The organism is Myroides pelagicus (assembly GCF_009711055.1).
Classification (GTDB): Bacteria; Bacteroidota; Bacteroidia; order Flavobacteriales; family Flavobacteriaceae; genus Flavobacterium; species Flavobacterium pelagicum.
In genome coordinates this window covers 1-57,671 of sequence record NZ_WMJY01000019.1, presented here as the reverse complement: position 1 = coordinate 57,671, position 57,671 = coordinate 1, and the positions used below count along the sequence as shown (strand labels likewise).

Annotated in this window: 52 protein-coding genes and 1 pseudogene; 36 read left to right on the top strand and 17 right to left on the bottom strand. The window is 33.9% G+C overall.

What is annotated here, in order from left to right:
- The first annotated feature begins 243 nt into the window (after nt 1–243).
- From GJV77_RS09465 to GJV77_RS09430, 8 genes are all read left to right on the top strand, one after another.
- Nucleotides 244–990, top strand: coding sequence for an electron transfer flavoprotein subunit beta/FixA family protein (locus GJV77_RS09465; protein WP_155036123.1), 747 nt, complete (start codon nt 244–246; stop codon nt 988–990).
- Between the two features lie 39 nt (nt 991–1,029).
- Nucleotides 1,030–1,998 carry an electron transfer flavoprotein subunit alpha/FixB family protein gene (locus GJV77_RS09460; RefSeq protein WP_155036122.1) on the top strand — a complete coding sequence of 323 codons (969 nt, stop codon included), beginning with the start codon at nt 1,030–1,032 and terminating at the stop codon, nt 1,996–1,998.
- Between the two features lie 92 nt (nt 1,999–2,090).
- Nucleotides 2,091–2,699 carry a bifunctional nuclease family protein gene (locus tag GJV77_RS09455; RefSeq protein ID WP_155036121.1) on the top strand — a complete coding sequence of 203 codons (609 nt, stop codon included), beginning with the start codon at nt 2,091–2,093 and terminating at the stop codon, nt 2,697–2,699.
- 18 nt (nt 2,700–2,717) lie between these two features.
- A complete protein-coding gene (locus GJV77_RS09450) occupies nt 2,718–3,542 on the top strand; it encodes a thymidylate synthase (RefSeq protein ID WP_155036120.1) in 825 nt (274 codons plus the stop codon).
- A gap of 14 nt (nt 3,543–3,556) precedes the next feature.
- On the top strand, nt 3,557–3,967 hold the full coding sequence (locus GJV77_RS09445; RefSeq protein WP_155036119.1) for a 2TM domain-containing protein: 411 nt from the start codon (nt 3,557–3,559) through the stop codon (nt 3,965–3,967).
- A 4-nt stretch (nt 3,968–3,971) separates the two neighbouring features.
- The gene (locus GJV77_RS09440; protein WP_155036118.1) at nt 3,972–4,451 is read left to right on the top strand and encodes a dihydrofolate reductase; all 480 of its coding nucleotides are present in this window, start codon (nt 3,972–3,974) and stop codon (nt 4,449–4,451) included.
- 3 nt (nt 4,452–4,454) lie between these two features.
- Nucleotides 4,455–5,255: a hypothetical protein gene (locus GJV77_RS09435; protein ID WP_155036117.1), complete on the top strand. Its 801-nt coding sequence runs from the start codon at nt 4,455–4,457 to the stop codon at nt 5,253–5,255.
- A complete protein-coding gene (locus tag GJV77_RS09430; RefSeq protein WP_155036116.1) occupies nt 5,255–5,869 on the top strand; it encodes a deoxynucleoside kinase in 615 nt (204 codons plus the stop codon). The genes GJV77_RS09435 and GJV77_RS09430 overlap by 1 nt, the downstream gene beginning before the upstream one ends.
- 66 nt (nt 5,870–5,935) lie before the next feature.
- On the opposite strand, the gene GJV77_RS09425 is transcribed toward GJV77_RS09430, so the two are convergent.
- Nucleotides 5,936–6,397, bottom strand: a complete 462-nt coding sequence (locus GJV77_RS09425; protein ID WP_155036115.1) for an Lrp/AsnC family transcriptional regulator — start codon at nt 6,395–6,397, stop codon at nt 5,936–5,938.
- A gap of 410 nt (nt 6,398–6,807) precedes the next feature.
- On the opposite strand from GJV77_RS09425, the gene GJV77_RS14920 reads away from it, so the two are divergent.
- The 3 genes and pseudogenes from GJV77_RS14920 to GJV77_RS09415 all read left to right on the top strand — a co-directional run bounded on the left by GJV77_RS14920 (nt 6,808) and on the right by GJV77_RS09415 (nt 11,328).
- The gene (locus GJV77_RS14920; RefSeq protein WP_240142849.1) at nt 6,808–7,785 is read left to right on the top strand and encodes a TonB-dependent receptor plug domain-containing protein; all 978 of its coding nucleotides are present in this window, start codon (nt 6,808–6,810) and stop codon (nt 7,783–7,785) included.
- A 63-nt stretch (nt 7,786–7,848) separates the two neighbouring features.
- A pseudogene (locus tag GJV77_RS09420) lies at nt 7,849–9,924 on the top strand (SusC/RagA family TonB-linked outer membrane protein); the annotation flags it as partial.
- Between the two features lie 12 nt (nt 9,925–9,936).
- Nucleotides 9,937–11,328 carry a RagB/SusD family nutrient uptake outer membrane protein gene (locus GJV77_RS09415; RefSeq protein ID WP_162521601.1) on the top strand — a complete coding sequence of 464 codons (1,392 nt, stop codon included), beginning with the start codon at nt 9,937–9,939 and terminating at the stop codon, nt 11,326–11,328.
- A gap of 91 nt (nt 11,329–11,419) precedes the next feature.
- On the opposite strand, the gene gldA is transcribed toward GJV77_RS09415, so the two are convergent.
- Genes gldA through GJV77_RS09400 form a run of 3 tightly spaced genes read right to left on the bottom strand, consistent with a single transcriptional unit; the run spans nt 11,420 to nt 13,595 of the window.
- Entirely contained in the window at nt 11,420–12,319 is a 900-nt protein-coding gene (gene gldA, locus GJV77_RS09410; protein ID WP_155036114.1) for a gliding motility-associated ABC transporter ATP-binding subunit GldA, read from the bottom strand.
- A 39-nt stretch (nt 12,320–12,358) separates the two neighbouring features.
- The gene (locus GJV77_RS09405) at nt 12,359–12,742 is read right to left on the bottom strand and encodes a DUF1634 domain-containing protein (RefSeq protein WP_155036113.1); all 384 of its coding nucleotides are present in this window, start codon (nt 12,740–12,742) and stop codon (nt 12,359–12,361) included.
- Nucleotides 12,743–12,752: 10 nt separating this feature from the next.
- Nucleotides 12,753–13,595 carry a sulfite exporter TauE/SafE family protein gene (locus GJV77_RS09400; RefSeq protein WP_155036112.1) on the bottom strand — a complete coding sequence of 281 codons (843 nt, stop codon included), beginning with the start codon at nt 13,593–13,595 and terminating at the stop codon, nt 12,753–12,755.
- 170 nt (nt 13,596–13,765) lie between these two features.
- On the opposite strand from GJV77_RS09400, the gene GJV77_RS09395 reads away from it, so the two are divergent.
- The 11 genes from GJV77_RS09395 to GJV77_RS09345 all read left to right on the top strand — a co-directional run bounded on the left by GJV77_RS09395 (nt 13,766) and on the right by GJV77_RS09345 (nt 26,148).
- Nucleotides 13,766–14,845, top strand: a complete 1,080-nt coding sequence (locus GJV77_RS09395) for a chorismate mutase (RefSeq protein WP_155036111.1) — start codon at nt 13,766–13,768, stop codon at nt 14,843–14,845.
- 24 nt (nt 14,846–14,869) lie between these two features.
- Nucleotides 14,870–15,835 carry a ribosome small subunit-dependent GTPase A gene (rsgA, locus tag GJV77_RS09390; RefSeq protein ID WP_155036110.1) on the top strand — a complete coding sequence of 322 codons (966 nt, stop codon included), beginning with the start codon at nt 14,870–14,872 and terminating at the stop codon, nt 15,833–15,835.
- Nucleotides 15,836–16,691: 856 nt separating this feature from the next.
- Nucleotides 16,692–18,662: a hypothetical protein gene (locus tag GJV77_RS09385; protein WP_155036109.1), complete on the top strand. Its 1,971-nt coding sequence runs from the start codon at nt 16,692–16,694 to the stop codon at nt 18,660–18,662.
- A gap of 109 nt (nt 18,663–18,771) precedes the next feature.
- Nucleotides 18,772–19,224, top strand: a complete 453-nt coding sequence (dtd, locus tag GJV77_RS09380; RefSeq protein ID WP_155036108.1) for a D-aminoacyl-tRNA deacylase — start codon at nt 18,772–18,774, stop codon at nt 19,222–19,224.
- Nucleotides 19,224–19,421 carry a hypothetical protein gene (locus tag GJV77_RS09375; RefSeq protein WP_155036107.1) on the top strand — a complete coding sequence of 66 codons (198 nt, stop codon included), beginning with the start codon at nt 19,224–19,226 and terminating at the stop codon, nt 19,419–19,421. Before dtd ends, GJV77_RS09375 begins: the two co-directional genes overlap by 1 nt.
- A 4-nt stretch (nt 19,422–19,425) precedes the next feature.
- Nucleotides 19,426–19,752 carry a nucleotide pyrophosphohydrolase gene (locus GJV77_RS09370; protein ID WP_155036106.1) on the top strand — a complete coding sequence of 109 codons (327 nt, stop codon included), beginning with the start codon at nt 19,426–19,428 and terminating at the stop codon, nt 19,750–19,752.
- Nucleotides 19,753–19,770: 18 nt separating this feature from the next.
- A complete protein-coding gene (locus GJV77_RS09365) occupies nt 19,771–20,997 on the top strand; it encodes a 3-phosphoshikimate 1-carboxyvinyltransferase (protein ID WP_162521600.1) in 1,227 nt (408 codons plus the stop codon).
- Nucleotides 20,998–21,115: 118 nt separating this feature from the next.
- On the top strand, nt 21,116–22,165 hold the full coding sequence (gene queA, locus GJV77_RS09360) for a tRNA preQ1(34) S-adenosylmethionine ribosyltransferase-isomerase QueA (RefSeq protein ID WP_155036105.1): 1,050 nt from the start codon (nt 21,116–21,118) through the stop codon (nt 22,163–22,165).
- Nucleotides 22,166–22,295: 130 nt separating this feature from the next.
- Complete coding sequence (gene kynU / locus GJV77_RS09355) at nt 22,296–23,573, top strand: kynureninase (RefSeq protein WP_155036104.1); 1,278 nt, start codon at nt 22,296–22,298, stop codon at nt 23,571–23,573.
- Between the two features lie 64 nt (nt 23,574–23,637).
- Nucleotides 23,638–24,723 (top strand): agmatinase family protein, encoded by a 1,086-nt coding sequence (locus GJV77_RS09350; RefSeq protein WP_155036103.1) that lies wholly within the window; start codon nt 23,638–23,640, stop codon nt 24,721–24,723.
- Nucleotides 24,724–24,813: 90 nt separating this feature from the next.
- On the top strand, nt 24,814–26,148 hold the full coding sequence (locus tag GJV77_RS09345; RefSeq protein ID WP_155036102.1) for an FAD-dependent oxidoreductase: 1,335 nt from the start codon (nt 24,814–24,816) through the stop codon (nt 26,146–26,148).
- Nucleotides 26,149–26,192: 44 nt separating this feature from the next.
- Here GJV77_RS09345 and GJV77_RS09340 read toward each other — a convergent pair whose 3' ends face one another.
- A complete protein-coding gene (locus GJV77_RS09340; protein WP_155036101.1) occupies nt 26,193–27,710 on the bottom strand; it encodes a helicase HerA-like domain-containing protein in 1,518 nt (505 codons plus the stop codon).
- 339 nt (nt 27,711–28,049) lie between these two features.
- Between GJV77_RS09340 and GJV77_RS09335 the strand changes: the two genes are divergently transcribed.
- From GJV77_RS09335 to GJV77_RS09295, 9 genes are all read left to right on the top strand, one after another.
- Nucleotides 28,050–28,886, top strand: coding sequence for a MotA/TolQ/ExbB proton channel family protein (locus GJV77_RS09335; protein ID WP_155036100.1), 837 nt, complete (start codon nt 28,050–28,052; stop codon nt 28,884–28,886).
- 72 nt (nt 28,887–28,958) lie between these two features.
- Nucleotides 28,959–29,576 (top strand): ExbD/TolR family protein, encoded by a 618-nt coding sequence (locus GJV77_RS09330; protein WP_155036099.1) that lies wholly within the window; start codon nt 28,959–28,961, stop codon nt 29,574–29,576.
- A gap of 19 nt (nt 29,577–29,595) precedes the next feature.
- Nucleotides 29,596–30,135 carry an ExbD/TolR family protein gene (locus GJV77_RS09325; RefSeq protein ID WP_155036098.1) on the top strand — a complete coding sequence of 180 codons (540 nt, stop codon included), beginning with the start codon at nt 29,596–29,598 and terminating at the stop codon, nt 30,133–30,135.
- A gap of 32 nt (nt 30,136–30,167) precedes the next feature.
- On the top strand, nt 30,168–31,004 hold the full coding sequence (locus tag GJV77_RS09320; RefSeq protein WP_155036097.1) for an energy transducer TonB: 837 nt from the start codon (nt 30,168–30,170) through the stop codon (nt 31,002–31,004).
- Nucleotide 31,005: 1 nt separating this feature from the next.
- On the top strand, nt 31,006–31,221 hold the full coding sequence (locus GJV77_RS09315) for a hypothetical protein (protein ID WP_155036096.1): 216 nt from the start codon (nt 31,006–31,008) through the stop codon (nt 31,219–31,221).
- Nucleotides 31,222–31,365: 144 nt separating this feature from the next.
- Nucleotides 31,366–32,358 carry a PstS family phosphate ABC transporter substrate-binding protein gene (locus GJV77_RS09310; RefSeq protein WP_240142848.1) on the top strand — a complete coding sequence of 331 codons (993 nt, stop codon included), beginning with the start codon at nt 31,366–31,368 and terminating at the stop codon, nt 32,356–32,358.
- 23 nt (nt 32,359–32,381) lie between these two features.
- A complete protein-coding gene (locus GJV77_RS09305) occupies nt 32,382–34,028 on the top strand; it encodes a tetratricopeptide repeat protein (protein ID WP_155036095.1) in 1,647 nt (548 codons plus the stop codon).
- 123 nt (nt 34,029–34,151) lie between these two features.
- Complete coding sequence (locus tag GJV77_RS09300) at nt 34,152–34,784, top strand: 7-carboxy-7-deazaguanine synthase QueE (protein WP_155036094.1); 633 nt, start codon at nt 34,152–34,154, stop codon at nt 34,782–34,784.
- A gap of 38 nt (nt 34,785–34,822) precedes the next feature.
- A complete protein-coding gene (locus GJV77_RS09295; RefSeq protein WP_155036093.1) occupies nt 34,823–35,221 on the top strand; it encodes a DUF2059 domain-containing protein in 399 nt (132 codons plus the stop codon).
- A 64-nt stretch (nt 35,222–35,285) separates the two neighbouring features.
- On the opposite strand, the gene GJV77_RS09290 is transcribed toward GJV77_RS09295, so the two are convergent.
- Nucleotides 35,286–35,996 carry a class I SAM-dependent methyltransferase gene (locus GJV77_RS09290; RefSeq protein ID WP_155036092.1) on the bottom strand — a complete coding sequence of 237 codons (711 nt, stop codon included), beginning with the start codon at nt 35,994–35,996 and terminating at the stop codon, nt 35,286–35,288.
- 59 nt (nt 35,997–36,055) lie between these two features.
- Here GJV77_RS09290 and GJV77_RS09285 point away from each other — a divergent pair, with 59 nt between their 5' ends.
- Entirely contained in the window at nt 36,056–36,553 is a 498-nt protein-coding gene (locus GJV77_RS09285) for a YkgJ family cysteine cluster protein (protein WP_155036091.1), read from the top strand.
- 30 nt (nt 36,554–36,583) lie between these two features.
- On the opposite strand, the gene GJV77_RS09280 is transcribed toward GJV77_RS09285, so the two are convergent.
- The 7 genes from GJV77_RS09280 to GJV77_RS09250 all read right to left on the bottom strand — a co-directional run bounded on the left by GJV77_RS09280 (nt 36,584) and on the right by GJV77_RS09250 (nt 48,598).
- A complete protein-coding gene (locus tag GJV77_RS09280; RefSeq protein ID WP_155036090.1) occupies nt 36,584–36,790 on the bottom strand; it encodes a hypothetical protein in 207 nt (68 codons plus the stop codon).
- 722 nt (nt 36,791–37,512) lie between these two features.
- Nucleotides 37,513–38,274: a LytR/AlgR family response regulator transcription factor gene (locus tag GJV77_RS09275; protein WP_155036089.1), complete on the bottom strand. Its 762-nt coding sequence runs from the start codon at nt 38,272–38,274 to the stop codon at nt 37,513–37,515.
- 111 nt (nt 38,275–38,385) lie between these two features.
- Nucleotides 38,386–39,717, bottom strand: a complete 1,332-nt coding sequence (locus tag GJV77_RS09270) for a RagB/SusD family nutrient uptake outer membrane protein (RefSeq protein ID WP_155036088.1) — start codon at nt 39,715–39,717, stop codon at nt 38,386–38,388.
- A 12-nt stretch (nt 39,718–39,729) separates the two neighbouring features.
- Nucleotides 39,730–43,089, bottom strand: a complete 3,360-nt coding sequence (locus GJV77_RS09265) for a SusC/RagA family TonB-linked outer membrane protein (RefSeq protein WP_155036087.1) — start codon at nt 43,087–43,089, stop codon at nt 39,730–39,732.
- Between the two features lie 18 nt (nt 43,090–43,107).
- Nucleotides 43,108–45,705 (bottom strand): zinc-dependent metalloprotease, encoded by a 2,598-nt coding sequence (locus GJV77_RS09260; RefSeq protein ID WP_155036086.1) that lies wholly within the window; start codon nt 45,703–45,705, stop codon nt 43,108–43,110.
- A 104-nt stretch (nt 45,706–45,809) separates the two neighbouring features.
- Nucleotides 45,810–47,363, bottom strand: coding sequence for a histidine kinase (locus GJV77_RS09255; RefSeq protein ID WP_240142847.1), 1,554 nt, complete (start codon nt 47,361–47,363; stop codon nt 45,810–45,812).
- Nucleotides 47,364–47,374: 11 nt separating this feature from the next.
- Complete coding sequence (locus tag GJV77_RS09250; RefSeq protein WP_155036085.1) at nt 47,375–48,598, bottom strand: exo-beta-N-acetylmuramidase NamZ family protein; 1,224 nt, start codon at nt 48,596–48,598, stop codon at nt 47,375–47,377.
- A 7-nt stretch (nt 48,599–48,605) separates the two neighbouring features.
- On the opposite strand from GJV77_RS09250, the gene GJV77_RS09245 reads away from it, so the two are divergent.
- Nucleotides 48,606–49,841, top strand: coding sequence for an ABC transporter permease (locus GJV77_RS09245; RefSeq protein WP_155036084.1), 1,236 nt, complete (start codon nt 48,606–48,608; stop codon nt 49,839–49,841).
- Between the two features lie 149 nt (nt 49,842–49,990).
- Here the strand turns inward: GJV77_RS09245 and GJV77_RS09240 are convergent, their stop codons facing one another.
- Nucleotides 49,991–50,131, bottom strand: coding sequence for a hypothetical protein (locus GJV77_RS09240; protein ID WP_155036083.1), 141 nt, complete (start codon nt 50,129–50,131; stop codon nt 49,991–49,993).
- Nucleotides 50,132–50,614: 483 nt separating this feature from the next.
- Here GJV77_RS09240 and GJV77_RS09235 point away from each other — a divergent pair, with 483 nt between their 5' ends.
- Entirely contained in the window at nt 50,615–52,360 is a 1,746-nt protein-coding gene (locus GJV77_RS09235) for an NERD domain-containing protein (protein WP_155036082.1), read from the top strand.
- Nucleotides 52,361–52,413: 53 nt separating this feature from the next.
- A complete protein-coding gene (locus GJV77_RS09230; protein ID WP_262885837.1) occupies nt 52,414–52,872 on the top strand; it encodes an FKBP-type peptidyl-prolyl cis-trans isomerase in 459 nt (152 codons plus the stop codon).
- A 197-nt stretch (nt 52,873–53,069) separates the two neighbouring features.
- Here GJV77_RS09230 and GJV77_RS09225 read toward each other — a convergent pair whose 3' ends face one another.
- Complete coding sequence (locus GJV77_RS09225) at nt 53,070–53,945, bottom strand: helix-turn-helix domain-containing protein (RefSeq protein WP_155036080.1); 876 nt, start codon at nt 53,943–53,945, stop codon at nt 53,070–53,072.
- Nucleotides 53,946–54,516: 571 nt separating this feature from the next.
- Nucleotides 54,517–55,038, bottom strand: a complete 522-nt coding sequence (locus GJV77_RS09220) for a GNAT family N-acetyltransferase (protein WP_155036079.1) — start codon at nt 55,036–55,038, stop codon at nt 54,517–54,519.
- Between the two features lie 195 nt (nt 55,039–55,233).
- Here GJV77_RS09220 and brnQ point away from each other — a divergent pair, with 195 nt between their 5' ends.
- Nucleotides 55,234–56,583, top strand: a complete 1,350-nt coding sequence (gene brnQ, locus GJV77_RS09215; protein WP_155036078.1) for a branched-chain amino acid transport system II carrier protein — start codon at nt 55,234–55,236, stop codon at nt 56,581–56,583.
- A gap of 30 nt (nt 56,584–56,613) precedes the next feature.
- Here brnQ and GJV77_RS09210 read toward each other — a convergent pair whose 3' ends face one another.
- Complete coding sequence (locus GJV77_RS09210) at nt 56,614–57,549, bottom strand: MBL fold metallo-hydrolase (protein WP_155036077.1); 936 nt, start codon at nt 57,547–57,549, stop codon at nt 56,614–56,616.
- Nucleotides 57,550–57,671: the final 122 nt, after the last annotated feature.

Genomic DNA, 57,671 nt, shown 5'->3' with positions numbered 1-57,671 from the left:
AATGAACTATTTGAAGGCTAAATAAATTGTACTAAGTTGATTTCTGAATAAGCTTTTTCAAAGAAGTCTTTCAAAAAACAGTGAAATTACTAAGTAGTATATGAGCAAAATGGGCATTTTTTGGTTTTATTACAGTGTTAAAATTCATATAAGTGCAAAATTGTATGCATGCATAATAAAATAATCGAAATAAATTATTATTTTCGTCATAACTAGAATTGTGAAACTAAAAAACGATATAAGATGAAAATATTAGTTTGCATCAGCCATGTGCCTGATACTACTTCTAAAATTAACTTTGCAAATGGAGATACAGAGTTTGATACAAATGGAGTACAATTTGTAATCAATCCGAACGATGAGTACGCTTTGACTCGCGCAATATGGTTTAAAGAAAAACAAGGCGCTACGGTAACAGTAGTGAATGTTGGAGGAGTTGATACGGAACCAACATTGAGAAAAGCATTAGCAATAGGAGCAGATGAAGCAATCCGTGTAAATGCAAATCCAACAGATGGAATGTTTGTAGCAAAACAATTAGCGGAAGTAGTTAAAAACGGAGGATATGATTTAGTCTTAGCAGGTAAAGAATCATTAGATTATAACGGAGGAATGGTGCCAGGAATGATTGCAGCATTTTTAGGATATGATTTCATTAATTCATGTGAGGGATTAGAAATCGAAGGAACGTCTGTAAAAGGAATTCGTCAAATCGACGGAGGTAAAGAGACTATTTCAGGAAAGCTTCCTATAGTAATTGGAGGACAAAAAGGTTTAGTAGAAGAAAAAGACCTACGTATACCTAATATGCGTGGAATTATGTCAGCTAGAACAAAAGCGTTGACAGTACTTGAGCCAGTAGATGCAGTGGTAGCAACAAAAGCAGTGAAGTTCGAAAAACCAGCAGCTAAATCAGCATGTAAAATGGTATCACCGGATAACTTAGATGAGTTAATCAACTTACTTCACAACGAAGCAAAAGTAATCTAATCTATTTGTTTTAATCATTAACCTTAAAAAAAGAAAAGTATGTCAGTTTTAATATATGCTGAATCAGCAGAAGGAAAATTAAAAAAAGTAGCATTAGAGATTGCTTCTTATGCTAAGAAAGTAGCAGAATCATTAGGTACTACAGTTACAGCGGTAACGGTAAATGCTGGTGATGTAAGTGAATTAGGAAAATATGGTGTAGATAAAGTATTGAAAGTATCGAATGATAAATTAAATACTTTTAATGCTAAAGCATATGCCGATGTAATCAAACAAGCGGCTCAGAAAGAAGGAGCTAAAGTAGTAATCTTGTCTTCTTCAACAGATAGTTCTTATGCTGCACCAATTGTTGCAGTTGGATTAGAAGCAGGTTTTGCTTCGAATGTTGTAGCTTTGCCAGAGAGCACATCACCATTTGTAGTGAAAAGAAATGCTTTTTCAAATAAAGCATTTAACCAAACAGAATTAACCACAGAAGTAAAAGTAATTGCTGTTGCTAAAAATTCATTTGGATTATCAGAAGCAAGTGGAGCTGCAGTAGCGGAAGATTTTACACCAACATTAAATGATGCTGATTTCGGATTGGTAGTAGAGAATGTTGATAAAGTATCAGGAAAAGTAACTATTGCTGATGCTGATATCGTGGTGTCAGGAGGACGAGGATTAAAAGGACCAGAGAACTGGAAAATGTTAGAAGATTTAGCAGATGTATTGGGGGCAGCACTAGCTTGTTCAAAACCAGTATCTGATTTAGGGTGGAGATCACACGAAGAGCACGTTGGACAAACTGGTAAACCAGTAGCCTCTAACTTATATATTGCTGTAGGTATTTCAGGAGCAATCCAACACATTGCAGGTGTAAACTCTTCTAAAGTAAAAGTAGCGATCAATACAGATCCAGAAGCTCCTTTCTTCAAAGTAGCAGATTACGGTATTGTGGGAGATGCATTCCAAGTTGTTCCTCAATTAGTTGAAAAATTAAAAGAATTTAAAGCTCAGAATTCATAAGAATTTAGTAGAGCTTCATTAAAATATAGGGCGGCTAAGTAAAGAATTTATATCTTTGCTTAGCCGCTATATTTTATATTTAAATAAACAACATGAGTTTAATAAAGTTAACCGTAAAGGGGATTTCATATAGTCATTCACAAAATGGAGCATATGCTTTGATATTAGATGAGGTTGATGGTCAGAGAAAGTTACCTATCGTTATTGGAGCTTTTGAAGCCCAGTCAATTGCCATTGCCATTGAAGAAGATATTAAGCCACCAAGACCTTTGACCCACGACTTGTTTAAAACATTTGCTGATCGATTTGATATAATGGTTAAGCAAATTTTAATACATAAATTAATAGATGGCGTTTTTTTCTCTACTATTATTTGTGAGAGAGATGGAGTAGAGGAGATGTTAGATGCTCGTACATCAGATGCTATAGCATTAGCGATACGTTTTGATGCTGCAATATTTACATATAGAGATATTATGGAACAAGCGGGTATCATCCTAGGCGAACGCGATCCAGAACCGACAACTGAGGAAGATTCGGAAAACACCTCATTAGTAGATCCTTTAATAGAAGACGAAATGGAGGAAGAGGATTTTAGTGTTTTTACGCAAACACAATTGTCTATTCTTTTGAAGGAGGCCATTGAAAATGAAGAGTATGAAAGAGCAGCTAAGCTCAGAGACGAGTTAAATAAAAAATAAGAATTCTAAGATAAATCAATGAAGCAGTATTTAGATTTAGTAAGCGAGGTATTAGAAAAAGGTGTTCAAAAAGGAGACCGTACAGGAACGGGAACGAAGAGTATTTTTGGGTATCAAATGCGTTTTGATTTGTCTGAAGGCTTTCCATTAGTTACAACTAAAAAAGTACATCTTAAGTCAATAATACATGAATTATTGTGGTTCTTAAAGGGTGATACGAATATCAAATATTTGAAGGATAACGGTGTTCGTATATGGGATGAATGGGCTGATGAAAATGGTGATTTGGGACCTGTATATGGATATCAGTGGAGGAATTGGAGCGGAGAAGGAATAGACCAAATTAAAGAAGTAATTGACACTTTGAAGGATAATCCTACTAGTCGTCGTATTATGGTTTCTGCTTGGAATCCTAGTGTTTTGCCAGATACATCAGTTTCTTTTGCAGAAAATGTTGCGAATGGAAAGGCAGCTTTGCCTCCATGTCATTCTTTCTTTCAGTTTTATGTGTCAGAAGGGAAGTTATCTTGTCAGTTGTATCAGCGCAGTGCAGATGTATTTTTAGGGGTTCCTTTTAATATTGCATCTTATGCCTTACTTACGATGATGGTGGCTCAGGTCTGTGATTTAGAATACGGAGATTTTGTACATACGTTTGGAGATGTTCATATTTATAATAATCATATCGAACAAGTAAATCTGCAATTAACAAGAGAGCCAAAGGCTTTGCCAAAAATGCTTGTAAATAAAGATGTTAAAGATATATTTGACTTTGTTTATGAGGATTTTACGTTAGTAGAGTATGATCCACATCCAGCAATAAAAGGAAAGGTTTCAGTTTAGTAAAAAATAAAGCTATGGAAAACAGACAAGAATACGAGATGTATGACTATGCTCGTCATCGTGCAAAACAGAAGAAGTTTTTATTCTTCCATTTTATTTTATTCGTACTAGGGAGTTTTGCTATGTTTAGCATTAATTCTTTTGTTCAGGATACGACAATAGCTCCCATATGGTGGCCTTATGCTATAGGAGCCTGGTCTTTTATTTTGTTTTTACACATCATTAATGTGACAATAGTAAATCGTTTTATGGGTAAAGAATGGCAAGATAAGCAAGTTGCTCATTTAGTAGAGTTGCAGAAAAAGAAAATAGAAGAATTAAGAAGTAAAGTAGAGAGAGATTTTCCATTAGTAGATGTACGTAGAGATCTGCATCAAGAAGGTGGTGAGGTGAAGGCGGATCACGATAACGAAGATATTAAATAAGAGAATGATAACGTTAATAGCAGCGGCAGCAGAGAACAATGCATTAGGAAAAGACAATCAATTACTTTGGCATTTACCAGATGACTTTAAACATTTCAAGGCGTTAACCTCGCACCATACTATTATAATGGGGAGAAAGACGTTTGAATCTTTTCCTAAGCCTTTACCTAATCGTAAACACGTTATAATTACTAGACAACAAGGGTATATTGCTCCCGAAGGATGTATTGTTGTGCATTCACTAGAGGAGGCTCTTTCTTTTGTACAAGAAGAAGTATATGTCATTGGTGGAGGAGAAATATATCAGCAAGCGTTAGATATAGCTACTAAAATAGAATTGACTCGTGTTCATCATACTTTTGAAGCAGATGCGTTTTTCCCTGAGTTTCCTTTAGAGGAATGGGAGGTAGTAAAAGAAGTTTATCATGATAAGGATGAAAAGCATCAGTACGCTTTTACATTTCAGACTTATATTAAGAAGTAAATTATGCGTTTTATTCTAGGTTTTCTTACTGTACTTTGTTTTGGATTAAACACTGTATACAGTCAAGATACTTTGAGATTAAAATTGGTATCCTCTGTAGATGTAGTAAAAGGTTCAACGTATTTGTCTAGTGATTTTTATGGATTTCATTATACTTTGTTGGACAATACTTTATATAAAATTAATAAGTATAAATCGAGTCATTTTACAAATTCAAAATTAGGTGTTATTACCAGTGTGGATTTGACTGTATCTTCATCTCCTATTGTCTTTTATAAAGAAAGTCAACGTGTAGCAGTATTGAACTTATTGTTCGCTCAAACAGGTATAATTGATTTTAATGTAAAGTTCCCCAATATGGATATAGCATATATCGGTATGGCAGGTGGTAGAAGAATGTGGATGGTAGATAATACTGGGGGACATGTGCGACTATACAATATGAGCTCTTATGAGCGTTATACTATCTATACTTTTGATGATATGGCGCATAGAGGGTATGTTTCGACTTTGACTGCGTTGTATTGGTTAACAAACGATAATGTAATCAAAGGAATTGACTTAGCTGGGAATGAGATAGTCAACTATTCGATTGGCGAAGACATAAGGCATTGGCAGGTTTTAGAAGGTCATAAACTTCTTTATTTGAGTTGTAATCAACTTTATTATGTCGATTTATTAAGTAAAGAAATGTATATCTTACAGTTAAGTGAAAAAAGCCCTATAAGCTTCTTTTATGACACTCAAAAAATAAGTATTTTTACAGGCGAAAAATTAAATAACTATTATATAAAATTACCGTGATGCACATAGCTATTGCAGGAAATATCGGAGCGGGTAAAACAACATTGACAGACTTATTGGCTAAGCATTATGGATGGGAGCCACATTATGAAGACGTTGTTGATAACCCTTATTTAGATGATTTTTATCATCAGATGGATCGTTGGTCATTTAATTTACAAGTCTATTTCTTGAATAGTCGATTCCGTCAAGTATTACAGATCAGACAGAGTGGTAAAGCCATTATTCAAGATCGAACTATATATGAAGACGCTTATATTTTTGCTCCAAATTTGCATGCGATGGGATTAATGTCTAATCGTGACTTTAGTAATTATTCTTCGTTATTTGATTTGATGCAGGAATTAGTCGCAGCTCCTGATTTATTAATTTATTTGAGAAGTTCAGTTCCAAATTTAGTAGACCAAATACATAAACGCGGTAGAGATTATGAGAACTCTATTTCTATTGAATACTTGAATAAGTTAAATGACCGCTATGAGGGTTGGATAAAAGGATATGACAAAGGTAAGCTTTTGATTATAGATGTTGATAAGTTAGATTTTGTTGATAATCCTGAGGATTTAGGAGATATCATTAATAAGATTGATGCTGAGATAAACGGATTATTCTAAGATAAGCCAATTGACAATAAAAAAGTCCTATTAGGTAGTATACAATATCTAATAGGACTTTTTCTATTACAGAGGGATACTATTGGTCTTTTTAATAGTTTGAATGACGAAAGAACTTTTGATGTTAGAGATAATTTCCAATTTTGATATTTTGTGAACGACAAATTGTTGGTAATCCTGTACGTCATTAACTAATAGCTTTAATAAGAAATCAAAATCACCCGCAATGTATGAGGCTTCTAATACTTCATCGAGCTCTTGAACATATTTTTCAAATTCTTCGAATAAACTTTCTTGATGCCTAATCAAGATTACCTGACAATATACAATCAATTTTTTTCCTAATAAATCAGGGTTTACTTGTGCAGAGTAACCCTGTATAAGACCTGTAGATTCTAGCTTTTTTATTCTTTCATGTACAGGTGTCAAGGATAGATTGACTTTCTCAGCTAGCTGTTTTGTTGATTGTTTTCCATCTAATTGTAGTTCTATTAGTAGTCGTCTGTCGATTTCGTCTATTGTATGCATAGTTATTTTTTCTATTTAGAGATATTTATAATAATCAAAACTACGTGTTTTTTCTTTTGTGTTGCTAAATTATAGAAAAAAAACCTTTAATTTAAAGGGTGGTATAGAAAAATAGATTATGTGTATATCTTTGCTAAGTCAAATCAAGTAAGAAAAGTGAAATGAGATTAACACAAACAACAACAATGTTTAAAGATATATGGGAGACTATAATGGCAGTTTTAGTCTTTAATTGCTCTATGTATATGGAGTATTCGATATTTAAATAAAAGCTTTGTCAGTTTTTGTGTTTTTTACAAAACAGAAAAGGAGGCTTTGGTAGAGCCTCCTTTTTTTCTATCGTTTTTCTTAGCAGCAAAAAACGATAGGCTAGTATCTGCTGCTAAAAATAATAAAATTTTTAGTATAAAATGAAAAGTATTAATCTAGGGCTACTACTAGGTAGCTTCTTTTTGTTGTCCAATGTTGTATTGGCTCAACAAGTAAAAATAACTGGTACGGTTAGTGGAGCGGATGGTTTTACTTTACCTGGTGTATCAGTTATTGTTCAAAATTCATCTAATGGTGTACAAACAGATTTAGAGGGAAAGTATACAATTGACTTGAAAGAAGGTGATCTATTAAATTTCGAATATATTGGTTATCAATCTCAGCAAATTGCTGTAAGTAAGCAGAAAGTTATTGATGTAGTTTTAACTGAAGATATAGTTAGTCTTGAAGATATCGTAATTGTAGCCTATGGAGCACAAAAGCAAAAGGCAGTAGTAGGTGCTATTAGTCAGGTAAAAGCAGATGTTTTGGAAAAACAGGTATCTACTTCTGTAGTCTCTGCTTTACAAGGTACAGTATCAGGGGTAAATATTATTAATGCCAGTTCACAACCTGGTGACAGTCCTACAATTCGTATTCGAGGTATAGGTTCTGTTAATGCTTCTGCGGATCCGCTTATTATTTTAGATGGAGCACCATATTCGGGACATATTGGTTCGATTAGTGCTGATCAAATTGAGAGTATGAGTGTCCTTAAAGACGCCTCTTCTACTGCATTATATGGAAGTAGAGGTGCTAATGGGGTAATCTTGATTAAAACAAAAATGGGGAAGAAGGACTCAGCACCTGATGTAAATATTAAATTAACTTCTGGAGTGGCATTTGATGCCGTTGATACTCACAAAGTTTTAGATGCTAAAGGATATACTCAATATTTGTGGGAGGGAAGAAAGAACAATTATCAGTATATAATTGGTCAAGATGAGGTAACCGCAAGAAAGAATGCCTCTGATGGATTAGTTAGTCACTTAGGATATAATCCTTATGGAACGAATTTACCAGTGGATTATGAGGGTAAATGGACAGTATCTGACCCTTTATTATGGGAAACTGATTGAAAAAAAGAGCTACAGCGCAATCAAGCGTTTAGAAATGAGTATAATTTTAATGTTGGTGGGGGAAGTAAGCGTACGACTTATTTGTTGGCAGCAAATTACCTGAATCAGGATGGTATGATTAAGACTTCAAATTTTGAGCGTACAAGTGTTCGTTTGAATTTAGCCAGTCAATTGACTGATTGGTTAGAAGTAGGTGCGAATACTGCTTATGCAAGTTCTAATCAAAACTATCCTACACAGAGTGGTACAGACTTGTATAGTCCTATGAATTGGGTGTACGCGATGCCTAATGTATTTCCTGTGTATAAGAGAGGTGCACATGGACAAATTGTTTATGACAATCAAGGTGGAGCTATATTTGATTATGGAAATGCTTCAAGTAAGGATATTAATAGTGTGCGTCCAATTATGAGTGGGGAGAATGCTGCAGGGATTTTGTATAATAATAGAACCTTGAATAAGCGTAGTAGCACGACTTGGAATGGTTTTGCAAAACTAGATTTAGCTGAAGGATTATATTTTAAAACGAATTTGTCATATGAAAAATATGAATTTGATGCTAAGGCATATAACAATTCGCAGTACGGGCAGGCTTCTAGTGTGAAGGGACGTGTTAGTCGAACAAAAGATACTTCGGAAACATTAAACTTAATCAATGCATTGCATTATGATACTACTTTTGGAAATCACCATATTGCTGCAGATGCCATTTTTGAGGCTTATAAGTTCAAGAAAGATTTTTTCAGTGCTTCAACGACAGGTTTTTTACCTGGTAATGGAGAAATAGGTAGTGGTACTTCTTTAGAAAGAATTAATGGATATGATGTAGAAGATCGTTTAACTAGTTATTTAGGGAGATTGAGTTATGACTATGCTAACAAGTATTTTATTGAAGGGTCATTTAGACGTGATGCAAGTACGCGTTTTGATAAATCTGTACGCAATGGAAACTTTTATTCAGTTGGCGGTTCTTGGATCGTTTCTTCTGAGGACTTCTTAATCAATAGTACACTTGTCAATCTTTTAAAGCTTCGTGCTTCTTATGGAGAATTAGGGAATAATAATCTTCCAAATAATTATTTTCCATATTTGCGTTTGTTTGAAACAGGATATAATCAGTTAGACAACCCAGGTGTAATCTTAGGGAATCTTACAGATCCTTTATTGACGTGGGAGAAGACAGCTTCATTCAATGTTGGTCTTGACTTTAGTTTATTTAATAATAGAATTGAAGGTTCTGTGGATTATTATAAGAAACGTTCAATTGATTTGTTATTTGCTATTCCACAAGCTCCTTCAACTGGTAATCTAGAAATCTTGTCTAATGCTGGTACGATTGAGAATTACGGGGTAGAAGTAAACTTGACTTCATATAATGTACGTACGGAAGATTGGACATGGAATACATCTTTAAACTTCTCTATTGATAAAAATAAGATTACTTCATTGACTCAGGATAGCTTTATTTCAGGATTAAATAGATGGGAAGAAGGACGTTCATTATATGATTTTTATCTGAGAGAGTGGGCAGGTGTAGATTCTCAAGATGGTTATGGTATGTGGTATAAAGATATTCTAGATGCTCAAGGGCAAGTAATCGGAAGAGAGACCACAAAGGATTATGATGAAGCGACTAGATATTATAATCAATCATCGTTGCCAAAGGTTGTAGGTGGTTTTAATACTACATTGGCATATAAGAATTTTGACTTTAGTGCTTTCTTAAATTTTAGTTTAGGTGGATATGTTTACGATAGTGATTACGCGAGTTTGATCGGTGGTATTTCTAAAGGATACCAAAGTTCTCCAGATCTAGAAAATCGCTGGCAAAAACCTGGTGATGTCACTGACATACCTATTATTTTAAATTCGAGTAACAACTTCTCATCACCGTCTTCTAGATTCTTGTATAAGAATGACTACTTGAGGTTAAAGGCTGTTACTTTAGGGTACACGCTACCAGTAGATAACCTTGGCAAGTTGAAGTTAAAGCAAGCTAGAGTATATATACAAGGAGAAAACTTATTGACTTTCCAGTCGCATAAAGGTATAGATCCAGAACAAGCGATTAACGGGGTGACGAATTACAGAGTACCTGTATCTGCTACTATATCAGTCGGTCTAAATATTAATTTTTAAAAAAGTAAACAAGTGATAAAATATATTATAAAAGGAATTGCAGTTGCACTATTAGTAGGAACTACAGTAAGTTGCTCGTCTGACTTTTTAGACGACCCAAAACCGAAAGACAGTATTTCACCTGATGTCGTTTTCGGAAGCAAAGAAGGTGCAAATGCTTTTCTTTCTGGAATTTTAAGACTTCAACGTATTTCGTTGATTAACGATGAAGCATCAGGTCTTCACAGTATATTATTTGCTAGAAGTGTGAAAGGTGCTGATTTGATACAAAAGCAGATCTGGTTTAGCAATGATTACGATTATCAAGTAAATATTAGTACTCAAACTCGTGCCAAATTTTCGTGGAGGTTGCCGTATAAGATTATTGATCAGGTAAATAATTTTATAGTAGGTGTAGAGTCTAGTACTAGTTTTAGTGCAGAGGATAAAGATGAGTTGATTGGACAAGCATTAGCTTTGAGAGGGTATTACTATTTTCAGTTAGCCATTGAGTTCGGAGAGGCTTACCTTTCTTCTCAATCGTCAGCTTACCCACCTATTTATACTAGTCCTTCAACTACACCTAACCCATTTTCGACAAAAGAAGAGTTCTTTGATCGAATTGTAACGGATTTAGAAGAAGCAAATACACGCTTAGGTAGTAATAGAATTAATAAATCTTATATTAATAAGTCTGTAGCGCAAGCTTTTTTAGCACAAGTATATCAATATATGGGGAAATGGAAATTAGCTCAAGAAAATGCTTTAGCTGCTTATGGAGGAAATATTGGTAAGGTACTAAATGCTGAGGAGTATACTAATGGGTTTGATTCAATGAATGCGACAGAGTGGCTTTGGGCTCTACCTCAGACTCCTGATCAGACAGTGTATTATCGTTCACACCCCCATGCCATGATGGATCACGTTGCTATTGCGTATCACGGTACTTTTATCAATGACAATTTTGTTAAGCTATTTAGCGCTACTGATGTGCGTAATCTTTTTAGTAATTTTTATGAAAAGCCTGAAGGTGATTGGCAAGCTTATGTGACTTCTAAGTTTAAATTTACTTTTGAAGCGGATTTACCTGTAATTCGCTATCCTGAGCTTATTCTTATTGAAGCTGAAGCAGCTTATCACTTAGGGGATGAGAAGAGAGCAATAGAACTATTAGATTATCTTCGACAAAATAGAGATATAGCTGCTAAAGTTACCACAACTAGTGGAGAGTCTTTGTTGGAGGCTATATTATTAGAGAGGAGAAAAGAGTTATATGGAGAGTGTGGAGTAGAATGGTTTGATGCCAAACGATTGTTGAGAGGCATTACTCGAACAGGAAATCACCGTACCTTAATATCTCTTCCTGCAGAAGATAAGCGCTTTCAATTGCCTATTCCACAGGAAGAATTAGATGCGAGAAATTAGAAGAGAATCTTATTTTACAGATTTTTCATTTATTTGTGTTTTGTTTACAAAAAGAGGCTATCTGGAATAGATAGCCTCTTTTTTAGATATTTTATTGTTGAGTAATCTCTCTGAACAAACCTTCTAAGTTCTTATTTTTTACTTGCATAGATAAGGTTTTTAATCCGTTATCTGAAGCGAAGTCATAGACCGTTGTACGATAGTCTTTTCCAACAGGGAAGACAAGTTCCCATTGGGTATCGTGTATGTGATTTGCTTGGATTAAATCTGGAATTCGATTAATGAATTGTATTTCTATTTTAAAGTCAAATTCTACAGCGATGACTTGTTCATTTTGCTGTTCTAATAGGGAAGTGAGTATTTGATCTGCGACAATTTTACCTTTGTTGATTATGATTACGCGTTCACAGATTGCCTCTACTTCTTGCATAATATGTGTAGATAAAAAAACAGTTTTATTCTTGCCGATTGATTTGATCAGTTCGCGAATCTCTACTAATTGATTAGGGTCTAATCCTGTTGTTGGCTCATCTAAGATCAGTACTTCAGGATCGTGTAGTAGTGCTGTAGCTAAGCCAACACGCTGTCTATATCCTTTAGATAGTTGTCCTATTTTTTTATGAGCTTCGGGTGTTAGTCCTGTCAGTTCAATGACTTCTTCTATGCGTTCTTTTTTTACCTTGTAGATATCAGCATTAAACTTTAAGTATTCACGGATGTACATGTCTAAGTATAGAGGGTTGTGCTCTGGTAGATAACCAATAGACTTCTGTACATTTCTCGCTTGTGTTTCAACATCAAAATCATTGACTAGGGCTTGTCCACTATCACTGTGGACATAAGTCGTTAGAATTTTCATCAGTGTTGATTTACCAGCACCATTGGGGCCAAGGAAACCAACAATTTGTCCATTGGGAATCGAGAAGCTAATATTGTCTAATGCTTTTTGATCGCCATATTGTTTTGTTATATTCTTGACTTGTAGAGACATTTTGTACTATTGTTTTTTAGGTGTAACAAAATTAAATATTTAATGTGAAAATCCGAGAGAAACGCTAAGGGTAATAATACCGATGACGATCAAGGAAATAATGACATACATCCAATCTTTTTCTAAGATGAAAGCTACTAGTGAAAGAACTAATCGCAAGGCAGGTGTCAAAAATAACAAGAGAATACCTAAAAAGATAATTGCTTCTCCATTTCCTTTTGAGACGTTCATAAGTACATTTTCAATGACTTGAAATAGATTGTGATCCTGTTCAATAAACGAGGAAAAGTCCACTGTATTATTGGATTGCGTAAATAAAACTAGTACACCTCCTAATAATGCTACAGATAAAGCTGTCCATACCCCATATCTTAAGACATTGCCCAAGATAGTTTGAAGATCTATATCGTTGATTTTTTTCATTTGAATTGCTTTAGAGGTTACCCATTATTCCATTGTACATCATATTAATTGCTAAAGCTAGAATAAGGAAAGCGAAGAAGGTCTTTAGTTTTTTAGGATTGGCTTTCATCAGTACTTTTGCTCCTGCCATTGCACCTAGTAGAACACCGATGATGACAGGCATACAAATGCTTGGTTTGATATATCCTTTTTGTAAGTAGATGACTGAGCTTGCTATAGCGGTTACTCCCATCATGAAGTTGCTTGTCGTTGTCGATACTTTAAAAGGAACTTTCATTATAGTATCCATGGCAATAACCTTAAAGGCTCCTGACCCTATTCCCAAAAGTCCTGACATCATACCTGCTAGTCCCATCATGCTAAATCCACCGAGAATATTTTTCATACCATAGTGAACTTTCTCTCCAGTAGGCGTAGGGTAGTTACTGTTTAATTTTAGTTGAGTAGCTAATTTAGAAGATTCGTTTGGTAAAACTAAGTGATCTTCTTTTTTGCGAAGGGAGTTAATGGCTGAAAAAGTTAGTGTGATACCAAAGATTACTGCGAGAATTGAGGTCGGTGCATTCGTTGAAATAATGGCTCCTGCTACGGCTCCTGCTGTGGTTGCCATTTCTAGAAACATTCCAAGACGCATATTGGTAATCCCTTCTTTGACGTAAGCAGATGCTGAACCCGATGAGGTGGCAATCACGGCTACTAAGGCTGTTCCTATTGCATAGTGCATATCTACGCCTAAAAAGACAGATAGTAGAGGAATGATAATAATCCCTCCTCCTAAACCAGACAACGATCCTATAAACCCTGCAGCAAATGCACCTAAGAACATGATTAGGGTAAAGGTTAATAAAGTCATTTGTTTCGTTTTATTGATTTATGGGTTAAAAGTACTTATTTATAAATAATAAATGATTTTAAAACACAATTATCTAATTCTTTAGTGTAAATTGTAATCCTTTTTTGAGTATTATATTGTAATTTACACTCAATTAAAATCGTTAGTAATGTAATTAAAAATTTAAACCAATGGAAAAACTAGATGTAAACAAGGATTGGTTGTCTTTATTTCAGGGACAAAACCCAGCTATAATAGCGGGACCTTGTAGTGCAGAAACACCAGAACAAGTTATGAGAATTGCGAAATCTTTACCCAAAGAGGTAAAAGTCTATCGCGCCGGAATATGGAAGCCTCGTACTCGTCCAGGTGGATTTGAAGGTGTTGGAGCCATTGGATTAAAATGGTTGCAACAGGTAAAAGCCGAAACTGGTATGCTATTAGCAACTGAAGTTGCTACAGCAGAACATGTACAGTTGTGTTTAGAGCACGATATCGACATTTTGTGGATCGGTGCGCGTACTGCTGTAAATCCTTTCGCTGTTCAGGAATTAGCAGATGCTTTGCAAGGGACAGATAAAATTGTCTTAATTAAAAACCCTGTTAATCCAGATTTAGCGTTATGGATGGGAGGCGTTGAACGCCTTGCTAAAGCTGGAATTAAAAAATTAGGTGTAATCCACAGAGGATTTAGTACTTATGAAAAAACTAAGTATAGAAATAATCCAGAATGGCAAATACCATTAGATTTAAAGTTACATTTGCCAAATATTCCAATTTTCTGTGATCCATCGCATATTACAGGGAATAGAAATAAGATTCTAGGAGTATCTCAACAGGCACTTGATTTGAACTTTGAGGGATTAATGATTGAAACACATTGTGATCCTGAAAATGCTTGGAGTGATGCCGCTCAACAAGTAACGCCTGAACAACTATCTGATATCATCGCTAGTTTAAAGGTTAGAAATGTGACTGATGATACAGAAGATTTCTTACAGCGTATTCAAGGCTTGCGTATTCAGATTAACGATATGGATAGTAAGTTATTGGACTTGTTAAGAAAACGTATGGCAATTTCGGATGCAATTGGTATGTTAAAGAAAGAAAAGAACGTAGCTGTATTCCAACAAGATAGATGGACTAAAATTTTGGATAAGATGCAGGAAGAAGGTAAACATATTGGATTTACAGAAGAGTTTATTACCAATATTTATACGGCTATTCACCAGGAATCTATCCATAGACAAGATAAGATTATTAATAAATAAGAATAAGTAAGCTAAAAGTTAAGTATGAAGGGAATCGTTTACAAATCAACAGGTAGTTGGTATTCGGTTAAAAGTGAAGAAGGTGAGTTTTATGACTGCCGTATTAAAGGGAAGTTCCGTATCAAAGGAATTAAGAGTACAAATCCTTTAGCAGTTGGCGACCATGTGCAGTTCGAGTTAGAGACGAATAACGATGTAACTACTGGGGTGATTAATGTGATCGAGCCTCGAAAAAATTACATTGTCCGTAAATCGGTAAACTTATCAAAACAAGTACACATTATTGCTTCTAATATTGATATTTTGTTTTTGATTGTTACTATTGACAATCCCGTGACGACCACTAGTTTTATCGATCGCTTCTTAGTGACTGCAGAAGCCTATGGCATCAAGACAATTTTGGTGTTTAATAAAGTTGATACTTTTTCTGAAGAAGCTTTAGATGAGCAGCTTTATTTACAGTATCTATATAGCCAGATTGGTTATGAGTGTTTACGTGTGTCTGCTTTGACAGGTAAGGGGATTGATGAAATAAAAGAGCGTATGAAGGGGAATGTCTCAATGTTTTCTGGACATTCTGGAGTAGGAAAGTCTACGTTGATTAATGCCATTGAACCTGGACTTAATTTAAAGACAGCTAAGATCTCTGAGCAACACCAACAAGGGCAACATACAACTACTTTTGCTGAAATGTTTGAATTATCATTTGACGCACAGATTATTGATACACCTGGTATTAGAGGTTTCGGAATTGTAGATATGGAACCTCAAGAAGTGGGAGATTATTTTCCTGAATTCTTTGCTTTAAAAGATCAGTGTAAGTTTAATAATTGTTTGCATAGAGAAGAACCTTATTGTGCCGTTAAGGAAGCTTTAGACGATGATTTATTGTCTTGGTCGAGGTACAAGAGTTATATTCAAATCCTTGATGGAGAAGAAGAGAACTATCGAACAGATGTTTATAAAGATGGAAAAAACCAAGACGAATAGTCTTGGTTTTTTTGTTTAAAGATGTTTTTTCTTATTTCAGACGTTGCCTTTTACGTACAAGACCAGATCAAAACTCAGCAGACAGTTTTTATAATGTAAATACCTTCATAGATATTCTCCAAGAGCTTATTGTTTTTTAATTTCTCACAAGAGATTTTTTACTTTATAATTATGTTAATTATTCGCTGTTCTGCTTTTATTTTGTACTGGTAAAGTATGGCGTTTACGAAGCTAAAATAAGTAACATATTAGAAGATCTGTGTCTATTAATGAGGTTGTTGTGAAAAATATAATTTCAATTTAAAGGGTAAATTATCTTGAAAAAAGTTCTTTTCTTAACGTGAAGTTGTAGTTAAGATTAGTTTGAAAATAGCTGTGCGTTAATCGTAAGATAGTTAAAAATGACTTTTAATTTTGCTATATTTAATTTATATAGAGTTAGTTATGTTTTAGTTAAGGCAATTTTTTTTGATTTGTTCGAACCAAATTCCTAAGAGGTGTTTTACGGAGTTACATCTAGTGATTTATGAAAATTAGATTTATTGTCCGTGTATGTGGAGAGATTCGAGCAGAATGAGTGCAGTATGCTTGACCTTTTCTTGCCAAGGAAGTCCTTTTTGGGGCTATAGTGCAGGTATACTGCAAGAATACCTCAATCTTGGCAACAAATAAGGATATTAAGAAGACAAAAAGAGCTCAATTGAAAAGGTTATGGCTAATACCGGGAATATTTGTTAGATTACATATTTTTTGTTGACATCAAGTAAGATAAAAGCACAAGATAACTCAAGTCTTGTACTTTGTTTTTAGTATAGAATGACGTACTTTTCTACTTTCATTGAAAAGGATCGTTTATATGAAGTATATTGTAATGATTAGCTTGTTTTTGCTTAGCACTTTTAGTGTTCAAGGACAAGAAAATACAGATGAGGTAACTAAGCAAGAATTACTAGAGACAAAGAATGTACTCTTTCCAGAAGCAGAGGCTGTAGTTCTTGATGAGCAAATAAATGTGCTATTTGATATTAATAATTACGATGGTAATTATGTTGTTGGTCACGAGGTCAAGAGAAAAGTAAAAGTATATAACTCTACAAGCTTAGATAAGGTAGCTTTTCGCGTCTCTTATTTTGTTAAGGGTGTGTATAAAGAAGATGCAGTTATTGAAGAGGTGTTGATTTACAGTTTACAAGGTAATGAAATAGTGAAACGCAAGCTGACCAATAAAGATTATACACTGAATAAGGAGGCAGATGACTTTCGCGAATGGACAGTGACGTTTAAAGATATTAAAGCGGGTAGCATTATTGTCTATCGCTACACCAAAGTAAGTGAGAATCTAGATGTATTACCTCAATGGGAAATCCAAGGAGAATTGCCTAAAATAGTATCTACATATTCACTGCGTGTGCCCGAATATTTTACCTATCAGATGTATCAATATGGTCAAAATAAGATACAGAGTACTGAGAAGGAAGAAGACGTGAGATATGGAGGTAGTCTGCTAGGAGGAAGTAAGGTCAAATCTCTAGTGAAGGTTATGCAAGTGAAAGAGGTGGCTGCATTTGAAGAGGAGGCGTATATGGATAATGTCTTGAATTATAAAGATCAGGTTCGTTTTGATTTGAAGACGGTGAAGTTTCCAGGGATGAAGGAGCAAGAGGTTTTAGTGAACCAAAAGAGCTTTATAGAGGCGTTTCAGAAAGATAAGCGTTTTTGGAAGAATATAGAAGAAGATAAGTATTACCGAAAACTATTAAATGTAGAAGAGTTACAATTAAAAAATGAGCTGGACAGAAGTGCAGAGTTATTAGCCTTTGTTCAAGACAAAGTAACTTGGAACGGTATGTATAGTATCTATCCACAAGAGAGGGTAAAAACTGCCTTCTACAAAGGAACAGGAAACTCGGCAGATATTAATATGATTCTGGTTTCGATGTTGAGGTATACAGGTATAGAGGCAAATCCATTATTGGTTCGTACGCGAAGTGCAGGTAAGCAACGCGATTGGCAATCAGTCTACTTCAATACCTTGCTTGCTTTGATTAAAGTAGAGGGACAATATTATACATTAGATGCATCGAGTAAGCAGTCGTCTCTAGGGATTATTCCTATTGACAATCTAAATGACGAAGCTGTTATGATTAAAGAGAACGGAGTTAATGTAAGTTTACGTCTTACGCCTACGATTTTATCTAATCGACAAGAGCTTTACCAGTTATCTTTGAGTGCAGCGGGTATAATTAGTGGAGGTGGAGTTTATACTTATGATAATTATGAGTCTATATTCATTAGAGAGCGCATGAATCAAGCAGGTGAATTCTTTTTCAAAAGAGGTTTAGAATACACTTTAGGAGGCGCACGAATTTCTGCTTTAGACTTTAAAAAGCAGACTACTGCTTCGGTAAATAAAACACGTATTGCTTTTGAGCTGTCTAAGGCTAATGCAACATTTAATTTTGGGAATAAACAGTTTATAAATTTGTTTCAGTTTTATGATGTGAAGGTAAATCCATTTGAATCTTTAGAAAGGAAATTTCCTGTTAATTTTGCTTATCCTAATACATATACTTACAGTGTCCAATTAAAATTACCGGAAGGATACAGAGTAGTAGAGCTTCCTTCTGATAAAGAATGGAAAAATCAGGAAAATGGATTGTCATTCAAATTAAAATACACGGATAAAAAAGAGACAGTGGAAGCTGTGTTGTTAGTTGGAAAAAAAACTGTTGAAATAGCTGCCTCTCAATATTCGAAAGTTAGAGAGATGTATCAGTTATTGTTTGAGAAACTACAGGAGCAAGTGGTCATTGAACGCATAGATTAGTTGTTGTAAAAGGAATAAATGGTTTCTAAACTTCTTTTTAAATAAAATTTAAAAGGGAGCAAATAATGAAAATAGTAAGTTTGTATAGATACAAAAAAAGTAAAATAGATTGAGAACAGTAATACAACGTGTGCAGGAAGCATCAGTTACCGTTGACGGAAACGTTATCGGTCAGATTAGTCAGGGGCTATTAGTATTGGTGGGTATTGAAGAAATCGATACACAACAAGATATTGATTGGTTGTCCGGAAAGATAGTTAATTTACGCATTTTTGAAGATGAAGAAGGAGTAATGAATAAGTCAGTGAAAGATATCGGAGGAGAGATACTCGTGGTTAGTCAGTTTACTTTGCACGCTTCGACAAAAAAAGGAAATAGGCCTTCGTATATTCGGGCAGCAAAGCCAGACTTTGCTATTCCGATGTATGAGCAATTCGTCAAAAAAGTTGAAGAGGATCTAGGAAAGCAAGTACAGACAGGAATGTTTGGTGCAGATATGAAAGTGCGATTGCTGAATGATGGACCAGTTACTATTAGTATAGATACACAAAATAAAGAATAATGAATACATTAGTGAAATATAGTTTTTTTACCATAATCTATGTGGTATTAACGTGGTTTATTTCAGATGAAGTGAGTTGTGCTTTTTCTGGAGATGAGATTTGTTTAATGAATTTCGTTGTAAAGTATGTCATCTTTATGGCATTAATGATCATTTACGATAAGTGGATAAAGAAACTAATATTTAAAAAAAAGTAAAGAAATGAATATACAAGACGCACAGCAAGCAGTAGATAACTGGATTAAAGAACATGGAGTTCGTTATTTTAATGAATTGACGAATATGGCTCAACTGACAGAGGAAGTAGGAGAGGTTGCTCGTATTATCGCTAGACGCTATGGAGAGCAGTCCGAAAAAGAGAGCGATAAAAATAAAGATTTAGGAGAGGAGTTGGCAGATGTAGTATTTGTCGTGATGTGTTTAGCTAATCAGACAGGAGTGAATTTACAAGAAGCTTTTGATAAAAAGATGGACTTGAAAACCAAACGTGATCACGATCGTCATCACAATAATGAAAAATTAAAATAAACAAAATACTAGATTATAGTGAAAGTATTACTTCCTCACATTCGATTGACTTCGGATCAACAAGTTGTTATATCAGGTAGTAAATCTGAGAGTAATCGATTGTTGATTCTACAAGAGCTTTTTGATGATTTAATCATTGATAATATTTCTGACGCAGATGATGTTCAGGCGATGCAGCGTGCATTAGCCTCTACGGGTGATGTGATAGATGTGCATCATGCAGGAACTACGATGCGTTTTTTGACGGCCTATTACGCTTTGTGTACAGAACGTCACTTGACACTTACGGGTAGTAACCGCATGCAGGAAAGACCGATAGGAGTATTAGTAGATGCATTAAAGCAATTGGGAGCAGACATTACTTACGAAAAAAAAGAAGGGTATCCACCTCTTCGTATAAAAGGTCATGTCTCCAGAGGAGGAAATATTACACTACCCGCAAATATAAGTAGCCAATACATCACTGCACTGATGTTGATAGGAGCGAAACTTTCTGAGGGAGTAACACTAGATTTAATAGGTGATATTACCTCTAGGCCTTATATAGAGATGACATTGCAGTTGTTAGACCAATTGGGAGCGCAGACACACTTTGAAGAGAATAGTATTGTTGTAAAACCAATTCAGCAGGTAGCATCTACTCATTTTACTGTAGAGTCAGACTGGTCATCAGCTTCTTATTTTTATTCTATGATAGCTTTATCGCCAGTTGGAACGACTATTCGACTAAAGAGTTATAAGAAAAATAGTTTACAAGGAGATAGTAAGGTTGCTTTCTTATATGAGCAACTGGGTGTTGATACGCAGTATACAGTAGATGATATTGTACAATTGACAAAAGTAGCAGAAGCAAAGTCAGATTTTCAGGCGGACTTAATTGAAACCCCCGATTTAGCACAGACGATTGCAGTAAGTTGTTTTGGATTAGGGGTATCTTGTACATTGACAGGGTTACATACTTTAAAGATAAAAGAGACAGACCGCTTGTTAGCATTGCAAAACGAATTAACGAAGTTGGGTGCAGAGGTGACGATAAATGAGGCTAGTTTGCAGATTGAAAAGGCTGATTGTCTTCAAGCGATGGTAACAATCGATACCTATCAAGATCATCGTATGGCTTTAGCTTTTGCACCTCTGGCATTAAAAGTGCCAATAGTGATAAATGAGGCAGAAGTAGTTACGAAATCCTATATAAAATATTGGCAAGACCTCCAAAAGATAGGTTTCCAAGTAGAAGAACAATAAGGGAAAAAGAAAAAAGTGATCAAATACTTGACAACCCCTATATTGAGATTGTATATTTGCAGACTATTTTTGCAATTGCAAAAGTCTTTGTGTAATTAAAATATTAAAAGCGTATTCGATGAAGTTATCAAACTTTAATTTTGATTTGCCAGCTGAGTTATTAGCAGAGTTCCCATCTGAGAATAGAGATGAGGCACGTTTAATGGTAGTAGACCGTAAAACTGGAAACATAGAACATAAATTATTTAAAGACTTAATCGACTATTTTGACGAAGGAGATGTAATGGTGTTAAACAACACGAAAGTATTTCCTGCACGTCTTTACGGAAACAAAGAAAAGACTGGGGCTAGAATTGAGGTATTCTTATTAAGAGAGCTTAATGCAGAGCAACGTCTATGGGATGTTTTAGTTGATCCAGCTCGTAAAATACGTATTGGAAATAAATTGTATTTTGGTGATGATGATTCACTAGTGGCAGAGGTGATTGACAACACGACGTCAAGAGGTAGAACATTACGCTTTTTATACGATGGATCTTATGAAGATTTCAGATTCAAATTACAAGAATTAGGAGAAACACCAATTCCTAAATATATCAATAGAGAAGTAGTACCAGAAGATGCAGATAGATATCAAACAATCTATGCAACAGAAGAAGGTGCAGTAGCAGCTCCAACAGCAGGGCTACACTTCTCAAAGCATTTAATGAAGCGTTTAGAGATTAAGGGAGTAAAATTTGCTGAGGTGACTTTACACATTGGATTAGGAACATTTAATCCAGTAGAGGTAGAGGATTTATCAAAACATAAAATGGATTCGGAAGAAATGTTTGTAAACCAAGAATGTTGTGATACTGTGAATGAAGCGAAGTTAAATAAGAAACGTGTTTGTGCTATTGGTACGACATGTATGCGCGCTTTAGAAAGTTCAGTTTCTTCAAACCAAACATTGAACCCATTCGTAGGTTGGACAAATAAGTTTATCTTCCCTCCTTATGATTTCAGTATTGCAAATTGTATGGTAACTAATTTCCATATGCCTAAGTCAACACTGTTGATGATGATTTCTGCTTTTTGTGGACATGATTTAATGATGAAAGCTTACGATTTAGCAGTTAAAGAGAATTATAAATTCTATTCTTACGGAGATGCAATGCTAATCCTATAGTAAGCAATAGTTTTCTTACAAATAGAAAAACCAGTTTAATCAGTTGATTAAGCTGGTTTTTTCGTTTGTAGTGAATATGATAGGATTAAGCGAAAAATAGTATATTTATAAAAACTAAAAAAGACCAATTATGACATTTGAAAATACTTTGCACTTTGCAAAACAACTCGATTTACAAGATCCATTAGCTAATTATAAAGAGGTGTTTAATTTTCCGAAGGTTAATGGGAAGTCTGTAATCTATTTTACAGGAAATTCATTAGGACTACAACCAAAGATAGCTGTTGATTATGTAAATGAGGTGATGAAAGATTGGGCTGAATTGGCTGTAGAAGGACACTTTTATGCACATAAGCCGTGGTGGGATTACCACGAGCGCTTGTGTACTCCTCTGGCAAAAGTAGTGGGAGCACTGCCTTCAGAAATTACTGTAATGAATACATTGACGGTCAATTTACATTTGCTTTTAGTTTCATTTTACAAACCAACGACAACTCGATATAAAGTTATCTGTGAAGAAAAAGCTTTTCCAAGTGATCAATATTTACTGCAAACACATTTAGCCTCTGTAGGGATTAATCCATCAAAAGCCATCGTAGAGGTTAAGCGCAGACCAGGAGAACACAATTTGCGATTGGAAGATGTGTTGGCTACAATAGATGAGGTAGGCGATGAATTGGCATTGGTTTTTATGGGGGGAATAAACTATTATACAGGGCAAGTGTTGCCTATGAAGGAAATAACGGCTTATGCACAGGCTAAAGGAGCAATAGTAGGCTGGGATTTAGCCCATGCGGCCGGAAATATAGCGCTGGATCTACACGAGTGGAATGTTGATTTTGCTGCTTGGTGCAGTTATAAATATATGAATGCGGGGCCTGGTAATGCTTCAGGGTGTTTTATACATGAACGCTATCACAGTGATACCTCTTTGAATCGCATAGGTGGTTGGTGGGGACACAACAAGGAAAGGCGTTTTTTGATGGAGCAAACTTTTGATCCGATAACCAATGCTAATGGTTGGCAAATAAGCAATCCTCCTATTTTAAGTTTGGCTCCTTATCTAGCGTCTTTACAGCTCTTTGAAGAGGTAGGAATGGAGGCGCTTATCGCTAAAAGAGATAGAATAACAGCGTATTTAGCTTTTGTGTTAGCAGATATTGCAAAGCAAGAAAATACGACGTATGAGATCATAACACCAGAACAACCAGAGGAAAGAGGGAGTCAGTTGTCTGTATTTTTACATGGAAAAGGGAAAAATTTGTTTAATTATTTAATGAAGAATGGGGTTATTGTAGATTGGCGTGAACCTAATGTTGTTCGCCTCGCTCCAGTTCCGTTTTACACCTCATATGAGGATATTTACAACTTTGGACAAATCTTGATCCAATCAAGCAAAGAAATATAGCTTGATCGGCTATAGGGAGATAAAATTATAGTTATAAATTTGCAGAAATAAATTAGTAAACGCAATGTCAACGAAACAGCAAAAGATAGACAGCTTTGATCCTTCACAACCAGGATTAGCAGACGCGACAATATATGGTCTTCCATTCACATCGGAAGAAAGTGAAATAGTAGTAGTACCTGTGCCTTGGGAGGTAACAGTGAGTTATGGAGCAGGAGCATCTGAAGGACCAGAGGCAATTTTGGAAGCATCTTATCAAGTGGATTTACTTCATCAGCAATACCCTGATTTATGGAAATTAGGAATTTATTTTGACGAGGCTCCAGCACATTGGTTGAATAATAGTGAAGAATTTAAAGCATTAGCACAGCCTATCATTGAAGCTTTAGAGAATGGTGTAGATATTCGTCAAGAAGAAGAGCTCCAACAAGATTTGAACACCATTAATAAAGCTTGTGATCAGTTGCATAAAGAAGTAGAGGAGCGAGTGGATTACTGGATGAAGCAAGGAAAAAAGGTAGTCCTATTAGGAGGAGATCACAGTACTCCTTTAGGGTATTATCGTTCACTAGCTAAGGTACATGATTCATTTGGTATCTTACACTTTGATGCACATATGGATTTGCGCGATGCTTATGAAGGATTTACCTATTCGCATGCATCAATTATGTTTAATACCTTGAAGATTGAAGCAGTGAAAAAGATTGTTCAAGTTGGAATTCGCGATTTTTGTGAGCAAGAAGTAGCAGTGGTACAAGCGTCAAATGGACGTGTGTTAGTACATACTGATGCTGATCTGAAGAAAGATGAATTTGAAGGAATGTCATGGAAACAAAAATGCGATCAGATAATCGAATCACTACCTGCGAAAGTAGCCGTTAGTTTTGATATTGATGCGTTGCTAGCTTGGTATTGTCCAAATACAGGAACTCCAGTGGCAGGAGGTTTAACTTATGAACAAGCAACTTATATGTTGACTCGTCTATCCTTATCAGGCAAGGAAATTATAGGAATGGACTTAGTAGAAGTAGCACCAGGAGAAGATGATTGGGATGGAAATGTGGGTGCTAGATTATTGTTCCACATGTGTGGAGCTTTTGCTAAATCACAAGGTTTAGCTGTAGGGAATGAAATTGTATTTCAAAAGTAAAATATAGCATCTTTTAAAGATAAGAGTCCTTTATGGGCTCTTATTTTTTTATTAGGTAGATAGTAAAACGCTGACATAAATAGTAAGTAGATGAAAAGTATAGCAGTAGTGGGGAGTGGCCTGGTAGGAATAGTATTAGCAATTAGTTTAAAGAAAAAGGGCTTTGATGTAGAAGTTTATGACCGTAGTCCTGATATTCGAAATATTGATTTTAAAGGAAGATCGATTAACCTAGCTATGTCAACACGTGGTTGGAAGATATTGAAAGAGATAGGAATTGAAAAAGAAGTTAAGGCATTGGGAATACCAATGTATCAACGTGCTATACATACAGAAAACGGAGAAATCGTTAAACAACCTTATAGTGTTGATGGTGAGTCTGCAATATGGGCTATTTCGAGAGGAAAACTAAATAAGGAACTGATAGCGATAGCAGAGCGATATGGAGTTGTTTTTCACTTTAATACACCTGTGTGGGATGTTGATTTAGACAAGGGATACTTGTATACAGCAGCTACTGAGAAAGATGAATGGAAAGGCATAGCTCACGATGTTATTTTTGGAGCAGATGGAGCGTATTCTCGTGTTAGAGGTAGAATGCAAAGACAGAGCCGATTTGAATACCAACAATCCTATTTACATTTGGGGTATAAAGAATTTATTATAGAAGCAGATGATCTCGGTAAATATAAATTACTTCCGAATTATTTTCATATTTGGCCAAGAAAGGACTTTATGTTTATTGCTTTAGCAAATACAGATGGCTCATTTACTTGTACGTTATTTATGCCTTATGAGGGAGAGGTGTCGTTTAGTGCTATTCAGACAGCGGAACAGGTAGACGTTTTTTTTGAGCGCTATTTTCAGGAGATAAAGGAATTGATACCCTGTTTTGTAAAAACATATCAAGAAAATCCAGTAAATTCATTAGTAACAATGAAATGTTTTCCTTGGGTGTATGAAGGAAAAGTGGCATTGATTGGCGATGCAGCTCATGCGGTAGTTCCTTTTTATGGACAAGGATTAAACGCAGGTTTAGAAGATGTCTATGTATTGAATAAGATTATTGAAGAGCAAAAAGAAATCAATTGGGATACTATATTTGAAATTTACCAAACAGAAAGGAAGCCTAATGGAGATGCTATAGCAGAGTTATCTTATCGAAATTTTAAAGAAATGAGTGAATCAACAGCAGATGCTATGTTTATACTGCGAAAGCAGATTGAAGTATGGTTTGCACAAAAGCACCCAAACTCATGGTTGCCTTTGTATGACCGAGTAACATTTAGCTCTGATAGCTATGTACAAGCATTAGAGTTGGGGGATAGACAACGCAAAATTATGGATGAGATTATGGCAACTGAAAATATAGAGTCTTTGTGGGATTCAAGTTTTATAGAGCAAGAAATATTGAAAAGATTGTAATAAAAAAGAGAAGCAACGGCTTCTCTTTTTTATTGATTAAAGGACTATTTACGTCCTTTACTGTTTAGTATTTTACTTAGGATACCAAAAGCACCACGGATAAATGTAGCACTTGTAACAACTTTTAAAATCCCTTTGGTCAATTCACTGCTTTCTGATTTTTCAATGGTTTTGTTTGTGGGTTTCTTAGTTTGCGTTTTTTCGTTTTCTAACTGATTTAATTTTGCAGTTAGAATTTCATAAGCACTTTCTCTGTCAAAATATTCATTATACTTTTTAGTAAGTTTAGAGTGACTGATAATAGTGTTGATTTCAGCAGGGGATAAAATATCCATTCTACTCATAGGAGCTCTCAAAGCACACACGGCAAGAGGAGTAGGGATTCCTTTCTCATTTAATGCGGTAACTAAAGCATCACCAGTACCTAATTGAGTAATAATTTCATTAGTAGTATAAAATTCGGTTGAAGGGAAGTTCTCAGAAGCCGTTTTTATTGCTTTTCTGTCTTTTTCAGTAAAAGCGCGTAAAGCATGTTGTATTTTCAAACCTAATTGCGAAAGTACACCACTAGGAATATCCGTAGGTGTCTGAGTAATGAAATAGATACCAATACCTTTTGATCGAATTAGTTTGATAATTGTTTCGATTTGATTTAGCAACGTTTTGCTAGCTTCATTAAAGATTAAATGAGCTTCATCAATAAAAATAACTAATTCAGGTTGACCGCTGTCTCCTTGTTCTGGCATTTGCGAATAAACTTGAGCTAGTAAGTTAAGCATAAAGGTAGAAAACAGTTTAGGCTTGTCTTGAATATCTGTAAGGCGAAGAATATTTATATAACCTTGTCCTTGGTCGTTTACACGCATTAAGTCAGCAATATCAAAAGCAGGTTCCCCAAAGAATAGATCAGCTCCTTGTTGTTCAAGTTCAATTAATCTTCGAATAATAGCTCCAGTGGAAGCAGCAGATATCCTTCCGTAATCAGCTTCAATTTCTTGTTTACCTTCATTAGTAAGATACTGTAGAGTCTTTTTAAAATCTTTAAGATCTAGTAGAGGTAGCTGGTTGTCATCACAGTATTTAAAAATCAGAGAAACAATACCACTTTGTGTGTCGTTTAACTCTAGAATTCTACTGAATAGGATAGGGCCAAACTCAGTAAGGGTGGCTCTTAGTCGAACACCGTTTTGTTCAGAGATAGACATTAGCTCAACAGGGAAAGCCTGAGGAACAAAAGGCAAGTTCATTTGTGCATGTCTATTTTTTATGAAGTCATTTTCAGTACCAGCTTGCGCAATACCACTAAAATCCCCTTTTATATCCATCATTAAGACCGGAATACCTTTGGCAGATAGTTGTTCGGATAAAACTTGTATGGTCTTTGTTTTACCAGTACCAGTAGCACCTGCTATAAGTCCATGTCTATTGATGGTCTTTAAAGGGATATTAATAAAGTGATCAGCTTGAATTGTATTGTCTAATTTAGCAGTACCAATGGTGATAAAGTCACCTTTACAAGAGTAGCCATTAAGGATAGTTTCAGAAAAGTTCGCTGTTTTCATAGTCAATTTAGGAATGTGAAATTTTTCATACCTTAGTCCAAAGATAAAGTGGAGTAAAATTACAAAATCTTTAATTTAGAAATGTTAAAGTTGCAGGTTGTGTAAATTTCCATAAGGAATATTTCATTAAGAGTTGTTATCTTTACCTAGACTTAACATTTTCTTTTAACACGATGTTGTTAAATTATTTTATTGTTAAATGAAACGGATTAAATTTAAAAATGTGTTTTTTAATTTTTTTATTTCGTGTAAAAACATAAATTTGCGACTCTCATAAGTTCTAAAAGAGAAAAAGTAATAAGTAATAATTGAAAAAAAAAAGAATTAAATTTTAAAAAGATGACAAACGTATCAAACGAATCAGTTGAGAAAAAAAGTTCTAGTTCAGGAGCAAGTAGAGTAATTGCATCATTAGCAGTTGCATTTTGTTTAATCTTTGGATACATTATCTGGAAGTATGTAATGGGAGCACCTGCAAACTTCGAAAATGGAGATCCAAATGGACATCCACTTCCTGGAAACTTTTTAGGGATGGTATATAAAGGAGGAATTGTAGTAGCTGCGTTAATTGGATTATTAACAATGACTGTAGTTTTCTCAATCGAGAGATTCTTAGTGATTTCTAAAGCATCAGGAAAAGGAAATGTAAGTGCTTTCGTACAAGATATCCAAGGTAAAATCAATGCTGGACAAATTAACGAAGCAATGGACGCATGTGATGCTCAAAAAGGGTCAGTAGCTAACGTAGTGAAAGCTGGATTGATCAAGTATGAGGAAATGAAAAAAGAAGGATACAATAGTGAAGAAGCTACAGAAGCGATTCAGAAAGAAATCGAAGAAGCTACTACATTAGAGATGCCAATGTTAGAAAGAAATATGATTGTATTGGCTACATTAGTATCAATTGGTACATTAGTTGGATTATTAGGTACAGTAACAGGTATGATTAAAGCGTTCTCAGCTTTAGCAACGTCTGGTACTCCTGACTCTGCAGCATTAGCAACAGGTATTTCTGAGGCGTTAGTTTGTACTGCAACAGGTATTGGTACTTCAACATTAGCTATTGTAATGTATAACTCATTTACTACTAAAATTGATAGATTAACATACTCTATTGACGAGGCTGGATTTGCTATTACTCAATCTTACAGAAGATTCAAAGGGTTAGTAAAGTAATTCGAAGTTAAGTTAAATAAAGTATTAATGTATTAAGACTTGTTAGCAAGACTTAATCAAAAGATCTAATCAATGGCAAAAGGTAAAATGAAAAAGAAAAGTATGAGAGTGGATATGACCGCGATGTGTGACGTGTCATTCTTACTTTTAACTTTCTTCGTATTAACTTCTACAGCTAAACTTCCGGAGCCATTACCAGTAGATACACCAAATTCAACAGTACAAACTAAATTACCTGAGAGTAATTTAGCAACTGTAACAATCGGTGAAGGTAAAGTGTTCTTCGGAGTGCTAGGAAAAGAAGACCGTAAAGCTACCCTTGAAAAAATGGGAGAGCGTTACAATATGACTTTTAGTGAAGAAGAAAAGCAAGCATTTTCATATTTGGAAGGAATCGGATCTCCAATGAATGAATTAAAAGGCTTTTTGAGTTTGCCAGCGGATGTTCGTACTAAACAAAGTGCGGCACAAAAAGGTATACCAACAGATTCACTAGATAATCAATTAAAAGATTGGGTTCAATGTGCACGTATTGTTGCTAAAGAAAAAAACTCCCTAGTCTTAAACGTTGCTATCAAAGGAGACGCTGAAGAGGCTTATCCGCAAGTTAAAAAAGTTATGGACATTCTTCAGGAACAAAGAGTAAACAAGTTTTTCTTGGTTACTGGTTTAAGAAATGAAGATTTTTAATCATTAAAAGAGACTGTAAATGGCTGAATTAAATACAGGTGGCGACGATAAAGGGAAAAAAGTAAGAAGTAAGAAGCAGAATTCCGGAGTAGATTTAACTGCGATGGTTGACTTAGCGTTCTTATTAATTACGTTCTTTATGTTGACTACCTCAATGAATAAGCCTCAATCTATGAACTTGGCGATGCCTGATAAATCTGAAGAAGTTCCTCAAGAGGAAAAAATTAAGGTTGACGAGAATCGTACATTAACAGTTCTAATTGGAGGCGATAATAAAATGAAGTGGTTCATGGGTATGCCCACTACACCATTAGAAGGTCCTACAGAGTCTACTTATGGAAAAGAAGGGATTCGTAAGATTTTACTAAATAAAAATAAAGAAGCGAAAGCTTATTCACAAGATGTGGAGAAAGGATTAATCGTAATTATTAAAGCTAGTGAAAACGCAACTTATAATAATTTGATTGATATATTGGATGAGATGGCAATTGCAAACATAGGAACATATGCAATTGTTGATATTACTCCAGAAGAAGTTGAAATGTTAGGTGAGAATTAATTAACGTCCTAGAAGGATAATAAAAAGAAATTATGTCAAAATTAAATATCTTTAAAAAAGATTGGCTTGATATTGTTTTCGAAGGACGTAACAAATCTTACGGAGCATATGAGCTTAGAGCTACTAACCCTAAAGTTACTACATTAGCACTAATTGGAGGAATTGGTTTATTTTCATTAGCCATTCTTTCTCCTAGAGTTTTTGGAGAACTAGGGAAAGAGCGCAATAAAGGAATAGATAAAGAGGTAGTTATTCAAACTATCGAAATGCCGGATGTGGAATTACCACCACCACCACCACCACCACCGCCAGTGGAAGAAACTCCACCGCCACCACCACCAGCTGTAAAATCAGTAAACGATACGAAGAAATTTACTGAACCAGTTGTTGATAAAAAGGAGAATGCGAGTGAGGAACCACCGAAGCAAGAGGAGTTCAAGGATGATGTTGATCCTGGACAAAAAGATGCAGAGGGGGATAAAGAAAAAGGTGAAATTAAAACAGGTGAAAGCACTGGAGATGCTGATAAGGATGATAAACCAGAAGAAGATCCAAATACAGTATTCGTAGCTGTACAACATCAAGCTTCTTATCCTGGAGGTATGCCAGCATTCCAAAAGCAGTTTATTAGTCGCTTTAGAACGCCTGATATTGATTCATCTACAAGACGTATCCAAGTTATTGTTCAGTTTATCGTAGAGAAAGACGGTTCATTAACAGATATTAAAGTTCTTCGTGACCCAGGTTATGGAGCAGGTAGAGAAGCAGTACGTGTATTAAATGGTATGCCTAAATGGAAACCAGCACAGCAGAACGGAAGAACAGTTCGTTCTCAGTTTACATTACCAATTACAATTCAAGTACAATAGTATGTTGAACAATAATTCAAAACAGAAATCGCTATTGCAGCGGTTTCTGTTTGTTTTTGGCTTTTTCTTCTTTTTGTTATATGTAGGTTTAGGACTTACTTTGATTCTGTGGAAGGATATGCCTATAGAGTTAGAGTATACTAATCGTATGCTTTTCGGAGGTTTATTAATAGTATATGGAATCTTCAGATTTATAAGATTAAGGCAAGAAAATTAAATAGTAAAGAACACCACAATGGTGTTCTTTACTATTTTATGACTATCTGAGCTTATGTTAATTCATAGATGTATTTTCGAATTGTTATATTTATTTTTATCTTTATGGATATAATCTAAATAAGCAATATCAATATATATTATCATGAAAAGAAAGCTCTATTCACTGACACGTACTATTCTACCAATGTTAATTTTAGGACTAGTTTTTGTACAATGTAAATCAGACAAATCAAGCTCTAAGGATAGCGTTACTACTACTACTGAAGTGAATTTTGATGAGTTAGAAGAAACCCCTGTATCAGGAAAAGCGACTATTTTAGTAGAGGAGTCTATTTTTCCAATTGTAGATGATGTAAATACAGTATTTGAGCACGAATATACTAGAGCTAAGATTGATTTAGTTTCAAAGCCACAACAAGAGATTTTAAGTCTTATTTTCAAAGACTCATTGCGTATTGCTATTTTACCACGTGATCTTACAGCTGAGGAATTAGCTTTTTTTGAAGGTAAAGTTACTCCTAAGCGTACGCATTTCGCTACAGATGCTGTAGTATTCGTGACGAGTAAACAGTATAAAGATTCTATCGTAGATTACGATAGAGTGGTGACTAACTTAGCTAAGAGTGATTATCTTAAAGATAAGCAATCTGTAGAAGGCAGTTTAGCAAACGAACCTATTTTAGTCTTTGATTCATATAATTCTTCAGTAGCTTCATTTTTTAGAGAAGCAACAGGTAACAAGAATTTCCCACAAGATTATGCTTATTTTTTACCGTCTACTAGTGAAGTAGTAGACTATGTTAGTAAAAACCCAAATGCTATCGGGGTCATTGGTCTTAATTGGTTAGTTCAACCTAGTAGTGAATTAAAACCTTTATTAGAGCATGTAAAGGTATTAGGGGTGAAGAACAAAGAAGATGGTAAGTATTATAAAGCAACTCAGAATAATATTGCAGAAGGAACGTATCCATTAACTAGAAAACTTTATGTATTAGATTTCCAAGGTAAATCGGGATTAGGAGTAGGCTTTGCTTCTTATATTGCTGGGTATAAAGGTCAGCGCATTGTTTTGAAATCTGGTTTAGTGCCCTTTAAAACACCACCAAGAGAATTGAATGTGCGAACAGAGTTATAGAAAACCAATAAATACACTATATTATGATTAAGCGTAATAAAATATCACTAACACTATTAATGGGACTTCTATGTAGTTCCGGAGTATTGAGAGCTCAAGATATAGAAGGTGCAAAAAAAGCGATTCAAGGTCATCAATTTGATAAAGCAAAAAGTATTTTGAGGACTTTAATTGCTGATAAACCTAATGAGGGAGCAAACTATTATTATTTAGGTGATATTTATTTACAAGAAAAGCAAGTTGATTCTGCTAACTATTTTTTTACTAACGGCCTTGGGCAAAAAAAAGAGGGGTTCTTAAACAATATTGGATTAGGTCAATTAGATTTAGATAACAATCGTTTATCTGAAGCTAAAGCTAAGTTTGACAATGTAGAGAAAGAGCTAAGAAGAAAAGATTATAATGAAAAACTACTTATAGCGGGAGCTTACCTGAATTCGTCTAATCCAAATTATGATGAAGCTATAAAAATTGCTAATAAGGTATTAGAGGAAGACTATCAGAATGCTAATGCTTTTTTGATAAAAGGAAAAGCTAGTTTAGCAAAGAATGATATTAATGAAGCCTATTCAGCATTTAGTGATGCAGCTATACTTGATCCTAATTTGTTAGAAGCGAGAATGGAATTAGCGATATTGACGAAGCGTACACGAGCTTTCGAACAAGCTTTAGAGTCTTTTGCTACTATTCATAAAGAATTTCCTGAGTATGCACCAGTTTATAAAGAAATAGCAGATACATACTATTTATGGGCGACTACAGATAAGAATAAAGAAAAAAGTTTAAAGTACAAAGCTAAGGAGGCATATGAAAAATATGTGGAGGCAACTGGTAATTCTGCAGAGGCAATCCTAAAGTATGCAGAGTTTCTTAAAGATATAGGTGATTATCCCGCTTTAGCGAATACTGCGACAAAGCTGATTGAAAAGGGGCAAGGTGACAAAGGATATCGCCTAGCTGGTTTAGCAGCGTTTAATTTAGAGGATTTTAAATTAAGTAGTCAAAACTTTGATAAAATAGCTAAACCAACAAGTGATGATAAGTTTTACTTAGGGTTGTCATTGTTTAAACTAGGTGAAGATAGTTATGCAAATGGAATAGAACAACTGAAGGCGGCTGTAGCTAAAGACGGTGCTCTAGCGTCTAAATTTAATGCTTATGGTGTTGAATTGTATAGAGCTGATAAGTATAAAGAGGCTATTGATTTACTTAGTATTTCTGGTAGTGTAAAAGAGCAAAGTAATTATAGTTTTGATAATTATTATGTGGGTTATTGCAACTATATGTTGGGAACAGAAGATGAAGCAAATCAAAAGATCTATATGAATGAAGCGATTAAATACTTTAACATTGTGATTGAATCTAATCCAAAGATAACGGAAGCTTATTTCTTTAAAGCAAGAGCTTATCGATATATGGATACCGAACAAGCTTATCAAGGTCGTTTTAGCGCTTTAAAACAATATGAACAAACAATGTTTGCTAATTTCTCGGAATCAGAGTTTAGTAACACAGACAAGGATAGATTAGTTGAAGCTTATAATGCAATGGGTGCTTATTACGCAAATAGTGATGAGTTGGATAATGCGAGAAAAATGTTTGCTAAGACACTGAAGTATGATGCTACAAATGAATTTGCTAAGAAAACATTAGAAGCAATTTCTCTTTAGCCAAGTATATAAATAAATACATTTGAAAAGAACTTATTTGTGTATTCACAAATAAGTTCTTTTTTTATTTCTAAGAATGCTTTTGAATATATTATATCTTTGTCAAGTAAATTAAATAGGATTATGTCACAAGCAGAAAGTAATAGTGCTTTACAAGAGGGAAGAGTATTGCCTTTGATGGAAGAGTTTTATACTATTCAAGGGGAAGGTTTTTATTCAGGAAACGCAGCGTATTTTATTCGTTTAGGAGGCTGTGATGTTGGGTGCCATTGGTGCGATGTAAAAGAGAGTTGGGATCCAGAGTTACATCCGTTAACTCGTGTTGAAACAATTGTAGAACATGCATCAAAAGAAGCTAAACTTGCTGTAATTACAGGGGGAGAGCCTCTAATGTATAATTTAGATTACCTGACTGCTCGTCTGAAAGAAGCTGATATGCAGACTAATATTGAAACATCGGGAGCTTATGAGATGTCTGGTGACTTTGATTGGGTTTGTTTATCACCTAAAAAAGCAAAGTTGCCAACAGCGAGCGCGTATCAAGCAGCTGATGAGTTGAAAGTAATTATCTATAATAAGCATGATTTTATTTTTGCAGAGGAGCAAGCTGCAAAAGTAAATAAAGATGCTTTACTCTTACTACAAACAGAATGGAGCAAAAGACATGAAATGATGCCGATGATTATTGAGTATGTAAAGAAAAATCCGAAGTGGAAGATATCATTACAAACACATAAATATTTGGATATTCCATAACTTCCATTAATTTTACATAGAAATAAAAACAAAAAGATATGAAAAAGATATTACTAGCATTTGTATTGTGCTTTATGGCACAAATGAGTTTTGCACAAGACTTTAAGTCAGACACAAAGAAGTATATGGACATGAGTGGTCAGTTTAAAATATTTGAGAAACTGACTTCTCAATTAGAAGAGAATGTACCTCAAGAGAAAAAAGCTGAATTTAATAAAGAATTGCAAAGTAGCCTTAATTTATTAATGGATAAAATGGCTGAAATGTATATGACGGAATTTACTCATCAAGACATTAAAGAATTGATTAAGTTTTATGAATCTCCTTTAGGAAAGAAGCTTTCATCTAAAAGTGGTGTATTAATGGAAAAAGGCGAGAAAGTAGGTCAAGAATGGGCTATGGGACTTCAGGGATTAATGATGAAATATATGCAATAAGACTATTGCTATTAAATATAAAAAAAAGAGGCTGTCTCATAACAAAATGTGACAGCCTCTTTTTTTATTTGATATAAAGTTTTGCTAAGTAATCAAAGTTTTCTCCTTCTTGGATTAATTCACATTCGAGTCCATTTGCATGGGCTGCATTTTGTAACGTGTTATAGTCTAAGTATAGCCAATTGAAAGGATCTTCATGTTCTCCTTTGTATTCGATATTAAAAACTAACTCTCCATAGTAGTCTTTGTTGTCCATAGGTATCCAAACTCCACCATCTTCATCCGTATCGAACATATATATTAAGTCAGAGCTATCAATTAATATTTGACCACCTGGAGTAAGAAGTGTTTTTAGATGATTAAGGTATTTTGTAGTATTGATTAGTTTACCAAAGATACCAGTACCATTCATTAACAACAAAATTGTGTCAAATTGTTGATCTTTTATATCTAGTAGGTTTATGACTTCTGTGTTCTGTAAACCTCTAAGTTTACAAGTTTCTATGGCATGAGAGGAAATGTCGATAGCTTTAACACTTATTCCTTTGTTTTGTAAGTATAAACTATGTGCCCCTGCTCCACAGCCAACATCAAGTACTTTTCCCTTGGCAAGGCTAAGGGCTTTTTGTTCTAAAGTAGGCATCTCTTTATATTGGCGAAACATATAGCTTATATCCATTTCTTCTGCTTCGGATATATCTGTTTCTGTGATTACATTTTGAGGGGCATTATTTGTTTGAAAATCCAAAATAGCCTTTCCTAATAAATCTTTCATTGTAAATTTTATATGAATATTTAAATTGGAGGTTGTAAATTTGTATCAAATTATGATTGATGGATAAAGTTTTAAAACAACTTCCTACGCTTGCCAAAGATAAGCATAACGAGAATAAAAAGTATTTTGATAAACTAAAAAAGAAACCACCTAAGGACTTAGATTATCAAATGCAATCTATTCATGAGGAAGTTTTTGATCGCGTTGACTGTTTGAGTTGTGCAAATTGTTGTAAGACAACAGGACCACTTTTTACAAATGCTGATATTGAGCGTATTGCTAAACATTTACGTTTGAAACCACAACAGTTTATTGATCAGTATTTACAAATAGATGAGGATAACGATTATGTCTTACAACAAGTACCTTGTACTTTTTTAGATGCAGAAAATTATTGTTTGATTTATGAGGTAAGACCAAAAGCGTGTCGAGAATACCCACATACGGATCGAAAGAAATTTAATCAAATAACTAATCTTACTTTGAAAAATGTAGCTATATGCCCAGCAGCTTTTGAAGTAGTAGAGGAGATGAAAAAAAGAATAGCCTTAAAGTAGTTTGCTACTTTAAGGCTATTCTTTTTTTGTTTATATGAAGAAATGTTCTTCTTCTAACAATTGTAATTCATCTTCTGTAAAGTCATCAATTTTCTCTGTGAAGTACTCTACATATTCTAAAATTAGAGCTTTTATTTTTTCAAAGAAAGCGACTGCATTACTTAATAGTCCTTTTATACTCTCAAACCAAGCTAGAATACAATCTACCCATTTGATTAAACGATCACCTATATTCATAGTTATTTTGTTAATTTATTTAGTTGTCTAATTCTCAAATATAGTGAATAATCTAAATAGGTATTTATAAAATTGATCTTAGTGCACTATAAAAGTATAAATTAGTTGAGTATTAGATGGACAATTGGAGGTTTTTGTAGAAAACACAGAGATTTTACTAACTATAAAAACTAATTTTAAAGAGAAAATTCAATTTGCCAGAATCTATTTACCGTTGGATTCTGTGAAATAAAGTTTGTGGATTTTTTGAAAGTATCAACTGGATTAGCTATCTGTACAGTAAAAAAGTAGCACCTAATAGACGTATTCAGCGCTTTGTAGCTTCAGTTGAATTGCAAATGGTAATATAGCTTTTTGTACAATTATAGGCTTTAATAAACCAGCGAATGTTTTTGATACAAAAAGGGGAACGCTACGGATTGAACCACTCTTTAAAGAATTCAAATCTAGTGATCTCAATAACGAAGATATACACTTACAAAAAATTGACATGTTTGAACAACTAGTCTTGTTAGTGAGGAATACTTTTGTATGGTACTATAAAAGGGGGGTATATTGATACTATTAACCTATCACAATCAAAAAATAGGCTAATAGGCTTATTTGAGACTTTAAAATTAGACTGAACTAGTAATTAAAATTATTAAAGCACCACAGTTCTTTAGCTACTCACTGCTTTATTCTTTTGTTGTGTACTTAAAAAATGGATATCAAAGTTATCATTAACTAAGCCATGCTTTAAGTTCATTTATTTGGGTTTTACTAACCAAGATAGGTGTTTGTTCTTCGGGCGAAGGAGAAAGTATTAATTCTATTTTTTGACTGTTGTGTTTGATAATTTCTTGAACAGCATTGATACTGATAATGTATTTTCTATTGATCTTAAAGAAGCTATTAGTATCTAGCTTGTTGATCAAGTCTTTTAGTGTATCGTCGTAGATATAGCTATTATTGTCAAAAGTTTTTAGGAATAAATGTTTTCCCTCAGCAAAGAAATATGCAATATCATTAGTCTCTATAGACTTTAATTTATGACCGCTATTGACTAAGAATCTCTTTCTGATTTCTGTGCCATTAGGTTGGTCGAGTAAGGCTAAGCCTCTAAGTGTATTATGTGATTCGAATTGTCTTACAATATTTTGGAACTTCTGTAGAGCTTCTTCTAATTCATCACTCGTAAAGGGTTTTAGAATATAATCAATGGTAAATTGTTTAAAAACCTGTATAGCGTATGAATCATAAGCAGTTATAAATACTATGGGAGATACAATTTCTACGTTCTCAAAAATCTCCAAACTTTTGCCATCTCCTAGATGAATGTCCATAAAGATTAAATCAACTTTATTAGATACAAAGAAACGGGTAGCTTCATTTACAGAAGCAAGGATCGTTATATTGGTTATATCGACTATTTTCTGTGATTCTAAAAGACTTTTTAGGTAGTTTGATGCTAGGCTTTCATCTTCTACGATTGCTACTCTCATTTTGACTTTATTTGATTGCAAAATTAGTGAATTATATTTTATCAAATAAGGTCAATCAAAGACATAAAAAAAACTACTCTTATATAAGAGTAGTTTTTAGTGTAAGCGTGGCTATAAATTTGGGTTTGTTTCTCGTGCTTCTTTTGGGAAAGGCAACGTATATCTCAGGTCATTAGCTGATAGTGTATACGTTTCGTTTTCAAACTTATGAACAATTTCCTTTTGGTTTAATCGTCTTAAGTCAAACCAACGATGACCTTCAAAGGCAAATTCTTTGTTTCTTTCATCAAGAAGAAAAGAAAGAAGAGCTGTTTGATCTAAGCCGTTTAATTGTTGTAGTTTATTATTAACGGCTTCAGTTTTGTATCGCTTAGTGATTACTTCTTTGATTGTATTTTTGGATTCTTCAAGGTTATTCGTAAACGCTAAAGCTTCAGCCTTGATAAAATAAAGCTCTGCTGTACGGAAACTTGCCTTAGCAGCTCCTGTCCCTGTTTTGATGCTTAAGTATTTTCCTTGCTCAACTTTTTCAAATGAAGCATTAAAACGCAAATCATTTTCTCTATCATACGTACTGTATAGCTCATCAGATAATAATGCTGTTGTTTGTAAGCCTGAAATTAAACCATCCTCTAGTGCTAGTATTGATTCTACAGACTCAAAACTTGCTACAGATACATCTGTATTTGTATTCAAATCTTGTAGTTCACTTTTATATGTTAAAGCTTTTTCAACACTTTCTAAAGCTGCTTGATATCTTTTTTGATATAAATTGACTTTAGCTTCTAAAGCATATAGAGCAGCAATTGTGAAACGATAGTTTTTACCTGCTTCGTAAGATGTCACTTTTAAGTGTTTTTTCGCTTGGTTTATATCAGCATGTACTTGAGCATAGACCTCTGCCATTGTCGATTTCGGACGTTGGTTTTCGATGTCGTGTTTTGTTGTGATGACGATTGCAGGAGCAGTTGCCGCTGTTGCTGGGTCATATGGCTTCGCATATAGATTTGTTAAGTCAAAATGAGCTAAGGCTCTTAAAGCATAAGCTTCACCTAACAATTGTTCTTTATCAGCTCCAGCCTCCATGCTTTCTGATCCATTATTAATTAAATCATTAGCATAGAAAATCACTTCGTAAAAATTTTGATATCCAAAACTTAAAGTTTGTTTAGATGGGTTTAAATCTTGATAGGTATAAACATCTTTTACAGACATAAAGTTTGTCGATTCAGGATCTAATATAAGCTTAACTTCATCGGTACGGAAGTTACTTAATGATTTGTGATTTGGATATTTGTTATAGGCAGAAACCATTATTTTTCTATAGTCCTCTGTTGTTCTTGGAATGACTTTTCCTATAGGTTCAACATCTAAGAACTTATCACAGCTAACTGTCGTTAAGCCTATCAATAAACCACTTAGTAGTATTATTATTTTTTTCATGATTGATTCGTTTTAGAAGGTTACGTTTAGCCCTAGTGTTAATGACTTTTGTATTGGTTGAGCGTAGATATTACCGTATGTTTCTGGATCGAAGAAACCGTCGTAATTTGTTCCAAACACAAATAAATTACGTCCTTCTAAGGTGAAACGCACATTGTCTATTCTCATTTTTTTCAATACATCTTTAGGTAATGTATATCCTAATCGAATGCTACTGATACGCAAATAACTGATTTCCTTTGTCCAAATGTCAAGATAACGATAAGCATTACCATTATCACCTCCATCAAAGTATTTAGCTAACATCCAATTTTCGTTATCCCAATTCCCATTGTTGTCATCTGCTATTAGACCAGGTAAGCTACCTCCAGGGTTATTAGGTGTCCAAATATCTAATAGGTCTGTTGTATAGTTTCTACCTGGATCTATTTTTGCAGCACTATATGACGGTGTTTGCTGAATAGTCTGTTTTAGATTGAAAGCAGCTGAAACAGTTATGTCAAAGTTTTTAATTTTAATGGTATTGATAATCCCTCCTGTAAATTTAGGGTCTTTATCTCCAGCATATGAGTATAAATCTCTGTATTCTTCATTGGTTAAACCTGACTCAACCAAATAGCCTGGCATAAAATCAGCCATTGGATCTCTCAATTTAAAAAATTCTTGACCAGTAACTTTTTCTCCGTCTTTCCAGAACAGTATATTTCCTTTATCATCTAGACCAGCTGTTTTAATGTGGAATACAGCATTAACTGGAAGTCCTTCTCTTGAAGGTAAGGTTTGGTTGTCGTAAATTTGGATTTTATCAACTTTACTCTTGTTATGTGCAAAGTTGAATGTCGTTGTCCAAGAAAAATCTGGTTTAGATATATTTCTTGTTGTTAATGAGATTTCATACCCTTTGTTAGATACTTGAGCCCAGTTCATATTAGTAAATTCAAAACCTGTTTCTAATGGTAGTTTTCTTAGTCCGATTAAATCAGTACCAATACGGTTATAGGCATCAAATCCAAGTGAAATTCTATTATTAAATAATCCTAAGTCAAAACCAACATTTGTATTTGTTGTTTTTTCCCAGCGCAGTGTTCCATTAGGCGCCGATATTACTTGGATATTGTCTTCTGGATACCCTGGTAAGATGGTTGAAATATTGTAACCTCCTAGTAAATACGGAGAGGTTGATTTATCAATATTTCCTTGTAGTCCGTATGAACCTCTAAGGCGTAAATCACTGATAAAGTCTATGTTTTCCATAAACTTTTCTCTCTTTACATTCCATGATCCTGACACAGCCCATAGTGGTACGTATCTATATTTCGGGTCAACACCAAATAAGTTAGAACCATCAAAACGGACACTACCAAATATCGTATATTTTCTATTGTATGTATAAGAACCTGTCGCGAAAAATGAAGCATAAGCATTTTCATTTTCTGTTCTTTTATACGTTTCATAACGTTTATCTGTTGCATCAGTACTTCCGTTAGGGAAGATAATTGGTTTAGTAGTTAAAGTATGTGGGTCATATCCAAACCCTTTAGAACGTATGATTTTTTGTTCAAACTTTCTAACTTCCATACCTCCCATTAAGTCAACTTCATGCATATCATTGAAGATTGCATTGTAAGTAGCTTGTGTCTTCCAGTTGTACTGAAAACTATCATCATTGAAGTTTTCTATAATACCACCATCTGGTAGAAAATATTTATAAGTTTTAGAATCCCTGTCGTAGTATCTAGTGTTTTCTCTTATTTTTCTAGTAGAATATGTTTCTTTACCAAGGTATTTTTCTGTATCATTTTTATCAAGTTGTAACCCCAGTTGAGAAGTTAATTTCAAATCATCTAATAATTGATATTCAATATCAAATACTGCTTTTAAAGACTTATTGATTAACTCATAACTTGTATTGGCTCTTTCTTCAGCGAAATTGTAAGGAACGTAACGACCACTGAATCCTTCAATGTCTTTATCATACATATAACTACCATCCTCATTGTATGGTTTTAAGTATGGATTTGCATTTCTAGAGTAGTTAGCTGGATTAATAGCAGCATCAGCATCTGTAACAAAGTTTGTTTTGTTAGACTTTGTACCGAACAAAGCAACACCAACTTTTAGTTTGTCATTTACTTGGTAATTGTCTTTAAAAGTTAAGTTTAAACGTTCAAACCCCGTTCCTATAGTAGTTCCTTCTTCATTAAAATACCCTATAGAGAAGTAGTAATCATTAACATCTGTTCCCCCTGATAAACTTAAACCATATTGTTGGTTGAAAGTTGGACGGTAGATTTCTCTTCCCCAGTCAGTAGAAGTATTTCTTAAGTTATTGATTGCTTGTTGGGTTTCAGTAGATAAACCACCAAGCCCACCAGCTCTAAAGGCGTCTAATTCATTTGCTGCATTCAAAATACGCATCACTTCACCTTGGTTTGATCGATCATTATAGATATCTGATCTACCTGCTAACATAAGCTCGAAGTCTACTTTCTGTGAAGCATTCATTAAGTTTAATTTACTAAAATCTGGGCGTTCATTCACAAAAGTATTGGCCGTGAAATTTACTTTCATGTCTCCCTTTTTCCCCTTTTTAGTAGTTACCAAAATTACTCCATTGGCTGCTTTTGCACCATAGATAGCAGTAGCAGATGCATCTTTTAAGATAGTAATATCTTGGATATCGTCAGGGTTCAATCCAGCAATTGAAAAGTTTTGCAACTGATCAATATTCTCTTTGTCATTGAAGTTAGGAATATCATTTCCTTCTAATGGCATCCCATCTAATACCCATAGAGGGTCTTGTGGTCCATTTAAAGACGCTGTACCACGAATTCTGATCTTTGCTGGACCTCCTGGAGCTCCTGTAGGTGTTGTTACAGCTACTCCGGCAATTTGACCACTAAGCATTTGATCAACACTAGCAACTCCAGTTTGTGCTATTTCATCCATAGCTACTTGAGCTACTGATGATGTTAGTTTTCTTTTTTCAATAGTTTGGTAACCTGTGGTGATTACCACTTCGTTTAATATATTAGCATCAGCTCCCAAAAGGATTGTATAATGCGTTTTTGAAGTTAGGCTTACTAACTTAGATTCATAGCCTATATAGCTAATGCGCAAGGCTTTTGTTTCAGCTGGTACTTCTAATTTGAAGTTACCATCCATATCTGTCATAGTACCTATACTAGTACTTTCGATGATACCTTCTTGTGCAGTAGCATTGGAAACTGTTTGTGTTTCCACGATAATAGACGCCCCGGGTAGGCTCAGTTTATCAGTAGCATCTGCAACAAATCCTGTAATCACTCTTTTCTCTTGCGCAAAGACAAGAGTTACTGTAAAAAGTGAAAATAAAAGAATTAGTTTCTTCATTGTTTAAAAAATGTTGGGTTAGTTAAGGTTCAAAGCTTCGTCAATTCGATTGATTAAGTCAATATAATGTGCTTTAGTAGCTTTGTTTCCGGTGTTTTTCTTCTTAGATAAAAGTTTTTTGATGCGAATCAATTCTCCTTTTTTGTAAGTAGTTACCTCAGATACTCTTTTCATCACTGTATAATTAATATTGCGAAGCTTGTTGTCTTCTACAAGGTGGTTACACAATGTCGGTACTTGAAGAGAGTGATCTGTGATTAATCCTTTCTTACTGGTTTTTTCGAATAATTTATTTACATCAATAATTAAGGCGTCAACATAATTCTTTTGTGTCATACGCTCCAAAATAGATAGTGATTTGCCTTTGTTTGTCAGTGCAAAAATCTCACTATTTAGCATTTCAAACAAGTCTGAAATAGTAAAGTTTTTTTCTTTACCTGTCTCTACTTGCAATACTTCGTTTTCTAATAAGCGAAGTAAACGTTCATCCATTAATGTGTAGTACAATGTAGTGTATTGCAGCTCTCTAGCTAATGAATAGGGTGAATATTCGAATGGACCAACAGGAGAGTCTTTTAACCCATAAGTTTTATCTAACACTTCGTCGTTAAAGAATAACCATGTAGGTATCGTTAATGCATTTTTAGCTAAATACTCAACGGCTCTCTTCTGTGTCTGATAAGGAACTGGTTCATATGCTTTTTTGTTGTTTCCATAAACCGCATGGTTTAAATAAACCCCTCCTATGTTAGATAAAACGTGCTGGTTATACATTTGCCATTGTCCTATGGCTCCCATATATAGTTTTCCAGCTTCATAGTATCCCTCTCCTTTGTCGTATGTCCAAGGAATAATATTTTCTACAACTATTTTTAAATTTTTTAGACCATATTCACTTGCCTTCATTGCATCATTTCCTAAGTCCTCTGATTGTGAGCGTGGGTCAATGATGTTCAAATAGCTTTGTTGTTCACCATAAAAGTACATCGGATCATCTTGATGATCTTCAATCATCTTGCGTAACGCTTTCTTTTCAGTTTCTTGATCAGGGTACCAGCGGTATCCCCATTCGATTGCATATTTATCATATAGTCCGATTTGTGGTGTAATAGCTGTCACACCATCTTCTGGTTGTGCTACATAGTTATATCTAGCGTAGTCCATAATAGAAGGTGCTGTTCCTCCCATTTTGTCAGTAAAGTCTTTTGATCTTAAAGAGTCAACAGGGAATGCAAATGATGATCCCATATTGTGTTTTAGCCCAAAGGTATGACCAACTTCGTGTGATGAAACAAAGCGAATAGCTTCTCCCATGTGTTCATCTGAGAATTTGTTAGCTCTTGCTTTTGGGTCGATTGGACCTGTTTGTATTCTCATCCAGCTGTGTACTGAAGTCATTACGTTATGCCACCAAATGATATCTGCTTCTAGTATCTCTCCACTTCGTGGATCCATTACAGAAGGTCCCATCGCATTTGACTTAGGGGACGCGGCATAGGTAATAACTGAGTATCTAACATCATCAATATCAAAATCCGTGTCTTCTGGACTCGGTTGTTTTGCTATAATTGCATTTTTAAATCCTGCTTGCTCAAAAGCTATCTGCCAGTCGTGTACACCTGCTATTATCTTTTGTCTCCATTGTGGTGGAGTGGCCGGATCTATATAGTAAATAATAGGTTTTTTAGGCTCTACTAATTCACCTTTGAGATATTTTTCAATATCTTCATCTTTTGGTTCTAAATTCCATTTCGTGATGTATTCACGCTCTTCCATTTTGTGTTGAGCATCACTGAAGAACCAGCTTTTTTCTGTAAAGAAACCAACGCGTTTATCTGCTATACGTGGTTGCATCGGTTCTTTAGAAAGTAATACGATATTTGTCGTGACTCCTAAAGAAACGGGCATATCACCACTTCCTTCATTTACACTTGTAGTCAATAGGGATTTAACTACAATATTTTTAGGAAAAGTTTTGATTCCTTCTATATAAGATAAATTTGTTTTGATTGATGTGGGAAGACCTAATCCAGTTAATACGTCATTAAAACTTGATTGATTTCCATCAAATACTTTGTTGACTTTTATTACTGTGGCTGTAGAGTCTGGGTTTTGAGTTTCGATTTCAAAGAATTCTAAAACAGATTCAATGAAATTGTCTTTTACAGATTCTGTAATGGCATCTTCTTTTGGAGATGATACTCTTGGTGTTTGTGTTTTAACCCATACTTTGTTTGCTAATGTATCTTTGTGAAAAGTAATTAGCTTGTTTTCATAGTTCATGCCTTTATTGGCTCCTGCATCATTAACCTCTAAAGGAACTTGAGATAGTTTATTGACAATTAAAAATTGACGATTCAATAAACTATCTGGAATTTCAAAATACATATCCGTTTTTACTTGAATAGTATTGAACATTCCTTTTTTATAAACACCATCTTTTAATAGATCAGCATATTTATCCTTTTTTGTATCTGTAGAATCCTTTTCTTTCGTAGCATCTTTCTCTGTTTTAGGATTCTTTTTATTCGTTAAAGCATTAGCTGGGGAAGCTTGAAGTAAACCACAAAACAGTACTAAAGCACTGATACTTAGTTTAACCGTGTTTTTACTCATTACAATGTTAAGTTATAGTTAAGTCTGCTAAAACTAATTGACTTAATTTAAAACTAAAAATTTCTAGGAGTGAGTGGATTGAATTGAGGAGTGAATGGCTATTTTTAACATTTGATCAAAGGCAATTCACAGACAAAGTTCTTGTTTTGTCTTGCTGCATAAAAATTATTGATATTGTGATAGCTATAGATAGTATTTAAATAGTTTAAACCAAAAAGCTCACTTTCAGCTTTTACTTTTTTAGGTTGGTAATTATTGACAACTTTAACTAATTCATTATCTATCGTAATGTGTATAGACAAAGGTGTTTCTATCGTCGCAATATTGTGTTTGAGTGCATTTTCAGTAACTATTTGAAGTGCTAAAAATGGTATTTTAGCTTGTAAACCTTGACTTCTATTATCAATTATTTCAAATCTTATTTCTTCTTTAAAACGAATCTTTTGTAATGAAATAAACTGATCAATAAAGGTTAACTCATCTTCTAAATCGACAATATTGTTATTAGGAGGTGTAATTAAATAGCGGTATATCTTACTTAAATTCAGTGTGAATACTTGCGCTGTTTTTGGGTTTATATTAATCAACATATACAGTGAGTTCAATGAATTGAATAGGAAGTGTGGATTAATCTGGTTTTTGAGTTGTTGTAATTGTATTTGCGCTTTTTCTTTACTGATTTTTTCGTTCTCTACTGCTAGTTCTTCTTTTTCGCTGTAGAGTTTTCTAGTAGCTAAGTTGAATAGATAGAAAAGAAATACAATAACACAGACCGTTGTGATAAATATAAGTATAGTGTTGCGCTCTATTAACTCTATGTTGTCATCCACGTTAAACTTAGGAAAGTTTACTGTAATATATCCTTTAAAATTATTAGATCTGAATGGGCTGACAAATCGAAATACGTCTAGTTTTAAATATTCTGATTTAACTACATCTGGGGTCTTTATTTTAGTAGGGGGTAAGGTGTCTTTAGGACTAATATTGTCTAAGCTAAAAACATTCTTACCAATGAGTGAGGCTTCAGGGTGGTAGATGCACAATCCGGTATCTGTAAAGATATAGGCATAGTTAGGAGCAGTGACATCTATTGTTGTTAGATAGTTGTGAAATAAATTAATATCGATTGTGATACCATATACTAGTTGTCGGTTATCGGGTAGTAGGTATACGTCATACATTAACCAATAGTATTGTCCATTGTGTTGGATAAAACTATTTTTATTGGAATCAATAGGTGTAGTGATGATATGATTGAGAAAGACATCATCTTTTTTTAAGGTGTTTTTAGAGCCAATATAGTAGTCTTGGATATTTTTATCTTTATCCATAAGCAGATACCAATTGGTTATAATGATATCTTTTGGGCTATTGATTTCATTAAGAGCTTCGTATTTTAAACGTAAGTCTTTAGTGTCTGTGTTTTTTGATAATCTCTCTAGGGCTAGTAAGTAATCGTCTATTTGGTTAAATTCTTGTTGTAGAGAATTTAGTTTTTGATAGAAGTTTTTCGTTGTAATATATTTATAGGTCTCTTGGTTGTTTTTGTTGATAGAGTTACTTAATATAAAGATAGCAACCATTGTGATCAATAAGACGATAAGACCTATGAACATGAATGAACGCTGAGAGAGATATTTTTTTGTTTTCGACTTCAATACCGATACTTTTAATATATTAAATACGGCTGACGCATTGTCTTAAATAATTGTAAATCAGGTTCCCAACTTTTTCGAATGGCCTCTTCTGGTGTTCCTGAGACGATTTGCTGTTTTAATTTAGTCGTCCCTGCTAATTTAATAAAGAAGTTGTTGAAAAAAGTATCTTTATTTGTTGCATTAGCATAAGCTTTTAACAACCACTTAATTTCTAATTGTTCCACATCCGCTATTTGACTGAGGTTTTCTCCATGGCAAACTTTACCATTGTTCATTGGGTTTTTAGCTCCTGCATTTGGTCTTGGAGTAAACGAATATGACATATTGGTAAGATTTGGAGAACCGTAGATTTGAAATTGCAAATCGGTACCTCTACCTGAGCTAACATTAGTGCCTTCGAAGAAGCACAAGCTAGGATATAGGTTTATTGATTTTTGGTTTGGTAAGTTAGGTGAAGGGGCTATTGGTAGGTTATATTTGGACTCTCTAGTGTAATTTAATACAGGTATGATAGTCAGATCACATAAAATATTATTGGCTAACCACTTTTGTCCATTAATCATCTGTCCATATTCACCAATAGTCATACCATGCATAATTGGAATAGGATGCATACCAACAAAACTTTTATTTTTTAACTCTAAAGTTGGCCCATCTATGATTGAAATGTTTGGATTTGGACGATCGAGTATAATGACTGGAATATTGTTTTCAGCACATGCTTCCATCACGTAGTGTAGCGATGATATGTAAGTGTAGAAGCGTGCGCCTACATCTTGTAAATCAAATAGCATTACATCAACGTTTTTGAGTTGTTCTTTCGAGGGTTTTTTACTATTTCCGTATAGAGAAATAATTGGTAAACCAGTCTTAATGTCTTTTCCATCTTTGATTAATTCACCTGCATCTGCTGTTCCTCTAAAACCATGTTCAGGAGCATATATTTTAGTTAAGTTGGCCCCTATATTTAATAGGTAGTCAACAACCGACATGTCGTATTGATCAGAAGTCAAGTTACTCTTTATAATACCAGTTTGATTAGTTAAAATCCCGACTTTTTTACCCTTTATTAAAGGAAGATAAGCCTGTGTGTTTTGGGCACCAACCATTATATCTGTAGATGTCGTTATTTTTTTTATTTCAAGTGTTTGAGCTTGCACCTTAAAATTTACTAGGTTGAAAAAGACTAATACTGAGAATAAAAATGTATTTTTGAGCGTTAAATTTGATATCATATTTACTTTGAAGTTAGAATATTTTATAACTAAGCGCTTAGTAGCGGCTAAGAATCATAAAAGTAGTATTTCTACACCAATTATTAAAATTGCTATTACTGCTATAGCAATGGGAATTGTTATGATGTTAGTTTCTGTTGCTACGGGTTTAGGTTTAAAATACAAAATTAGAGATAAAATTTCAGCTTTTAATGGTCATGTAGTAATAACTAATTATGATAATAATACTTCTGATCTTACGCTAAAACCACTGTCTGCCAATTTGGAGAAATATGATGCATTTGGAACCGTGGATGGAATCAAAAGTGTTCAGTCCTATGCATCAAAAGCTGGGATTATTCGTACAGAAACCGCTTTTGAGGGGGTGATATATAAAGGTGTAGATTCTTTATATGACTTAGGAGAGATAGAGCGCTATCTTGTCGAAGGTCGTCTGCCTCAAAAAACTACTCAAATGAGCAACGAGGTTTTACTTTCAGAATATATAGTTAATCGTTTAAACTTAAAGTTAGGAGATAAAATTGTTACTTATTTTTTAAAAGAATGGGGTAATAAAATACCTAATGTTCGGCAGTTTGAGATCGTAGGAATTTACAATTCAGGTATCCAACAGTTTGATGAGAATATTGTAATTGGAGACTTAAGACACGTCCAACGCCTTAATCGTTGGTCTAGTGCACAAGTCGGCGGTTTTGAAGTGATTGTTGAAGACTTTAAAGATATTGAAAAGGTTGGGGCACAGATTTATTTAGATTTACCTTCAAATGTAGATAGTAAAACAATTATTGAAAAGTATAATAATATCTTTGGGTGGATTGATATGTTTGACTTTAATATTATGGTCATCATTATTATTATGATCGTAGTTGCATCTATTAATATGATAGTTGCTTTGTTAGTCTTGATTTTGGAACGCACGCAAATGATAGGTATTTTAAAAGCTTTAGGAGCTAATAATTGGACAGTCCGTAAAGTGTTCTTGTATAATGCAGGTTATCTGATTGTGAAAGGACTATTATATGGTAATCTAATTGGTCTGGGTTTACTATTTCTACAGAAGTATACAGGATTAATTAAATTAGACCCAAGTGCCTACTACGTGCGTGAAGCTCCTGTTCTAATTCGTTTTTCAGATGTTTTATTATTGAATTTTGGGGTTGTTGTTGTATCACTCATAGTTTTATTGATTCCATCATATTTAGTTACTAAAATTTCCCCGATAAAAGCTATCCGTTACGATTAATCTTTTTTGATTATTTGTTTATACTATCATCCTATCTGTAGTTTCTACCCTATAGTTCGATTCTTATTTCTACTTTTAGAGCCTTAGTATATTGTTTTGTGTTTAGCATTATATTAGGTCATTACTATAATTTCTTTTAAGGTATTTAATTAGAGATACTCTTTACTTTGCTTAGTGATGTTTCCTTGGGGTAACCTTGAAGTTTGCTTTGACAAATTGGAGGTTTTACCAAGTAAAGCACGTGGATATCCGAAGAACCCCTCAGGAAGTGCACCAAAAAGAGTGTTCATAGAATAAAACTTATTGATTGTTGTTTCAATTTAATCTAAATAAGTTGGTTTTTAAATCGATCTATAGTAATTTTGCGATCCGAAATAATAGATGTAGTTATAACTTGATTTAGTTTGTTCTTGGTTAGAATAAAAGTTTTAAAAGATATAAGTCTACAGATATAAGCATAAGACTAGCTTTTGACATGTTAAGGTGATTTGCTTATTTTTCACTTTCCAATTCAAAGATTTGGTAAATTACTGAATGCGAAAGTTAGTTTATGCTTTTTTTCTCTTCTTGTCTCACAATAGAAAGTTTATTTTCTTTAAACTTTATTTCTTTTTAGTCATTTTTCTCAGTTCAAATAAGTTTGTTTTATTATTTGCTAATATATGATTCTTTAGCAATGTTTAGTTTAAAGGCGTTTTTTTAAAATATACATTGTAAGAACCTTTTTTTCTTTTTGATTATACATTACCTTAGATATTAAAACTTGAGAAGTTATGCCTTTACAGATATATCCAGAATATTCTATTGATGCCTTGGAGGAGATGCTTATCGATGGGGTAAAAATACCTTATGGAGAATTTTTAGTTTATAAAGATTTAGTAGAATCGCTTAGTGATAGTGTGCATGCTTGGTATGTATGGTATAGTTTAAGGTTGCCCTTCCACGATAATTCAATGGTTCGTCGAGGAAAGGCTGATGCGGAGATCGACTTTATTATAGCTTCGAAGTTTGGTATAGTTGTATTAGAGGTCAAAGGTGGTAATATAGCAATTGATAAGGGACGATTTTGTTATAAAGATGGAAAGCATATCAAATGGTTGAATCAAAATCCATTTGAACAAGCTAAAGGATATAAGTATACTTTAATGAATAAAGTATTTCCAAACTTTAAACATGTCCTTTTTTGTGATGCAATAGCTTTTCCAACGACTAAAATTCCAATCCAAAATACTATTTACGATGGTAATCTAGTGTACAGTGAGTATACTAAAGAAGAGCAATTTCCGACAATTGAGCAGTTTCTTTTACATATTTACTCATATTCACGAACTAAGTTGGAGTCCGTTCATCCAATAGTATTTTCTAATTTAACGGAAGGAGAGTTAGATACAATCGTCAATACTTTTAGTCCTGATGTTAATGATACGACCATGTTTGAGTCTAGAGATACACTTTCGTGGTTGAAGGAGCGAAATTTAGAGACACTCTATTCTTTGTCAGAAAATCCACGATTGATGATTGAAGGAGCACCAGGAACAGGAAAGACAACTATGGCTCGTGCATATGCAGAAATGCAAACTGGGCGTAAAGGAATTTACCTATGTTGGAATAAATTGTTGTGTCGTTATAATAGTGAAGTATTTAAGAATCTTAAGCTTTCTATTGATTGTATGACTTTTGTCGATTTTGTTACTACTAATCTTCCAAATGTTGATGAAGGAGACCTAGTTTATCTAGATGCAGAAGAGTTTGCGGTGTATATTAAAAAGACAATTACTTTTTTGAGTGATAGTCATCACTTACCAAATTATGATTATATGATAATTGATGAGGCACAGGATTTGTTTGATAGAAACTTACACTTGGTAATGCATAAAATGTGTGGTGATCACAATGGTATGAAGCAAGGTAATATTATGTTGCTTTATGATTTAGATCAAAGCTTTTCACTCTTCGGGCGCGATGTATCAGAACATGCTTATTTTTTGAAGGAGTATTTTACTCACTTTAAGTTGCACAAGATTAGACGAAGTGCACAGAAGTCACAAATCAGGAAAATAGCCGAACACATTCAAGCAGAACCAGAGGACTGGTATAACATTACTATTCACCAGGAGGAATACGATGAAATTGAGTTAGAATCTTTTTCTAATAGAGAAGAGCTTAAGACTGCTATTGTTGAAGTGATAAAGAATATTAATGATCCAAGCTCTTCACTAGATGCCGAAGACGTTATTGTATTAGTGCAAAGTAAGGTTTGGCGTCGACGAAACACTGTTGCAGACTTAATTGTCGAAATTGGTATGGAAGAATTAACTGTACATAATTTGACATTATCACCAACTAATTTACAATATACAACAGCTGTTAAGTTTAAGGGGTTAGAACGTAAGAACGTTATTCTTATCGTGGACAAGCCGAATAAATTAACTCCATATGAATGGTATGTGGGATGTACTAGAGCAATTGATAATCTCTGTATATGGCAGTTGGACAACTATGAAGAGGAAGCCGGATAAGTTAAAAGACTTTAAAGAAAAATAAGAGAATTACCGATGATAGTAAGTTATCTTTGCAGATTAAAATTTTAGAAATGAGTGTAGCAGAATTGTTAAAGAAGAAAAGAGAAGTATTAGCTAATAAAAACCTTGAAGATGGTAAGTTGTTTTGTCAGGAGGCAGCTAAAAAACAAGGAGTACATGTCACAGAGGAAGGAATCATTTATGAGATACTAAAAGAGGGAAGAGGAGAGCTTCCTTTGCTTAATGATCGAGTAGAAGTTCACTATCACGGGACAACTATTCATGGAGATGTTTTCGATAGTTCTGTGGATAAGGGAAAAGCAGCGATTTTTACTATTGATAGATTAATTAAAGGTTATCAGATTATGTTGCCAAAGTTTCAAGTTGGAACAAAATTTAAAATGGTTGTTCCTTCGGATTTAGCATATAAAGATCAACATATTAACAAGTTAATTGGTCCTAATAGTACATTAGTTTTCGAGGTTGAATTGCTCAATATTATAAAATGAAAGTAGCCACCTAAAAGGTGGCTACTATGCAATAAAAAAAGATTAGGGCTACTGTTTCTTCATATATTTTTCTTGCTTGAAGAAAGAGCAATAATTATACATGTGAAGTAATTTAAGTGATAATTACATTCTGAATGTAAAAATATGACTTTAAAATTAATTAAACTTAATTCACTATTGTTAAATTTACGTTACTCCTATGCTTTTCTGTATCCTACAGGACTTACTTTTGTTGCTTTTTTAAAGAAGCAACTAAAATATGTAGGATATTCAAAACCTAGAGCATAAGCTATTTCAGATACACTCCAATCTGTTGTCAGCAGCAACTTTTTCGCCTCTGTTAAAATTCTTTCTTGTATACAAGTTGTAGTCGACTTACCTAATACTTTGTTGATTGTAAAGTTTAAGTGATTGGTATGTACGTGAAGATTCGAAGCAAAATCGTTAGCTGTCTTTAAATCTAAGACATCATGCACAGAGGTAATTGGAAATTGTTTCTCTAAAAGTTCTAAAAATTGCGAGCATAGACGGTGAGGCGCATTTTTTTGGCTTTCAACTGTATGTGCTACATTCAATTTATTGCTTTGATGTATGATTATTTCAATATAGTTTCTCAACAACTCTGTTTTTTGAGTATAAGATTCGTTATACTCATCTCTCATTTGTTCGAAAACAAATGAAATTAGGTTTTCTTGTTCAGTTGTAAGGTGAAATACTGGGTTTTGTTCGAGATGAAACAATACAGATCTCATCAAGTTACTCTTAAACCCAAGGAAATTATTACTGAATAAACAGAAATAGCCTTCTGGGGTATTAGAAATAGGTTCGAATGTGTAAGGTGATAATGGATTAGAAAAGAACAAAGTAGGTCCTTCTAATTCAATTACTCTAGTACCGCTAAAAAACTTGCTCTTGCTTTTTAGATAAGAGACTTTGTAGTATGACGTCATGTTGTAGGGGATGATTAGTTTTTTCCCTTCCTCCTGCGTATAGATTTTAAAGTCTTCTTTTGGTAGTTTTCTTGATTCTATCAAATTTGATGGAATTTGAACTTGTTGTCTTGTGTTTGTCATAATAGTTAGTTCTGTGTGTTGTCAAGTTGACTACGTCTTGGTCAACACAAATTCATAATTTTTAAATTTTCTCATTTTTTGTTATTTAATTGATTTTGTCTATGTTTATTGTTATAAAGGTATTAACATAATATTTATTAATGTTGTGTAAAAAGATTTTTTTATTGTCTTTTTTACTTAAAAAAGATTTTTTTTTACAATTAATGTGTTCGTTTTTTATTTTTGTTTCACTTTTTTAAGTATTTATTCTTTGTTTTTTATAGGATTTTTTATAATGTGTTGTCTTTTTGGTTGTCTTTTGCTTTAAAAAAGTTAATATATGTTAATATTTAAATTTTAGTAAGTGTTTTTTGTGTATTAGTGTAATATAATTTATTCTGTGTATTTTAACGTCAAGTACTAGTAGTTCTGTATTGAGTAAATGAGGTAATTAAAATAACTTATAAACAGTGCTGTTGTTTATTTAATCGAGGAAGATTTTTATACGTATAAATTAAGAATAGTAGCTTGTAAATCGAATGTTTACTAGACCAATGTTGTGGGTACTTAGGAAATTTTATTTTTAAGCGATTTATAATTCTTTTTGTAGAGTCAATCGTACGATAAGTTTGTCAATTGTAGTTTTAGCGATGAGTTGATAACTTAGATTTCTTAATAATTGGTGTGATGCAATGTTTTGTTCAATAAGTTGTGCTATGATAAATTGTTTGTGTAATGTCTCTTTAATATACGTTTCGCAATTTTTTACTAATTCTGTTCCTAGTCCTTTTTTCCAATATCTACGATCTATAATGTATCCAATTTCTACTGAAGTAGGTTTTTCTATATAGGGAAATAATCCAAATTCGCCAATAACCTCATTGGTTTTTTTAAATAAGATTTTGTAGATACCGTATGATATGTTGTATAGGCCTTTGTTAATTGAGTATTTTATTTCTAAAGAGTTTTTATTATATGTTTTCTTCTTATTAGGTATCCACATCATTGTTTCATGATCATTGTGTATATTCAATAGTTTATCTATCTCTAGGGAGTTTTGAAGGTCAATTTTTGCAACTATTAATCGTTCGGTTTCAAATATTATTGTAGACATAAAGAATAGGTTTAAAAGGTAAACGTTTATATTGTATAATTTGCTAAAATAGTTGAATTAATAACAATTTTGCGTAATATTTTTATATATTGTACGCCTATTTTTATATAAATGTAAAATTAACTTAGCCACTATAGGTTAGATATTAACTTCTATTCTTAATAATAATTAAAGGATAGTGTAAAAAAATCACGGATGAGTAAAAAGAAATTTTTTGATGCGCTAACAATCGGTTTCGCTCTGTTTGCTATGTTTTTTGGGGCAGGGAATATAATATTACCTCCCATCATTGGTTTGTTGACAGGGAAGGATTGGGATTGGTCTGTTACTGGGTTTTCCTTAACGGCTATCCTAGCACCGTTTTTAGGAATTATAGCTGTATTGTATTCTGGAGATGAGTTTACTGATTTAGGAAAACGAATTAATAGTCTTTTAGGTTGGATTTTGGCAACTGCTATTGTTTTGAGTATTGGGCCTTTTGTTGCTATACCAAGAACAGCAGCTACTACTTTTGAAATAGGTGTTTTACCTGTTTTTGAAGATTTTAATCCTGTAATATCTTCTATTGTATTCTTTACAATAACTTTAGTGTTGTCTATATCACCATCTAAAGTTGTTAGTATTATTGGTAAGTATTTAACTCCTGTCTTATTAGTTTTGCTTATTGTATTAATATTTTTAGGTGTTACTAATCCAGTTGGTGACTTACAGGATATGAAAATATCTGGTTTAGAGGCTTTTAGGAAAGGTTTTTATGAGGGATATCAAACGATGGATGTGTTAGCTTCGGTGATTTATGCGGGTATTATAATTTCAGCGGTAAAATCTCGGGGATATACTCAATTAGAAGAGAAGACAAAAGTAACTTTTATGGCAGGCTCTGTAGCGATCTTCTTTTTGCTGTTTATCTATGGAGGATTAGTTTATTTAGGAGCTACATCGGACTATCCGTTAGATGAGGAGTTAAAAAGAACAGAATTGTTATTGTACATATCTAATAGTGTTTTAGGAGGTAATGGGACAATTGCTTTGGCATTATGTATAGCTTTAGCTTGTTTAACTACTGCAATCGCTTTAGTTTGTGCGACAGGTACGTTTTTTAGTCAATTGACAAAAGGTAGGTTGAGTTATCGTTTTGTAGTTGTAGTGACATGCGTGTCTTCGGCTTATTTGGCAGTGAAAGGAGTAGATGATATTATAGATTACGCAGGCCCATTTTTAGGAGTTATTTATCCGATTACGCTTACGTTAATTTTGTACATGGTTGTGTTTGGAAAATATGTTAAACGCAAGGCTCCGTTTGTTGGTGCGATTATTACTACAACATTAATAACACTTTATCAGTTCTCTGTTTATATAATAGATTTGTATCGTGAGTCTTTGTTTGAAACTGAATTACATGCAAAAAACACTATTGATAGTTTAAATAGTTGGATTGAGATTATTCCAATGAGCAGATATGATGTCCCTTGGCTGATACCTTCTTTTATAGCTTTTGTGCTTATTTTCTTGGTTGGGAAATTCTGGACAAAGGATTCTGAATAATAAACAAAGGTCTGCATAGCAGACCTTTGTTTATAATGGTATTTTTTTTCCTTGCTCGGGAAAAATGTAGTTTACTTTAAAAGGATTGTTGGATTCTAACTCTTGTTTAATGATTTTAATTTGATCACCTTTTGGTTTTAGGTGAGTAATAACAATATTAATTCCTTCGAGTGAATGATTAGATAAATGATCTAGTTTAGTTAATTCTTCTTGTAGTAGATTTGGAGTTAAGTGTCCATAAAGTTTGTTTTCTGGCTGTAGATTTGGGAAGGATACCTCTATTAATATGGTGTGTAGATTTTTGTTTTGTATTAATGGAGCAATGTATTCCCAAATTTTATTTAGATTGTCTGTTTTTTCTACTCGATCAGCACCCGTATCACCGAAATACAATATATACTCATCGTTATTTCGCACTAGAATAGCCGAGCTTTTCTGGGGGTTAACATGGCTTAGTTCAAAAACCTCTGCTGTTAGTGAGGTGTTTTCTAATTCGAAGGTTTGATAAGGCGATAGTGCTTTATATTGGTATTTTCCAATAATAGGTTTTTCTCCTTCACTTCCAAAATTAGCCCATGATGAATTTCTAAAATAGTTGTTTTTGAAAACATCAATAACAAAAGGAAGTCCATAAATAGGTTTTCGACTATCATCAGGAGAATTGATTATAAGTCCTGATAAATGGTCTAGATGTCCATGTGAAATGAAATATCCCTTGATATAATTTTGAAGGATATTTTCTGTTGTAGTATTAAATGTTCGATGTTCGATTGTTTTTTCAATACCAGCGCGAATAGTTCCTGCGTCTAAGGCGATGTAACTTTGACTTTCTTCTACTCCTATAAGATAGCATGATAAGTTACTTTCAATTCCTCCTCCATATACTCCTAAAGGAATTATCTCTAATTTTTGAGCATAACTATATAAAGTGCTGATTAGGCATAGCCCTAAGATTGTTTTTTTCATATTAGATGATATTTGTTTACAAAAATACTTGAATAACTCAATCTTTGCGGTATTGCATAAAATTAAAGTAGTAAAAAATTAGTTATTGGTTTGATTAGTAGGGGTCCGCGTAAAAAAACATT

Excerpts from the sequence above, each read along its gene's own strand:
- GJV77_RS09455 (WP_155036121.1), top strand. The coding sequence starts at position 2,091 with ATGAGTTTAATAAAGTTAACCGTAAAGGGGATTTCATATAGTCATTCA.
- GJV77_RS09450 (WP_155036120.1), top strand. The coding sequence starts at position 2,718 with ATGAAGCAGTATTTAGATTTAGTAAGCGAGGTATTAGAAAAAGGTGTT.
- GJV77_RS09435 (WP_155036117.1), top strand. The coding sequence starts at position 4,455 with ATGCGTTTTATTCTAGGTTTTCTTACTGTACTTTGTTTTGGATTAAAC.
- GJV77_RS09320 (WP_155036097.1), top strand. The coding sequence starts at position 30,168 with ATGTCAAAATTAAATATCTTTAAAAAAGATTGGCTTGATATTGTTTTC.
- GJV77_RS09270 (WP_155036088.1), bottom strand. The coding sequence starts at position 39,717 with ATGAAAAAAATAATAATACTACTAAGTGGTTTATTGATAGGCTTAACG.
- GJV77_RS09240 (WP_155036083.1), bottom strand. The coding sequence starts at position 50,131 with ATGAACACTCTTTTTGGTGCACTTCCTGAGGGGTTCTTCGGATATCCA.
- GJV77_RS09290 (WP_155036092.1), bottom strand. The coding sequence starts at position 35,996 with ATGAAAGATTTATTAGGAAAGGCTATTTTGGATTTTCAAACAAATAAT.
- GJV77_RS09385 (WP_155036109.1), top strand. The coding sequence starts at position 16,692 with ATGAAGTATATTGTAATGATTAGCTTGTTTTTGCTTAGCACTTTTAGT.
- GJV77_RS09425 (WP_155036115.1), bottom strand. The coding sequence starts at position 6,397 with ATGCATACAATAGACGAAATCGACAGACGACTACTAATAGAACTACAA.
- GJV77_RS09250 (WP_155036085.1), bottom strand. The coding sequence starts at position 48,598 with ATGATATCAAATTTAACGCTCAAAAATACATTTTTATTCTCAGTATTA.
- GJV77_RS09465 (WP_155036123.1), top strand. The coding sequence starts at position 244 with ATGAAAATATTAGTTTGCATCAGCCATGTGCCTGATACTACTTCTAAA.
- GJV77_RS09375 (WP_155036107.1), top strand. The coding sequence starts at position 19,224 with ATGAATACATTAGTGAAATATAGTTTTTTTACCATAATCTATGTGGTA.
- GJV77_RS09280 (WP_155036090.1), bottom strand. The coding sequence starts at position 36,790 with ATGAATATAGGTGATCGTTTAATCAAATGGGTAGATTGTATTCTAGCT.
- GJV77_RS09265 (WP_155036087.1), bottom strand. The coding sequence starts at position 43,089 with ATGAAGAAACTAATTCTTTTATTTTCACTTTTTACAGTAACTCTTGTC.
- GJV77_RS09330 (WP_155036099.1), top strand. The coding sequence starts at position 28,959 with ATGGCAAAAGGTAAAATGAAAAAGAAAAGTATGAGAGTGGATATGACC.
- GJV77_RS09400 (WP_155036112.1), bottom strand. The coding sequence starts at position 13,595 with ATGACTTTATTAACCTTTACCCTAATCATGTTCTTAGGTGCATTTGCT.
- GJV77_RS09310 (WP_240142848.1), top strand. The coding sequence starts at position 31,366 with ATGAAAAGAAAGCTCTATTCACTGACACGTACTATTCTACCAATGTTA.
- GJV77_RS09335 (WP_155036100.1), top strand. The coding sequence starts at position 28,050 with ATGACAAACGTATCAAACGAATCAGTTGAGAAAAAAAGTTCTAGTTCA.
- GJV77_RS09315 (WP_155036096.1), top strand. The coding sequence starts at position 31,006 with ATGTTGAACAATAATTCAAAACAGAAATCGCTATTGCAGCGGTTTCTG.
- GJV77_RS09295 (WP_155036093.1), top strand. The coding sequence starts at position 34,823 with ATGAAAAAGATATTACTAGCATTTGTATTGTGCTTTATGGCACAAATG.
- rsgA (WP_155036110.1), top strand. The coding sequence starts at position 14,870 with ATGAAGGGAATCGTTTACAAATCAACAGGTAGTTGGTATTCGGTTAAA.
- GJV77_RS09395 (WP_155036111.1), top strand. The coding sequence starts at position 13,766 with ATGGAAAAACTAGATGTAAACAAGGATTGGTTGTCTTTATTTCAGGGA.
- GJV77_RS09430 (WP_155036116.1), top strand. The coding sequence starts at position 5,255 with ATGCACATAGCTATTGCAGGAAATATCGGAGCGGGTAAAACAACATTG.
- GJV77_RS09225 (WP_155036080.1), bottom strand. The coding sequence starts at position 53,945 with ATGACAAACACAAGACAACAAGTTCAAATTCCATCAAATTTGATAGAA.
- GJV77_RS09220 (WP_155036079.1), bottom strand. The coding sequence starts at position 55,038 with ATGTCTACAATAATATTTGAAACCGAACGATTAATAGTTGCAAAAATT.
- GJV77_RS09260 (WP_155036086.1), bottom strand. The coding sequence starts at position 45,705 with ATGAGTAAAAACACGGTTAAACTAAGTATCAGTGCTTTAGTACTGTTT.
- GJV77_RS09235 (WP_155036082.1), top strand. The coding sequence starts at position 50,615 with ATGCCTTTACAGATATATCCAGAATATTCTATTGATGCCTTGGAGGAG.
- GJV77_RS14920 (WP_240142849.1), top strand. The coding sequence starts at position 6,808 with ATGAAAAGTATTAATCTAGGGCTACTACTAGGTAGCTTCTTTTTGTTG.
- queA (WP_155036105.1), top strand. The coding sequence starts at position 21,116 with ATGAAGTTATCAAACTTTAATTTTGATTTGCCAGCTGAGTTATTAGCA.
- GJV77_RS09370 (WP_155036106.1), top strand. The coding sequence starts at position 19,426 with ATGAATATACAAGACGCACAGCAAGCAGTAGATAACTGGATTAAAGAA.
- GJV77_RS09445 (WP_155036119.1), top strand. The coding sequence starts at position 3,557 with ATGGAAAACAGACAAGAATACGAGATGTATGACTATGCTCGTCATCGT.
- brnQ (WP_155036078.1), top strand. The coding sequence starts at position 55,234 with ATGAGTAAAAAGAAATTTTTTGATGCGCTAACAATCGGTTTCGCTCTG.
- GJV77_RS09325 (WP_155036098.1), top strand. The coding sequence starts at position 29,596 with ATGGCTGAATTAAATACAGGTGGCGACGATAAAGGGAAAAAAGTAAGA.
- kynU (WP_155036104.1), top strand. The coding sequence starts at position 22,296 with ATGACATTTGAAAATACTTTGCACTTTGCAAAACAACTCGATTTACAA.
- GJV77_RS09210 (WP_155036077.1), bottom strand. The coding sequence starts at position 57,549 with ATGAAAAAAACAATCTTAGGGCTATGCCTAATCAGCACTTTATATAGT.
- GJV77_RS09300 (WP_155036094.1), top strand. The coding sequence starts at position 34,152 with ATGTCACAAGCAGAAAGTAATAGTGCTTTACAAGAGGGAAGAGTATTG.
- GJV77_RS09440 (WP_155036118.1), top strand. The coding sequence starts at position 3,972 with ATGATAACGTTAATAGCAGCGGCAGCAGAGAACAATGCATTAGGAAAA.
- GJV77_RS09460 (WP_155036122.1), top strand. The coding sequence starts at position 1,030 with ATGTCAGTTTTAATATATGCTGAATCAGCAGAAGGAAAATTAAAAAAA.
- GJV77_RS09340 (WP_155036101.1), bottom strand. The coding sequence starts at position 27,710 with ATGAAAACAGCGAACTTTTCTGAAACTATCCTTAATGGCTACTCTTGT.
- gldA (WP_155036114.1), bottom strand. The coding sequence starts at position 12,319 with ATGTCTCTACAAGTCAAGAATATAACAAAACAATATGGCGATCAAAAA.
- GJV77_RS09285 (WP_155036091.1), top strand. The coding sequence starts at position 36,056 with ATGGATAAAGTTTTAAAACAACTTCCTACGCTTGCCAAAGATAAGCAT.
- GJV77_RS09405 (WP_155036113.1), bottom strand. The coding sequence starts at position 12,742 with ATGAAAAAAATCAACGATATAGATCTTCAAACTATCTTGGGCAATGTC.
- GJV77_RS09350 (WP_155036103.1), top strand. The coding sequence starts at position 23,638 with ATGTCAACGAAACAGCAAAAGATAGACAGCTTTGATCCTTCACAACCA.
- GJV77_RS09275 (WP_155036089.1), bottom strand. The coding sequence starts at position 38,274 with ATGAGAGTAGCAATCGTAGAAGATGAAAGCCTAGCATCAAACTACCTA.
- GJV77_RS09305 (WP_155036095.1), top strand. The coding sequence starts at position 32,382 with ATGATTAAGCGTAATAAAATATCACTAACACTATTAATGGGACTTCTA.
- GJV77_RS09345 (WP_155036102.1), top strand. The coding sequence starts at position 24,814 with ATGAAAAGTATAGCAGTAGTGGGGAGTGGCCTGGTAGGAATAGTATTA.